The organism is Nostoc sp. PCC 9305 (assembly GCF_963920915.1).
Lineage (GTDB): Bacteria > Cyanobacteriota > Cyanobacteriia > Cyanobacteriales > Nostocaceae > Nostoc.
This window is the reverse complement of record NZ_CAWUDN010000030.1, coordinates 1-57,188: the sequence shown is the minus strand read 5'-3', so window position 1 is coordinate 57,188 and position 57,188 is coordinate 1. Positions and strand designations below refer to the sequence as shown.

General features: G+C 43.0%; 48 protein-coding genes, 30 tRNA genes and 1 pseudogene (1 of these 79 running past the window's edge). 49 read left to right on the top strand and 30 right to left on the bottom strand.

Annotation, left to right across the window (positions count from 1 at the left end):
* Positions 1-1,589: the 5' portion of a cation:proton antiporter gene (locus ACM0OX_RS13695; protein WP_414515437.1), read on the bottom strand. 331 nt of this gene lie to the left of the window's left edge; the window shows 1,589 of its 1,920 coding nt (coding positions 1-1,589); it begins with the start codon at positions 1,587-1,589; the stop codon falls past the left edge of the window.
* 326 nt (positions 1,590-1,915) lie between these two features.
* On the opposite strand from ACM0OX_RS13695, the gene ACM0OX_RS13690 reads away from it, so the two are divergent.
* Positions 1,916-1,988: transfer RNA gene (locus ACM0OX_RS13690), tRNA-Glu, on the top strand.
* A 93-nt stretch (positions 1,989-2,081) separates the two neighbouring features.
* On the opposite strand, the gene ACM0OX_RS13685 is transcribed toward ACM0OX_RS13690, so the two are convergent.
* The 3 genes from ACM0OX_RS13685 to ACM0OX_RS13675 form a co-directional block, all read right to left on the bottom strand.
* The gene (locus ACM0OX_RS13685; protein ID WP_414515436.1) at positions 2,082-2,669 is read right to left on the bottom strand and encodes an SRPBCC family protein; all 588 of its coding nucleotides are present in this window, start codon (positions 2,667-2,669) and stop codon (positions 2,082-2,084) included.
* Positions 2,670-2,677: 8 nt separating this feature from the next.
* Positions 2,678-4,696: a GAF domain-containing protein gene (locus tag ACM0OX_RS13680; RefSeq protein WP_414515434.1), complete on the bottom strand. Its 2,019-nt coding sequence runs from the start codon at positions 4,694-4,696 to the stop codon at positions 2,678-2,680.
* A gap of 674 nt (positions 4,697-5,370) precedes the next feature.
* Positions 5,371-5,706, bottom strand: a complete 336-nt coding sequence (locus ACM0OX_RS13675) for a hypothetical protein (RefSeq protein ID WP_094347436.1) — start codon at positions 5,704-5,706, stop codon at positions 5,371-5,373.
* A gap of 437 nt (positions 5,707-6,143) precedes the next feature.
* On the opposite strand from ACM0OX_RS13675, the gene ACM0OX_RS13670 reads away from it, so the two are divergent.
* Together ACM0OX_RS13670 and ACM0OX_RS13665 are read left to right on the top strand one after the other, a co-directional pair.
* Positions 6,144-6,650 (top strand): HNH endonuclease, encoded by a 507-nt coding sequence (locus ACM0OX_RS13670; RefSeq protein ID WP_414515471.1) that lies wholly within the window; start codon positions 6,144-6,146, stop codon positions 6,648-6,650.
* Between the two features lie 16 nt (positions 6,651-6,666).
* Positions 6,667-7,059 (top strand): alr0857 family protein, encoded by a 393-nt coding sequence (locus ACM0OX_RS13665; RefSeq protein ID WP_414515432.1) that lies wholly within the window; start codon positions 6,667-6,669, stop codon positions 7,057-7,059.
* Positions 7,060-7,092: 33 nt separating this feature from the next.
* Here ACM0OX_RS13665 and ACM0OX_RS13660 read toward each other — a convergent pair whose 3' ends face one another.
* A complete protein-coding gene (locus ACM0OX_RS13660; protein ID WP_414515430.1) occupies positions 7,093-7,938 on the bottom strand; it encodes a polysaccharide deacetylase family protein in 846 nt (281 codons plus the stop codon).
* A gap of 199 nt (positions 7,939-8,137) precedes the next feature.
* Positions 8,138-8,260 carry a hypothetical protein gene (locus ACM0OX_RS13655; RefSeq protein ID WP_414515428.1) on the bottom strand — a complete coding sequence of 41 codons (123 nt, stop codon included), beginning with the start codon at positions 8,258-8,260 and terminating at the stop codon, positions 8,138-8,140.
* 176 nt (positions 8,261-8,436) lie between these two features.
* On the opposite strand from ACM0OX_RS13655, the gene ACM0OX_RS13650 reads away from it, so the two are divergent.
* The 28 genes from ACM0OX_RS13650 (at position 8,437) to ACM0OX_RS13515 (ending at position 11,289) form a co-directional block, all read left to right on the top strand.
* Positions 8,437-8,510 (top strand) — tRNA-Asp (locus ACM0OX_RS13650).
* Positions 8,511-8,514: 4 nt separating this feature from the next.
* A tRNA-Glu gene (locus ACM0OX_RS13645) sits at positions 8,515-8,591 on the top strand.
* Positions 8,592-8,594: 3 nt separating this feature from the next.
* Positions 8,595-8,668 (top strand) — tRNA-Cys (locus ACM0OX_RS13640).
* 4 nt (positions 8,669-8,672) lie between these two features.
* Positions 8,673-8,748 (top strand) — tRNA-Ile (locus ACM0OX_RS13635).
* A gap of 3 nt (positions 8,749-8,751) precedes the next feature.
* A tRNA-Trp gene (locus ACM0OX_RS13630) sits at positions 8,752-8,823 on the top strand.
* A 65-nt stretch (positions 8,824-8,888) separates the two neighbouring features.
* Positions 8,889-8,959, top strand: a tRNA-Glu gene (locus ACM0OX_RS13625).
* A gap of 7 nt (positions 8,960-8,966) precedes the next feature.
* Positions 8,967-9,089: transfer RNA gene (locus ACM0OX_RS13620), tRNA-Tyr, on the top strand.
* A 4-nt stretch (positions 9,090-9,093) separates the two neighbouring features.
* Positions 9,094-9,183: transfer RNA gene (locus ACM0OX_RS13615), tRNA-Ser, on the top strand.
* Between the two features lie 4 nt (positions 9,184-9,187).
* Positions 9,188-9,262, top strand: a tRNA-Arg gene (locus tag ACM0OX_RS13610).
* An 81-nt stretch (positions 9,263-9,343) separates the two neighbouring features.
* A tRNA-Phe gene (locus tag ACM0OX_RS13605) sits at positions 9,344-9,418 on the top strand.
* A gap of 6 nt (positions 9,419-9,424) precedes the next feature.
* Positions 9,425-9,499 (top strand) — tRNA-Asn (locus ACM0OX_RS13600).
* A 143-nt stretch (positions 9,500-9,642) separates the two neighbouring features.
* Positions 9,643-9,715, top strand: a tRNA-Gln gene (locus tag ACM0OX_RS13595).
* Between the two features lie 3 nt (positions 9,716-9,718).
* Positions 9,719-9,794: transfer RNA gene (locus ACM0OX_RS13590), tRNA-Gln, on the top strand.
* A gap of 6 nt (positions 9,795-9,800) precedes the next feature.
* Positions 9,801-9,878, top strand: a tRNA-Leu gene (locus tag ACM0OX_RS13585).
* Between the two features lies 1 nt (position 9,879).
* Positions 9,880-9,952: transfer RNA gene (locus tag ACM0OX_RS13580), tRNA-Pro, on the top strand.
* A 3-nt stretch (positions 9,953-9,955) separates the two neighbouring features.
* Positions 9,956-10,029: transfer RNA gene (locus ACM0OX_RS13575), tRNA-Leu, on the top strand.
* A gap of 4 nt (positions 10,030-10,033) precedes the next feature.
* Positions 10,034-10,110: transfer RNA gene (locus tag ACM0OX_RS13570), tRNA-Leu, on the top strand.
* 46 nt (positions 10,111-10,156) lie between these two features.
* A tRNA-Leu gene (locus tag ACM0OX_RS13565) sits at positions 10,157-10,229 on the top strand.
* A 10-nt stretch (positions 10,230-10,239) separates the two neighbouring features.
* A tRNA-Met gene (locus ACM0OX_RS13560) sits at positions 10,240-10,316 on the top strand.
* Between the two features lie 7 nt (positions 10,317-10,323).
* A tRNA-Thr gene (locus tag ACM0OX_RS13555) sits at positions 10,324-10,396 on the top strand.
* A gap of 102 nt (positions 10,397-10,498) precedes the next feature.
* A tRNA-Gly gene (locus ACM0OX_RS13550) sits at positions 10,499-10,570 on the top strand.
* Positions 10,571-10,575: 5 nt separating this feature from the next.
* Positions 10,576-10,651, top strand: a tRNA-Val gene (locus tag ACM0OX_RS13545).
* A 6-nt stretch (positions 10,652-10,657) separates the two neighbouring features.
* A tRNA-Arg gene (locus ACM0OX_RS13540) sits at positions 10,658-10,731 on the top strand.
* A gap of 6 nt (positions 10,732-10,737) precedes the next feature.
* Positions 10,738-10,814, top strand: a tRNA-Ala gene (locus ACM0OX_RS13535).
* Positions 10,815-10,819: 5 nt separating this feature from the next.
* A tRNA-Ala gene (locus tag ACM0OX_RS13530) sits at positions 10,820-10,893 on the top strand.
* A gap of 6 nt (positions 10,894-10,899) precedes the next feature.
* Positions 10,900-10,973 (top strand) — tRNA-His (locus ACM0OX_RS13525).
* A gap of 7 nt (positions 10,974-10,980) precedes the next feature.
* A tRNA-OTHER gene (locus ACM0OX_RS13520) sits at positions 10,981-11,063 on the top strand.
* A gap of 155 nt (positions 11,064-11,218) precedes the next feature.
* A tRNA-Lys gene (locus ACM0OX_RS13515) sits at positions 11,219-11,289 on the top strand.
* Between the two features lie 101 nt (positions 11,290-11,390).
* Here ACM0OX_RS13515 and ACM0OX_RS13510 read toward each other — a convergent pair.
* Positions 11,391-12,479, bottom strand: a complete 1,089-nt coding sequence (locus ACM0OX_RS13510; RefSeq protein WP_414515426.1) for a glycoside hydrolase family 3 N-terminal domain-containing protein — start codon at positions 12,477-12,479, stop codon at positions 11,391-11,393.
* A 443-nt stretch (positions 12,480-12,922) separates the two neighbouring features.
* Here ACM0OX_RS13510 and pds point away from each other — a divergent pair, with 443 nt between their 5' ends.
* From pds to ACM0OX_RS13490, 4 genes are all read left to right on the top strand, one after another.
* Positions 12,923-14,362 (top strand): 15-cis-phytoene desaturase, encoded by a 1,440-nt coding sequence (gene pds / locus ACM0OX_RS13505; RefSeq protein WP_414515425.1) that lies wholly within the window; start codon positions 12,923-12,925, stop codon positions 14,360-14,362.
* Positions 14,346-15,278, top strand: a complete 933-nt coding sequence (gene crtB, locus ACM0OX_RS13500) for a 15-cis-phytoene synthase CrtB (protein WP_414515423.1) — start codon at positions 14,346-14,348, stop codon at positions 15,276-15,278. Before pds ends, crtB begins: the two co-directional genes overlap by 17 nt.
* A 134-nt stretch (positions 15,279-15,412) precedes the next feature.
* Positions 15,413-15,504: transfer RNA gene (locus tag ACM0OX_RS13495), tRNA-Ser, on the top strand.
* A gap of 192 nt (positions 15,505-15,696) precedes the next feature.
* A complete protein-coding gene (locus ACM0OX_RS13490; protein WP_414515421.1) occupies positions 15,697-17,016 on the top strand; it encodes an ABC transporter substrate-binding protein in 1,320 nt (439 codons plus the stop codon).
* Between the two features lie 74 nt (positions 17,017-17,090).
* On the opposite strand, the gene ACM0OX_RS13485 is transcribed toward ACM0OX_RS13490, so the two are convergent.
* Positions 17,091-17,915, bottom strand: a complete 825-nt coding sequence (locus ACM0OX_RS13485; RefSeq protein ID WP_414515420.1) for a hypothetical protein — start codon at positions 17,913-17,915, stop codon at positions 17,091-17,093.
* Between the two features lie 517 nt (positions 17,916-18,432).
* On the opposite strand from ACM0OX_RS13485, the gene ACM0OX_RS13480 reads away from it, so the two are divergent.
* The 5 genes from ACM0OX_RS13480 to ACM0OX_RS13460 all read left to right on the top strand — a co-directional run bounded on the left by ACM0OX_RS13480 (position 18,433) and on the right by ACM0OX_RS13460 (position 21,817).
* Positions 18,433-18,750 (top strand): hypothetical protein, encoded by a 318-nt coding sequence (locus ACM0OX_RS13480; RefSeq protein ID WP_099102821.1) that lies wholly within the window; start codon positions 18,433-18,435, stop codon positions 18,748-18,750.
* A 227-nt stretch (positions 18,751-18,977) separates the two neighbouring features.
* Complete coding sequence (locus ACM0OX_RS13475) at positions 18,978-20,705, top strand: succinate dehydrogenase/fumarate reductase flavoprotein subunit (protein WP_414515418.1); 1,728 nt, start codon at positions 18,978-18,980, stop codon at positions 20,703-20,705.
* A 150-nt stretch (positions 20,706-20,855) separates the two neighbouring features.
* Entirely contained in the window at positions 20,856-21,104 is a 249-nt protein-coding gene (locus ACM0OX_RS13470) for a hypothetical protein (protein WP_414515417.1), read from the top strand.
* On the top strand, positions 21,091-21,507 hold the full coding sequence (locus tag ACM0OX_RS13465; protein ID WP_414515416.1) for a putative toxin-antitoxin system toxin component, PIN family: 417 nt from the start codon (positions 21,091-21,093) through the stop codon (positions 21,505-21,507). Before ACM0OX_RS13470 ends, ACM0OX_RS13465 begins: the two co-directional genes overlap by 14 nt.
* 124 nt (positions 21,508-21,631) lie before the next feature.
* Positions 21,632-21,817 (top strand): DDE transposase family protein, encoded by a 186-nt coding sequence (locus ACM0OX_RS13460; RefSeq protein WP_099102822.1) that lies wholly within the window; start codon positions 21,632-21,634, stop codon positions 21,815-21,817.
* A gap of 78 nt (positions 21,818-21,895) precedes the next feature.
* On the opposite strand, the gene ctpC is transcribed toward ACM0OX_RS13460, so the two are convergent.
* From ctpC to ACM0OX_RS13435, 5 genes are all read right to left on the bottom strand, one after another.
* Complete coding sequence (gene ctpC / locus ACM0OX_RS13455; protein ID WP_094347421.1) at positions 21,896-23,179, bottom strand: carboxyl-terminal processing protease CtpC; 1,284 nt, start codon at positions 23,177-23,179, stop codon at positions 21,896-21,898.
* 262 nt (positions 23,180-23,441) lie between these two features.
* Positions 23,442-24,668: a (E)-4-hydroxy-3-methylbut-2-enyl-diphosphate synthase gene (gene ispG, locus ACM0OX_RS13450; RefSeq protein ID WP_414515415.1), complete on the bottom strand. Its 1,227-nt coding sequence runs from the start codon at positions 24,666-24,668 to the stop codon at positions 23,442-23,444.
* A 602-nt stretch (positions 24,669-25,270) separates the two neighbouring features.
* Positions 25,271-25,660 carry a PIN domain-containing protein gene (locus tag ACM0OX_RS13445; RefSeq protein ID WP_414515414.1) on the bottom strand — a complete coding sequence of 130 codons (390 nt, stop codon included), beginning with the start codon at positions 25,658-25,660 and terminating at the stop codon, positions 25,271-25,273.
* Complete coding sequence (locus tag ACM0OX_RS13440; RefSeq protein WP_104901597.1) at positions 25,647-25,892, bottom strand: AbrB/MazE/SpoVT family DNA-binding domain-containing protein; 246 nt, start codon at positions 25,890-25,892, stop codon at positions 25,647-25,649. The genes ACM0OX_RS13445 and ACM0OX_RS13440 overlap by 14 nt, the downstream gene beginning before the upstream one ends.
* A gap of 130 nt (positions 25,893-26,022) precedes the next feature.
* Entirely contained in the window at positions 26,023-26,601 is a 579-nt protein-coding gene (locus ACM0OX_RS13435; RefSeq protein ID WP_414515413.1) for an SMI1/KNR4 family protein, read from the bottom strand.
* A gap of 210 nt (positions 26,602-26,811) precedes the next feature.
* On the opposite strand from ACM0OX_RS13435, the gene ACM0OX_RS13430 reads away from it, so the two are divergent.
* Complete coding sequence (locus tag ACM0OX_RS13430; protein ID WP_414515411.1) at positions 26,812-27,846, top strand: isochorismatase; 1,035 nt, start codon at positions 26,812-26,814, stop codon at positions 27,844-27,846.
* Positions 27,847-27,942: 96 nt separating this feature from the next.
* Here ACM0OX_RS13430 and ACM0OX_RS13425 read toward each other — a convergent pair whose 3' ends face one another.
* Entirely contained in the window at positions 27,943-28,833 is an 891-nt protein-coding gene (locus ACM0OX_RS13425) for a LysM peptidoglycan-binding domain-containing M23 family metallopeptidase (protein ID WP_414515409.1), read from the bottom strand.
* Between the two features lie 236 nt (positions 28,834-29,069).
* Here ACM0OX_RS13425 and ACM0OX_RS13420 point away from each other — a divergent pair, with 236 nt between their 5' ends.
* Positions 29,070-30,278 carry an HhoA/HhoB/HtrA family serine endopeptidase gene (locus tag ACM0OX_RS13420; protein ID WP_414515407.1) on the top strand — a complete coding sequence of 403 codons (1,209 nt, stop codon included), beginning with the start codon at positions 29,070-29,072 and terminating at the stop codon, positions 30,276-30,278.
* Positions 30,279-30,379: 101 nt separating this feature from the next.
* On the opposite strand, the gene ACM0OX_RS13415 is transcribed toward ACM0OX_RS13420, so the two are convergent.
* The 3 genes from ACM0OX_RS13415 to ispD all read right to left on the bottom strand — a co-directional run bounded on the left by ACM0OX_RS13415 (position 30,380) and on the right by ispD (position 32,339).
* Positions 30,380-30,727, bottom strand: coding sequence for a DUF760 domain-containing protein (locus ACM0OX_RS13415; RefSeq protein ID WP_094347414.1), 348 nt, complete (start codon positions 30,725-30,727; stop codon positions 30,380-30,382).
* Between the two features lie 185 nt (positions 30,728-30,912).
* On the bottom strand, positions 30,913-31,455 hold the full coding sequence (gene scpB / locus ACM0OX_RS13410) for an SMC-Scp complex subunit ScpB (protein WP_414515405.1): 543 nt from the start codon (positions 31,453-31,455) through the stop codon (positions 30,913-30,915).
* A 200-nt stretch (positions 31,456-31,655) separates the two neighbouring features.
* Positions 31,656-32,339, bottom strand: a complete 684-nt coding sequence (gene ispD, locus ACM0OX_RS13405; protein ID WP_414515403.1) for a 2-C-methyl-D-erythritol 4-phosphate cytidylyltransferase — start codon at positions 32,337-32,339, stop codon at positions 31,656-31,658.
* 69 nt (positions 32,340-32,408) lie between these two features.
* Between ispD and ACM0OX_RS13400 the strand changes: the two genes are divergently transcribed.
* Entirely contained in the window at positions 32,409-33,368 is a 960-nt protein-coding gene (locus ACM0OX_RS13400; protein ID WP_414515401.1) for a glycosyltransferase family 9 protein, read from the top strand.
* Between the two features lie 528 nt (positions 33,369-33,896).
* Here the strand turns inward: ACM0OX_RS13400 and ACM0OX_RS13395 are convergent.
* Together ACM0OX_RS13395 and ACM0OX_RS13390 are read right to left on the bottom strand one after the other, a co-directional pair.
* A complete protein-coding gene (locus ACM0OX_RS13395; protein ID WP_414515399.1) occupies positions 33,897-34,625 on the bottom strand; it encodes a class I SAM-dependent methyltransferase in 729 nt (242 codons plus the stop codon).
* A gap of 441 nt (positions 34,626-35,066) precedes the next feature.
* The gene (locus tag ACM0OX_RS13390; protein WP_414515469.1) at positions 35,067-35,537 is read right to left on the bottom strand and encodes a CRR6 family NdhI maturation factor; all 471 of its coding nucleotides are present in this window, start codon (positions 35,535-35,537) and stop codon (positions 35,067-35,069) included.
* 662 nt (positions 35,538-36,199) lie between these two features.
* Between ACM0OX_RS13390 and ACM0OX_RS13385 the strand changes: the two genes are divergently transcribed.
* On the top strand, positions 36,200-36,646 hold the full coding sequence (locus ACM0OX_RS13385; RefSeq protein WP_322660180.1) for a Fur family transcriptional regulator: 447 nt from the start codon (positions 36,200-36,202) through the stop codon (positions 36,644-36,646).
* A gap of 245 nt (positions 36,647-36,891) precedes the next feature.
* Here ACM0OX_RS13385 and ACM0OX_RS13380 read toward each other — a convergent pair whose 3' ends face one another.
* Positions 36,892-39,861 carry a pentapeptide repeat-containing protein gene (locus tag ACM0OX_RS13380; protein ID WP_414515397.1) on the bottom strand — a complete coding sequence of 990 codons (2,970 nt, stop codon included), beginning with the start codon at positions 39,859-39,861 and terminating at the stop codon, positions 36,892-36,894.
* A gap of 143 nt (positions 39,862-40,004) precedes the next feature.
* Here ACM0OX_RS13380 and ACM0OX_RS13375 point away from each other — a divergent pair, with 143 nt between their 5' ends.
* The 4 genes from ACM0OX_RS13375 (at position 40,005) to ACM0OX_RS13360 (ending at position 44,543) form a co-directional block, all read left to right on the top strand.
* On the top strand, positions 40,005-41,747 hold the full coding sequence (locus ACM0OX_RS13375; protein ID WP_414515395.1) for a DUF3685 domain-containing protein: 1,743 nt from the start codon (positions 40,005-40,007) through the stop codon (positions 41,745-41,747).
* Between the two features lie 56 nt (positions 41,748-41,803).
* Positions 41,804-42,541, top strand: coding sequence for a diacylglycerol/polyprenol kinase family protein (locus ACM0OX_RS13370; RefSeq protein WP_414515394.1), 738 nt, complete (start codon positions 41,804-41,806; stop codon positions 42,539-42,541).
* A gap of 724 nt (positions 42,542-43,265) precedes the next feature.
* On the top strand, positions 43,266-43,865 hold the full coding sequence (locus ACM0OX_RS13365; RefSeq protein ID WP_414515393.1) for a DUF4360 domain-containing protein: 600 nt from the start codon (positions 43,266-43,268) through the stop codon (positions 43,863-43,865).
* A gap of 423 nt (positions 43,866-44,288) precedes the next feature.
* Entirely contained in the window at positions 44,289-44,543 is a 255-nt protein-coding gene (locus ACM0OX_RS13360; protein WP_414515392.1) for a hypothetical protein, read from the top strand.
* 275 nt (positions 44,544-44,818) lie between these two features.
* Here ACM0OX_RS13360 and ACM0OX_RS13355 read toward each other — a convergent pair whose 3' ends face one another.
* From ACM0OX_RS13355 to pilM, 9 genes and pseudogenes are all read right to left on the bottom strand, one after another.
* The gene (locus tag ACM0OX_RS13355) at positions 44,819-46,270 is read right to left on the bottom strand and encodes a dihydrolipoyl dehydrogenase family protein (protein WP_414515390.1); all 1,452 of its coding nucleotides are present in this window, start codon (positions 46,268-46,270) and stop codon (positions 44,819-44,821) included.
* 128 nt (positions 46,271-46,398) lie between these two features.
* The gene (cobD, locus tag ACM0OX_RS13350) at positions 46,399-47,523 is read right to left on the bottom strand and encodes a threonine-phosphate decarboxylase CobD (protein ID WP_414515388.1); all 1,125 of its coding nucleotides are present in this window, start codon (positions 47,521-47,523) and stop codon (positions 46,399-46,401) included.
* A 26-nt stretch (positions 47,524-47,549) separates the two neighbouring features.
* Positions 47,550-47,834, bottom strand: a complete 285-nt coding sequence (locus ACM0OX_RS13345; protein WP_010998076.1) for an HU family DNA-binding protein — start codon at positions 47,832-47,834, stop codon at positions 47,550-47,552.
* A gap of 603 nt (positions 47,835-48,437) precedes the next feature.
* Positions 48,438-48,578 (bottom strand): annotated as a pseudogene (locus ACM0OX_RS13340) (Uma2 family endonuclease); the annotation flags it as partial.
* Positions 48,579-48,887: 309 nt separating this feature from the next.
* Positions 48,888-49,076, bottom strand: coding sequence for a hypothetical protein (locus ACM0OX_RS13335; RefSeq protein ID WP_414515385.1), 189 nt, complete (start codon positions 49,074-49,076; stop codon positions 48,888-48,890).
* Positions 49,077-49,240: 164 nt separating this feature from the next.
* Positions 49,241-51,418, bottom strand: coding sequence for an AMIN domain-containing protein (locus ACM0OX_RS13330; protein ID WP_414515383.1), 2,178 nt, complete (start codon positions 51,416-51,418; stop codon positions 49,241-49,243).
* Between the two features lie 280 nt (positions 51,419-51,698).
* Positions 51,699-52,466 (bottom strand): pilus assembly protein PilO, encoded by a 768-nt coding sequence (locus ACM0OX_RS13325; protein WP_414515382.1) that lies wholly within the window; start codon positions 52,464-52,466, stop codon positions 51,699-51,701.
* A complete protein-coding gene (locus ACM0OX_RS13320; RefSeq protein WP_414515380.1) occupies positions 52,463-53,239 on the bottom strand; it encodes a PilN domain-containing protein in 777 nt (258 codons plus the stop codon). Before ACM0OX_RS13320 ends, ACM0OX_RS13325 begins: the two co-directional genes overlap by 4 nt.
* A gap of 4 nt (positions 53,240-53,243) precedes the next feature.
* Complete coding sequence (gene pilM, locus ACM0OX_RS13315; protein ID WP_414515379.1) at positions 53,244-54,350, bottom strand: type IV pilus assembly protein PilM; 1,107 nt, start codon at positions 54,348-54,350, stop codon at positions 53,244-53,246.
* A 152-nt stretch (positions 54,351-54,502) separates the two neighbouring features.
* Here pilM and ACM0OX_RS13310 point away from each other — a divergent pair, with 152 nt between their 5' ends.
* A complete protein-coding gene (locus tag ACM0OX_RS13310; protein ID WP_414515377.1) occupies positions 54,503-55,801 on the top strand; it encodes an ABC transporter substrate-binding protein in 1,299 nt (432 codons plus the stop codon).
* Between the two features lie 29 nt (positions 55,802-55,830).
* Here the strand turns inward: ACM0OX_RS13310 and ACM0OX_RS13305 are convergent, their stop codons facing one another.
* The gene (locus ACM0OX_RS13305) at positions 55,831-57,129 is read right to left on the bottom strand and encodes a bifunctional folylpolyglutamate synthase/dihydrofolate synthase (RefSeq protein ID WP_414515467.1); all 1,299 of its coding nucleotides are present in this window, start codon (positions 57,127-57,129) and stop codon (positions 55,831-55,833) included.
* Positions 57,130-57,188: the final 59 nt, after the last annotated feature.

Here is a 57,188-nt window from a genome sequence, read left to right as displayed (position 1 = left end):
TTCAAATATTCATTCCAAGTTTTAATCGCTAAGTCTGGAATAAAAGCTTGATTAACTTTATTACTAGTCGAGGTACTCGCTTGCGGATCGCGGGGAAAAACAGCTAGGACGCGCGGGGGCTTAAACTCCTCAGCTGCTCTTTGAGCCAAAACAAAATTCACCTCCCCATTACTTGTCATAGCCAAAAAAGTACCTATAGAAGCAAGTCCGGCCTCTTCTAAAACCGCAGCATCTAGCGCACTGCTGGCAATAACCCGGAGATTTTGCGCCTCGGCTTGCACAAGACATTCGGGGTCAGTATCAATCATCACCACGTTTTCTCCCCGTTCTTGAAAGAAACGAGCAATCACAAGACTCAAGGGATTACAACCCACAATTACTGCCCCAGTTACGTCCTTGGAGGTAATTTGCAGCCATTTAGCAACCCAGCCAGCTGTTAGCCCTTGGCAAACAACAGTCATGATAATTGTGAGGAAAACTAAAGCTTTAATGGAATCACCGCCGTTAATGCCTCGCTGTGTCAACGAAATCGCAAAAAAAGAAGCTACAGAGGCGGCAACAATTCCTCTGGGAGCAACCCAGCTTAAAAACAGTTTCTGTCGCCAGTTGAGGTCACTGTTCCAGGTACACAACAGAATATTGATCGGGCGAACCACAAACATTAGTACCAAAACGGTGAATAAACTACCCCAACCCAAAGCAAACACACTGGCAATGGATAGGTCAGCAGCTAATAAGATAAATAGCACTGACACACTGAGAATTGTCAGCTGACCTTTAAAGCTGCGTAACAGACGTTCTTCCGGGACTGAGGAGTTAGCAAAGACTGCTCCTGCAACTACTGTTGTCATGACTCCCGATTCACTGCGGATCATCTGCGATAAGGTAAACAAGCTCCAAAGTATCGCCAACACCACTAAGTTTTTTAGCTCAAATGACAGAAAACTGGCGCGTTTGAAAATCAAACTCATCAGATAACCGCCAGCACCACCAATTGCTGCACCAACACCCAGACGTATAAGTAAACCAACGATCGCATTGATCGGGTCAGCATCGCCGTTCAAAATCGTATCGAGGACAACGAAGGCGAGGATAGCCCCTACAGGATCAATTAAAACCCCTTCTCCTTCCAAAAGTGTTGCCACTTGTCGATCTACATTGATTTGTTTGAGCAATGGGCCAACGACGGTTGGGCCTGTCACCACGACTATGGAAGCATAGAGAAAAGCTATGTTCCAGGGAAATTCACCCAGCCAGTGAGCAGCCATACTCCCGCCAAGCAGCGTGATTAGTGTTCCTTGAGTGACGAGCAATTGTAGGCTGAGTGAAACTCTACCTAACTCACGCAGATCCAAGTTAAGCCCGCCTTCAAACAAAATAATTGCCGTTGCGAGGGCGACTATAACTTCCAGTCCAGTGCCTAGCGAATGGGGATGCAATAGCCCTATACCATCGGAGCCAAACAAAATGCCCAACAGCAATAACAAGACGATGCTGGGTACACGAAGGTATGCAGCCAGCACTTGGGCGCTAATGCCTGCAAAGACAGCGATCGCCATCTGTATGGTGATTTCAAAAGATGCTTCCATATTGTAGATTTTGAGCGATTTATTTCAAAATCTCTTGTAAAAAACCGTAGATATTAACTCTACAGGGTACAACATCATACCCTTTGTTCCTTGCTGTCTTCAGCGTTTTTTAGATATGTGTATACCCCGAAATTCCCAGCGCCCAACGCTGACGCACCCTGCGGCTGACCGCAGAAGCATCTACGGATTTTTTTATTTGTCTCCATATCTTTGTATCTTCTTCAAGCTTTTGCTTCCACCCAGTTTAGCTGCCACAAACTTTTTTTGGCAAAACCTGTTGACAAAGGCAAGGAAATTGGTTAACTTATAAAAGGTCTGAGTCCGATGCCCCCATCGTCTAGAGGCCTAGGACACCTCCCTTTCACGGAGGTAACGGGGATTCGAATTCCCCTGGGGGTACTTAAATGCAATGAAAAGCAAAAGCTTTTTGTTTGAAATCTAGCAATAAAAACCATCATCCAGGAATACACCTGAATGATGGTTTAATTGTCGTTATGCATACGGTTCTTTGTTGGCTAGTTCTTCTACACGTTGGTGAATAGCCAAAAGATTTAACCGCAAATCTTTGCTCAGACGATTTTCAATAATTCCCACTGGCATAGTGAGTTTAGGCCAAACTTGAATTGTGTAGGACAGATTTGTTCCTAAAGACTCACCGAAAGAATAAGGCTCTAAGCACCAGCTACCAGAAAAGCCTTTAAAATCTCCCTCTACCATGCGGAAATTAATTGCTTTAGGGAAGCATTCTTCCAAATCTAGAACTACCCGCGCACAAAAGTTGAAATTCAGTAAGCGTTGGGAGCCTACTTGCTCCAGTCGAATTCCACCATCGGGATGCTCGATTAAACAACTCTTGGCGAGGTTGGGGAGGAAGTCTGGTAAGGCTTCATAATTTGTCAGAACCTTCCAGATTTGCTCCACTGGGTGGGGAATTTGGACTTTAGCACTGATTTGCCGCTGTCGCTCTGCTATTTTCTCAATTTGAACTTCTACCTGAGCAAGCAAATCCCCTTCTAGGTTGGTGTCATCAGTGGAAGATTGCAAATCAGGGTTCTCTGTTGTGTTGTGTTTTTTAGTCACTTTCAGAATTATGGTTTGCTTTCGTCAGAAAATTGGGGCAGAGTCAAGGTGAAGCAAATTTCGCTCTGTTCTGAATCCGAGATTGGGAGACTTTCAACCGCGATCGCTCCATTGAGATGCTGCACTAAAGACTTGACTAAAGCAAGTCCCAAGCCAGTCCCTGGAGTCCAGCGGCCTTTTCCACGACGGAACTTATCAAAGATGTAGGTCGCTTCTTCTTCAGAGATGGCACGTCCTGTATTCGTCACCTTCATGATAACTTGATCGATTTGTTGATCGACTCGGTGAGCCGCTTCAAGGTGGACTATTGTATCAGGCTCTGAGTATTTACAGGCATTCGTTAATAATTCTTGCAGAATACGGTCAAAACTCTCCAGTTCAGTTTGCAGTTTGAGGGATTCTTCTGGCAAATCTATAGAAATTTTTAATCCTTTCTCCGTAAGTTTTTTCTCAAAAGATGCTGCTATATCTTGAATTCTAGTATTTAAATCTATAGATTCTAATTGCGGGGCTTCGTGAGGCGACTCTAGCTTTTGGAGTGTCAACAAATCATTAATCAAGTTGATTTCTTTTGAACATTCCTGCTCAAGAATATCTAGATATCTACCCTGACGCTCTGGCGCTATTCCTGGCAAACGCAAGTTTTTTATTGACATCAGCATATTTGTCAAAGGGTAGCGTAGGCGATCGCTCATGTTACTCAAAAATTCATCTTTGAGTTCATTAAGTTTCCGCAGCTGCTCGACATACTGCCGGGTTCTTTCATGCAATTTCGCTTGGAGTTCTATACTACTCTGGAGTTTCGCCGTCCGATCGTCTACCAAAGTTTGCACTTGACGCAATGTCTGTGACTGAATTATGGCGTTACTCATTTGAGCGCAAACCATTTCCACAAGATTTAATTCTTCTGCTTGCCAATTGCGAATCACAGATTGCTGTAGCACCAAGAATCCTAAAATTTTACCTTGACTTTCCAATGGCACTAAAAGTACCGCAGGCAATTTCTCTATTGCAAATAATGGAGCAGCTGTCAAAGTATCGTTTTGATCTGTATAGTCATTGAAGATTACTGCTTTTCCAGAATCCATGAAGGCACGCTGGCATAAACCACAGTCTGAAATCAAGAAAGACTCAGCTAAGGTGTCTGGTTTACTAGTGACAGAATTTTGTGTTTCTCTAGCCCATTGGGCGATTACACTAGCTTTCGCTTTAGGTATTTGTTTTTTAGCTTGAGTCTTAAATAGTGGATCTGTATATTTTAGTAAGATGAGCAAACCCCGATCTGCCTGTAGAGATTCGGCTGTCGAGGCGATAACTAACTGGAGCATTTGATTCAGCTCCAAGTTGCTACGACTCAATAGGGTTAATTGCTTGATCAAGCTTTGATGGTGCTTGCTTTTTTGCAAAGACTGCTCTTGATGAGTAATTTGTTGAGCTTGTGCCACTCCAGAAAAAGCGATCGCGCAAGCCGACTCCACTTCTTTGAGCAATTGTTTTTCTGATTCACTCCATTCATAAGGTTGGAATTTAATCAGATTAATCACTCCATTATTATTGCCACCAAACCGAGTGGGAATTGCCAAAACCGCTTTTATCGGTAGTGGTAAATATTGACACCCAATTACCAGACTATTCTGAATGATCGAAATGTCTTCAATAGTCAATGGTTGGGCAGCACATTGCAACACTGGCGAGTGCATAAGCAACTGTTCCATCGAAAACATTTCTTCTGGGTGTGGCAACCCTAGATACTCATCAGCACACCAATTAGTAGTAGTAGCTTCGTCTGATGTTTCATCTGCCACTGAAACCAAGCAGCAGCAATCTACTTGAAAAGCAGCTCCTAGCAATTGGGCAATCTCTTGCAGCATCAAAGCCGTAGCAGAGCTATTAGCAATGATTTGGTTAATTTTTTGTACCAACTCGCGGGCAGGTTCTTCCTGATGCTGCATCAGCTTGACTTGGTAAGGTTTTAGTCGATCTATGTCATCTACGTAATGTGGCGGCGATGATAAAGGCTTTTTCATTTCTGGCACGCCCTCGGATAGTTACCCCATTGTTCTTGCACCCAACCTCTTGGCATATTCTTCACCGTTAGTTGTGTTGCTACACCTTGATAATTGACAAATTTTGTATGAATACTTTCTCTCACCTGTTATAGCCCTTTTCTATATCAGATGGCCAAATTTCCACTACATCAAGCAAATTGCTACATTGGAACATAAGTAATAAAATACTCAAAATATCCTATAAATGCTTAAGTTAGCTTATTTTTAGCTGCACTGTCTTGAAATAATTCACTAACTTTATCCTGTCTGTAAGTATACATAAACCGTAATTTCTCTGGAATCACAGCAAAATTCCCCTTTTGAGCGCGTAAAATTACGTAACTTGCTTTATAAAGCTTTATTACATTTCTTGAAAAAACTAGTAGGTTTAACAAGCTACTCCTCGATCTCCGTAACTCTCAGTAAAATATCAACAAAAGTAAAGGAGGCAGGAGGAGGTTGCAATTTTGGCTAAATTGTGAATGCAGCCCAGTTATTAGTAAAAATAACTAGGCTGCATTCGTCTGAATATAAAACTAAACCACATCTATTTTCAGAACTATATTTTTTAAAATAGTAAGAGCATTTTGTACTCCCTGCTGGTAGGGCGGGCTAGATGCCCTCCCTACACCAGGTTTCAAAATAGACGAAGTTTATCCAGCCAAGCTCTCGACACTCAGAGGAACCATATCGCCATTCCTCGTTAGTCCTAACAACATCGGTTCTTGGGGTTGAATTAGTTGACCTGTAAGTACACAGCGTTCTTCTTGCTGAGCTGTGGCAGCTATGCTAGCTCGAATGTCAGATCGCGAAAATCGAGGTTTCCACTCACCTGATTTTTGCTGGACATAATTCCAAAGGATATCTCGGATCAGAGCTTGATATCCCTGATTCCCAGCTATTTCTTTGAGCTTATCTTTGAGTTCCCGTTCTAGGCGAATGCTGGTAACTTCCATATCGGTGGTTGGGGTGCGAGCGATCGTATGCATCAGTTTTTCTCCTTAAAGGTATAGACAGGATAGTAATACAAGTGTAGTATGTTTAAAGGAATGTTCAATAGGTGAAATTTTCTGTGAAATCCATTTACCCCATCTCTACTTCAATTTTGTGCGTTACCAATTGCCGAACCAATTGGGAATCAGCTGCTATGGAAGTGGAGTATTTATTTATGGGCGATGGTAGCCGAAATCATGGGCAAATCACAGAGGGCAATGATGATTATAAGTATGTAGGCTTTAGTGCACTAATTGCAAAACCACAACTAAATCAAAAAAGCGGGGGGTACAGGCGAAGGAATCCTGTACCGATATGAGACCAGAAAATTTTCCGGTCAATTCTAACCCCCGCTTCACCGAAAACTTGAAGCGGGGGTTTTTTTATAAGGAGTTAAGCTGTGACGATATCTTCCATGCGCGGCGCGAACGCAATGCAAGTGTTAGAGCAATCTGTGGTGGTGTTTTCTCAAAATTACTTGCCACTATGTCGGGTCAATATCAAGCGGGCGATTGTGCTGTTAGTGACCAACAAGGCGCAACCACTGGGTTTTACCACAGAAAGCGGCTGGCAAGTTCACTCACCCAGTTTGGTAATTGATGTGCCAAAACATATTCGCTTGACAATCACTTCTAATGAGCGGATGTGGAAAGTTCCGCCTGTGAATCGGCGAGAAGTATTGCGACGAGACCATCACAGTTGCCAATATTGCGGCAGCAGCAAACATCTAACGCTAGATCATGTGATGCCGCGTTCTAAAGGCGGTTCTCACACTTGGGATAACGTAGTCGCAGCTTGTGAAAGATGTAACTCCCGTAAAAGCGATCGCACACTGTTTGAAGTTGGTATGCAACTGCGTACCAAACCAAAACCGCCAATCCACCCCGCGATTTCTTTTGCTGAACAGTTTTGGATAGATATGCAAGCAAACCTGGAATAACAGGAGAGCATAAGGAATGCTGAAATTAACTTACACTGAAAGCAGTTTTGATTTGGAATGTGTCACTCTGTCGCTAGAAGAATGGGTAGCGCAGCGAGTGATTTTAGCCCTGCGAGTTGGGCAAAGTTTATGCATTGAACCCAGTACCGCTTCCTTTTTGCTTCCTGTTGATTTGCCAGGAGTAGAAGTACTGAGGTCTGAGGTAAAAAGAGATGACAGAGAAATTATTGCCCTCTGTGCATGCGATGCCGAATATATGGAAGTCACCCTGCGGGGTTCTTGGCTATCAGCTAGTTCTAAGGATTCTGTCGGTGTGTTTGTCACCACTATGAGCGATCGCGCTGAGTTCTTTTTGCACAAACTTTGGCAGGAAGCTCAAGAAAGTAGTGCTTCTGTCATGAGTGAATAAACGAAATAGTAGGGTGAGGAGAATTTCTCACCTTTATTGCTCCATTTGTAGCAGTTCAGGAATTGTCACAAATCGGTAGCCTTGCTGTTTGAGTCCACTGATGATTTGTGGCAAAGCTTCTACAGTTCTGTGGCGATCGCCACCACCGTCATGCATTAAAACAATAGAACCAGGTTTCGCGCCTTTCAAGACATTATTTACAAATGCCTGCGGTTTGGCGTGAGGATCGGTATCAGCTGAAGTTAGCGACCACATAATGACAGTATCTTTCTGGCTTTTGGCGTAAGCGGCTAGTCCGTTATTTAAAAAGCCTCCAGGAGGACGAAATAGAGAAGTTTTGACTCCTGTAGTTTTGTATATCAAATCGGCTGTGCGATCGATTTCACTCTTAGCTGTGGCTTCATCCATTCGCCGATACCAATGATGCCAAGTATGGTTGCCAATGGCGTGTCCCTCGGCTACTTCACGCTTGGCTAAGTCTGGATTTGCTTCTAAAGCTTGTCCTACCCAAAAGAATGTTGCTTTAACATCATTTTGCTTCAAGATATCCAGCATTTCTAGGGTTGTCTTTGGCCAAGGCCCATCATCAATGGTGAGAGCAATAACCTTTTCGTTGCTGCTGGGTTGCACCTTATAAACTGTTTTTCCCTGAAATTTATCTGGGACTGTAAAGGTAGGGTTTTCTACTTTGACTGATGGTGGTAATTGGGCATTAATTTTGCCCTTTGCTGCATCTGGAAGTGCAGGATGGATTTTGTTTAGTGGCTGGTTCAACCCCAATTGTGGGGAAATACCTGGAGCAATACTACAAGCTGTAATCGTAGAGGCGATCGCGACAAAACTAATTATCTGTTGTCGCTTGAGGTAGTTGTCTTTCACGTCAGGCTTTTAAAGATCAACCAATCATAAGCTGTAGTTTGATTTTTGAGAGGCTTTAGCAAGCTCAAATATAAGCACAGAAGCTTTTATAGACAATTTCCAAAAAACTTTCTAAAACCCCTTGACACCTCTTGTAGTATTTTGTAGTATATTTGTAGTGAGGCGAAAGACAAAGCTTCTCAAGAGTCAAATTTATGTTCTACATCCAACTAAAGGACAGGCGTTGGAATAAACCAGAGTCCATAACCAACAAAGCTGCTTTTACTTGCAAACCATCGGCGGTAGAGGCAATAAACGAAAAAAGTTCTAAGTTTGCACTCATCAAAACCACTGAATACATCCGTAATACACAACAGGCTTGCTACCTAGAGTTTCGGTTGTTTTCTTAACAGTAAAAAGTCAATTATCTGAACCTTGAAAACTAAATAAGAAATGGGCAAGTTCACCAACAAAATCTGTGCCTAAAAACCTCAAAGTTTAAGCACAGATTCAAAAAATCGGGGTGTAGCTCAATTGGCTAGAGCGTTCCGTTGTCTGCGGAAATGTTGCGGGTTCAAGTCCCGTCACCCTGGTTGTAGTCCTGTAGGCGAATAGTTTAAGCCGTCAGCCTCTCAAGCTGAAGATTGCGAGTGCAAATCTCGTCGGGACTCCCAAATGGTCAGGTAGCCAAGTGGTTGAAGGCGTTGGTCTGCAAAACCGATTAGCGCGGGTTCAAATCCCGCTCTGACCTCTGTCGCAGCGTAGCTTAATCCGCAAAGCCCCAGGTTCATACCCTGGTATATGCGGGTGCAAATCCCGCCGCTGCCACCAAATGCAGGGATGGTGTAACGGTAACACCTCGTGACTCCAAATCCGATGTTCTAGGTTCAAATCCTAGTCCCTGTGTCAGACAATTTTAGATTTTTTAGATTAAACAATTTAATCCAAAATCTAAAATTCGGTAAATTATGCCCTCGTGGACTAATGGTTAAGTCAGTGTTCTTTCAAAGCACAGATGCGAGTTCAATTCTCGTCGAGGGAATGATTATGAGTCGGTGGCCGAGTCTGGCTGAAGGCGACAGTCTGTAAAACTGTTCTTTTTTGCACGCAGCTACCCTTCCCTTCGGGACGCTCCGCGAACGGGAAGCAAGCTACAAATCCTGCTCGACCCACTATGGAGAGGTGGCTGAGTGGCTGAAAGCGTCCTCCTGCTAAGAGGAAGCGGGTAGTTAATATCCGTCGCAGGTTCAAATCCTGTTCTCTCCGTTTTGAGAGTGTGGTGTAACTGGATAACATCTCAGTCTACGAAACTGAAGACGTGAGGGTTCAAATCCCTCCACTCTCGTTACATGGGAGAGATGATGGAGTGGCTAATTCGAGTTGAATTAAACCAGTCCACTGGGTAAAACCTATCTCTCCTCCTTATCCCCCGGTAGCTCAGTTGGTAGTTAGCGCCTGTTTGAAGAACAGGAGGTCGTCGGTTCGATTCCGACCTGGGGGGCTTCGTTGCCTCATAGCTCAATGGTAGAGCAAGCGGCTGTTAACCGCGCGGTTGTAGGTTCGAGTCCTACTGAGGCAGCCATTCATAATTCGTAATTACTAATTCGTAATTCGTAATTAAATAGAGATTGATACCCAGGCTTCTATAAACGGCTTGTGTGTTAGTCGGGGTTTAAATCCCCGTCACAGAACATAATTACGAATTACGAACTACGAATTGTTTAATGCCGGGTGGACGAATTGGTAAGTCGCATCGCTCTGAACGATGAGGTTGCAGGTTCAAACCCTGCCCTGGCAATAAAGCCCTGTGGTGTAATTGGCAACATAGCGCCCTTTGAAGGCGAAGATTCCAGGTTCGAGTCCTGGTGGGGCTGCCAAAATTTGCTCCTGTAGCCCAATTGGAAGAGGTGACAGACTTAAAATCTGTTTGGTTGTGGGTTCGACTCCCACCAGGAGTACCAACGGGATGTAATTCAGCGGCCAGAAGCCATGCTTTGGGAGCATGGAGTCGCAGGTTCAAATCCTGCCATCCCGATATGCCCCTGTGACGGAACTGGCATACGTGCTGGAATCAGAGTCCAGATTTTGCAGGTTCAAATCCTGTCAGGGGCACTAAGCTCTCGTGGCGGAACGGAAGACGCACTAGACCGAGGATCTAGTTTTTTGCAGGTTCAAATCCTGTCGGGAGTACCAAAATATCTGGGTGTGGCGCAGGTAAAATCCCTGCCACTCAGACTTTACCCTTGTAGCCCAATGGAAGAGGCGCTTCGCTTAGAACGAAGAGGTTGCTGGTTCAAATCCAGTCAGGGGTATTGGTGAATATGCGGGGATAGAGCAACGGTGGCTCGTCAGGCTCATAACCTGAATATCGGCAGGTTCGACTCCTGCCTCCGTCACCAAAACAGTGCTGGTGTAGCTCAATTGGCAGAGCAACTGACTTGTAATCAGTAGGTTGCAGGTTCAATTCCTGTTACCAGCTTGATGCGGGTGTGATGTAACGTCAGCATGAGATGTTTCCACCGTCTTCGTGCGAGTACCCTGCGGGAAGCAAGCTACAAATCTCGCCGTCCGCTCTGAACTTGCGGGTGTGATGTAATCGGTAGCATCTGAGTACGCCATACTCAGTGCGTGGGTTCAACTCCCTCCACTCGCTTGCGTAGTCCTGTAGCTCAATTGGTAGAGTGTCTTCCTTACAAGAAGAATGTTGCGGGTTCAATTCCTGCCAGGACTACCAAATATTGGGAGTGTAGCTCAATGGAATAGAGCTTCGAGCTTCTACCTCGAAAGTTGTGGGTTCAAGTCCTACCACTCCCGCCTTATGGGTCTGTAGCTTAATTGGTAAAGCGTCTAACTGGCTGTTAGAAAGTTGTCGGTTCAATTCCGACCAGTATCCACCAAATATGGGGTCATAGCTCAAATGGCTAGAGCGCCTGCCTTGCAAGCAGGAGGTTATGGGTTCAATTCCCATTGATTCCACTGATGGTGTCTGAAGCCAAAGTGGTCGAGGCGCTGGTTTGTGGAACCAGTCATAGCGGGTTCAAGCCCCGTCAGATACCCCTCAATGGAAGATGCCGCTGAATGGACGGCAACTGGTCTTGAAAACCAGGGTATGGGCAACTGTAGGGGTTCGATTCCTCCATCTTCCTCTTTTTCCACCTGAAGCCGAAAAGTGAGGCGCTGTGCTGATAACACAGAAATAGGAGGGGCAGTACCTCCCTGGTGGATTGATATCGAGTGTTGGTATTACAAAGCTTGCGATGTAATACGATCGCACTTGCTCATTTCTTATTTAAATTAACCAGGGTGGTTGGCATACCGGCTGTGCAGCGGGCTTTTAACCCGCAGAAATAGGTTCGACCCCTATACCACCCACTAAACAATTAAAAATTTAAAATTTAAAATTCAAAATTAAGAAATACAATCTTAGCTAGACTTTTGGCAATTGCTAATATGGTACTCGAATGCATTTTGGGTTATGAATAGCAACTAGCGATCGCTAGTTCAGCATGTTGCAATAATACATCTTTATCCAAAGCATGTATGGGATATTGCGGTGTTACTGCTAGTAGTTTCTCAATTCTTTCTCTAGCTGCTTCTACCACTGCTTCATCTAAGCTACCGTTACTGAGCGAATCAGCAAAATCTTCAGCAATCCGATAAGTTCTTTCAATAGATGATGAATTAATATTACGCGATACAATAAATAGATCGCAGCCTGCATTAAATGACCGCGCTACAGTACCAGTTTTCATAAAAATATCTGAGATCGCTTTCATATCCAAATCATCAGATACAACTACCCCCTCAAAGCCAAGTTCCTCTCTAAGTAAGGTTTTGAGGATAGCCTGAGAAAGCGTTCCTGGCACATCAGGATCTATCTTGGGAAATAAGATATGGACAGTCATCATCAAAGGAATCTGTACTTCGATTAAAGCTCTGAAGGGTATAAGTTCTCGAAGTCGCAGGTCTTCTAGAGTTAAATTCAGTATTGGTAACTCAATGTGAGAGTCTTTGCTGGTGTCTCCATGTCCGGGGAAGTGTTTAGCGCATCCCAAAATTCCTGAATCTCGAAGTCCAAGGTAGTAATCACGCGCACCTTGAGTAGCAGTTTCGGGAGTGTTACCAAAGGCGCGAGGCCCAATCACTGGGTTGTCGGGATGGGAAAAAATATCGGCGATAGGTGCCCAAGATAAATTGATTCCCAGTGATTTTAGTTCTACCGCTGTGGCTTTTGCTACTTCATAAGCGTGCGATCGCAGCAAAAAGGCATGAGGAAAGCGGGTAATTGGCGGTGGTGTACGAATTACACGACCTCCTTCATGATCGAGAGTCATGAACATAGAATCACGTTCAGTATATTCTCGTATCTGCCTGTTTAAATCCTTGAAGCTTTCCAGCCAAACCTGATATGGAGTGCCATCCAAAAAGTTCTTAGCAAAAAATATCGCCCCAATCGGTTTCAATTCATTGAGTGCGCGTTTATCATCATCACTTAATGTCGTGCCAGAAATACCTAGAATCAGGTGATGTCCAAAGCGCTTTAGCTCTTGCGATGCACCCATAACTTTTACCTATAAGTTGTGCGGTAAACAACTCAGTTGTTCAACCTAGAGGACATAGATTTTTATCCTACACCTTATGGGAAGCAGAAAGTTTCCCAAGTAGTCTTTAACCAATACCCCCGATATTTACTCAAAGCAAATACACGAATTAGCAAATAAATCAACTACTTTCAGACCACATTTGAGATTAACTTATTTTCAGTCAAAGGAAATACTTTTGTTTGCCTAATTTTCCTCCATGTAAAGATAGATGAAATGCTCGCTCAAACCTATTGCCAACAATGGTATTAACAATTTGTTCGGGTAGGTGCGCGTAGGTAAAATTCCCTTTGGCAAAAGTTTTTTGGGGAAGCGATCGCACAATAACTGCCAAATGTAACGGATTGCAACGTATAATGAGAACGATAAAACGGTTAAGAAATATTGAAGAGCAGTAGGGTTACATGCGAGTAGCGATCGCGGGAGCGGGACTAGCAGGACTTTCCTGCGCGAAATATCTTACGGACGCAGGTCACACACCCATTGTCTTGGAACGTCGAGACGTTCTAGGCGGTAAAGTGGCTGCATGGAAAGATGCTGATGGAGACTGGTACGAAACAGGTCTGCACATCTTTTTTGGCGCATATCCAAATATGTTGCGGTTATTCAAAGAACTGGACATTGAAGATCGATTGCAGTGGAAAGAACACACAATGATCTTCAACCAACCAGATGCACCAGGTACTTACAGCCGCTTTGATTTCCCAGATTTGCCGGCACCAATTAATGGTATAGTGGCAATTCTGCGAAACAACGACATGCTGACATGGCCAGAAAAAATCCGCTTTGGTATCGGATTATTGCCGGTCATGATTCAGGGGCAAAAGTACGTTGAAGAAATGGACAAATATTCCTGGACAGATTGGCTGCGTAAACACAAAATTCCAGAACGGGTCAATAAAGAAGTTTTTATTGCCATGGCCAAGTCGCTGAACTTCATCGACCCAGATGAAATTTCGGCAACCATTCTTTTAACTGCTCTCAATCGTTTCCTCCAGGAAAAAAATGGCTCGAAAATGGCCTTTCTGGATGGTTCGCCCACAGAACGATTGTGTCAGCCCATAGTAGATTACATCACCGAACGCGGTGGAGAAGTCCGCTTGAATGCCCCTTTGAAAGAGATTTTGCTGAACGCCGATGGTAGCGTGAAAGGATATTTAATTCGGGGATTGAATGGCGAAGAGGATGAAGTTTTCACAGCGGATTTGTATGTGTCTGCCATGCCGGTTGACCCTCTGAAGGTGATTTTGCCAGCACCTTGGAAAGAAATGGAGTTTTTCCAAAAGCTAGAAGGCTTGGAGGGCGTGCCTGTAATTAACGTGCATTTGTGGTTCGATCGTAAACTTACGCAAATTGATCACTTGCTATTCTCGCGATCGCCCCTCCTAAGCGTTTATGCTGATATGAGCAATACCTGCCGTGAATACGCCAACCCCGAACGCTCGATGCTGGAATTAGTTCTAGCCCCGGCAAAAGATTGGATTGCCAAATCCGATGAGGAGATTGTGGCTGCCACTATTGCCGAGTTAGAAAAACTCTTCCCCGACCACTTTGGGGGAGACAATCCAGCAACATTGCTGAAATCTCATGTGGTGAAAACGCCCCGTTCAGTTTACAAAGCGACCCCTGGTCGTCAACAGTACCGTCCCTCGCAAACAACCCCCATTAGTAACTTCTATCTCTCAGGGGATTACACCATGCAACGCTACTTAGCCAGTATGGAAGGTGCCGTACTTTCTGGTAAGCTGACAGCGCAGGCGATTTCTGAGGCCCTCCCGGTAGCAAATTCCTCAAACCTGCAAACGCTCACCCGACCGCCCGCAACGAATGCTGCAACTGCCTGATTCCCCGCCGCGCATGAAAACGCTGGTCTCTGTAGACGAGTCATACAAACTTTGTCGGCATCTCACAGCAAAGTATGCCAAGACTTTTTACCTGGGTACTTTGCTTATGAGTCCGGTAAAACGTCAATCTATTTGGTCAATTTACGCTTGGTGTCGCCGTACAGATGAATTGGTGGATGGCCCTGCATCTGCTATTACCACGCCAGAAACCCTAGACCTATGGGAACAGCAGCTGGAATCGATTTTTGCGGGGCGCCCATTAGAAAATTACGATGTAGCTTTAGTTGATACCCTCCAACGCTTTCCGATGGACATTCAGCCATTTCGGGATATGATTGCCGGTCAGCGCATGGACTTATATCGCAGTCGTTATGAAACCTTTGAGGAGTTATACCTCTACTGTTACCGCGTTGCTGGCACTGTTGGTTTGATGTCAACATCAGTTATGGGTGTGGATAACACCATATATGCAGCACCGTGGCGGCAAAACAAACAACCTTATGTTCCCATAGAAGAAGCGATCGCTCTCGGAATTGCCAATCAACTCACTAACATCCTACGGGATGTAGGAGAAGATGCCAAACGGGGACGGATCTACATTCCCCTTGAAGACTTGGCAAAATTCAACTATACCGAGCAAGACTTCTTCAAAGGTGTGGTAGACGATCGTTGGCGGGCATTGATGCGCTTTCAAATTGACCGCGCCCGTCAATTTTACACCACATCCGACCAGGGAATTACTTATTTAGCATCCGATGCCCGTTGGCCTGTGTGGGCAGCATCAATGCTGTACGGACAGATTTTGGAGGCGATTGAACGCAACGATTATGATGTATTCAGTCAGCGGGCTTACGTTCCCCAGTGGAAAAAGTTACGTACCTTGCCCATAGCTTGGATGCGATCGCAAGTCCTTTAAAAAAATTAGTCATTTGTCCCTAGTCCTTAGTCCTCAGTGTTTTATAAATAACCGAAGACTAATCACAAATGACCAATGACAAATGACTATTGACTCTTACTGGCAAGTCTGGTAACATTGATATTCGTGAGTCAGGAGAGGTGGCTGAGTGGTCGAAAGCGGCAGATTGCTAATCTGTTGTACGGCAGGCAACTCCGTACCGAGGGTTCGAATCCCTCCCTCTCCGTTTTTCAGCTTTTGATACACGGAGAATATTCTGTGTACAAAAAGAATTACTAATATCGGCGTAAATATTTCTACTCCCAAAGATGGATGATATGATTTATCCTTTGGAGTCTTGATAAGATCCAGCTAAGTTACAAACCTAGTTTGGATCTTATTTTTAGGCTCCTAAATATCTGAGGAGTGAAATTAATTTATGAGAAAAATTAGCGCCGCCTTAAGTTTAAGTATAGCTACCCTTGCGGCAGGGTTTCTACTTGGGGCTTGTGGTGATAGCAGTACACCCAACGGCACAGCTACCAATGGCAGCACCGCTACCCCAGCGGCATCAACTACTACAAGCAGTGCTAAAGGGCTAAAAATTGGTTCCTTGCTACCGACAACAGGCGACTTGGCTTCTGTGGGACAGCAGATGTTAGGCTCTGTACCTTTACTGGTCGATACGGTCAACGCTTGCGGTGGAGTGAATGGCGAACCTGTTACTTTGGTGCAAGTAGACGATCAAACCGACCCCAAAGCTGGAGCTGCTGGTATGACTAAACTAGCAACTTTAGATAAAGTAGCAGGTGTAGTTGGTTCCTTTGCCAGTAGCGTTTCAAGTGCAGCAGTCTCTATTGCCACACCGAATAAAGTCATGCTGATTTCCCCTGGTAGTACCAGTCCTGTATTTACCGAAAAAGCCCAAAAAGGTGACTATAAAGGCTTTTGGGCGCGTACTGCTCCCCCCGATACATACCAAGCACTAGCTTTAGCCCAACTTGCCAGAAAAAAAGGTTTCAAGCGAGTTTCTACAGTCGTAATTAATAACGACTATGGCGTAGGGTTTGAAAAAGCATTCGTGCAAACTTTTGAAAAATTGGGTGGAACTATAGTTAATAAAGATAAACCTGTCCGCTACGATCCAAAAGCTCAAACATTTGATACAGAGGCGGCTGCTGCTTTTGCTGGTAAGCCAGATGCAGTCCTGGCTGTACTCTATGCCGAAACTGGTAGTCTGTTCCTGAAAGCCGCCTATCAGCAAGGTGTCGCAAAGGGAGTGCAAATTCTGCTGACAGATGGGGTAAAATCACCTACTTTTCCCGAACAAGTTGGCAAAGGCGATGATGGTAAATATATTTTAACAGGAGCGATCGGTACAGTACCGGGTTCCGATGGTAAAGCATTAGAAGCTTTCAACAAGCTGTGGAAGGATAAAAAGGGTAGTGCGCCAGGGGAATACGCTCCTCAAGCTTGGGATGCAGCTGCTTTATTAACATTAGCGGCGCAAGCGGCTAAGGAAAATACAGGCGTTGGCATAGCCAGCAAAATCCGGGAAGTTGCTGATGGGCCTGGCACAGAAGTTAGTGATGTCTGCGAGGGGCTGAAGCTACTTAAAGATGGTAAAAAGATTAACTACCAAGGAGCCAGCGGCAACGTTGATGTTGATGCTAACGGCGATGTCGTCGGTGTCTATGATGTTTGGACAGTAGGAGACGATGGCACAATCAAGGTGATTGACAAAGTTACCCCTAAGTAGAAACTTAGGAGTTAGGAGTGATGAGTTTAATCTTAATAACTCTTAACTCCTAACTCCTAACTCCTAACTCTTAACTATTTAATCCCACTGAAGTTGTAACCAACTCCTAACAACAAGCCCACGTCAGTTTGATCGAAAAATCCGGCATTGATAGCAGCTGTTGCTGTAAATTGAGAAGTTAGAGGCACATCAATGCCACCAGACACCAAAAAGGCAAATTGCGAATCATCACCAGTTTTGTAAGCTGCACCTACTCCGACGTAAGGTGCGATCGCTAATGGTTCGCTAAAAGCATCTGCTGATTTAAAGGTAAAATCGTAGGTGATCGGAAGTAGAACTGTGGTGTTATCCCCAAAGATGGCTGAGGGTCGCACTGATATAGAATTTGTCAGTCCGATTTTGCTGACTACTGCAAAGTTACCGTCACCCAAAGATGTATCACCACCACTCAAACCAATGTTAGCAGCGACGCCAAGATAGCTACTACCACTACTAGTAGTTCTACCTAAATCAATATCAGATTGCGCCACTCTTGTAGCAGATGGTTGAGCAGTCGTTTCAGAATTCGGTTGTACAGGTTCAGAGGTGAGCGTTGCAGATGAGGTCGCCACTGTGCCTGGAACAGGTATGGGTGTTACATTGGCGTTTTCCTGTATCGCAGCGTTAGGCGATTGCTCTACCTTAGTTAAATTTGTGACTGTAAAAGTTTCAGTTGTTTCTGTAGAGAGGTTTTGGCTAAACTCTTTGGGAGACGCTGCGGTTGCGGAAGGTTCGGTTAATGACTGATTGCTCGACTTGTTTACTGTCTGGGCGCTTGCAGATAAACCGCTACTCAGGAATGCAAGAGCAGCTATACTTGGCAACCAAAAAACACCTTTACGAAGAAAAATAGTATTCACGTTCACTCCTAAAACAATGTTGCCACGAAAAATAAAGATTTTTGTTGATTTAAGTCAACAAATTTGGGCAATATTCAAAATTTAACATCAAAAAATCGGTTTTTGCATTCTGACTTTATTTGATTCTCTAGTTAATATTTACTAGCAAAAAATTAAATTTTATAGCAATCCTCAATCACTCGTGAGCAACAAGATACTCAACAACTTTTACAAAATCGGGGATTTATAGGTTGCAATTTTCACAAATTAAATAGAATTGATATATTTATTTTAAATATCCTTAATTTGATAGATGACAAATAGTCCATTTTCCTAAAATCAAGATAGTGTTTGTTAAGGAGGCGATCGCAACCTCTCCTAATGCAGAGAAGAAGTTTTTTAGCATAGCTGTCTTACCGCCAAAGGCAGCTAAATTGTGAAGTGATATTACGAAGCTTGCAAAAATATTTAGAAATTGCCTAGAAGGCAAACATAGTTCTAACGTAGAACCTATTAGGAGAGACTGGAGGCAAATGTGATGAGCGAAAATAATATTCAAAAGTATCGGTTTGTCTGTACCCTGACTTTCGGTGATATCTACGGTCAAATAATTGTTTGGTTGATTACGATTACCCTAAGTTTGGCATCAGCTTTGGCGCTGATGGGTGCCAAGCGGCCCGTGTACGCTTTAGCAACAGCGGGTCTTGTCGTTCTGCTATCGCTACCTTTCTTGTTGTTTGCGTTTGTCACTACCTTGTTAAATCATATTGAAGTTAGTCCTGTAGGGCCGGGAACCAAAATGGAACCTATACCAGGTAATGTGTCTCAACAACAACCTGTACAAGCAACTAGCTAAAGAGTTAGGAGTTATGAGTTATGAGTTATGAGTTATGAGTTATAAGTTACTCTATTTGTGCCATAACTCTTTGTTTTTAACTTTTCACTCCTAATTTCAAAATTTGTTATAACGTCCCTGTCTGTAGGCAGGGAATTTTTTTTAGAGATGCTACTGTTACAACGCACTAGCTGATTAATCACCTCTCTACAATAGAACAGCAGTGGTTTGCAATCAGGGGGCTAATTATGCTGGAACACGATGTGATTATTGTCGGGGGTGGATTAGCGGGATGTCGCGCTGCTGTAGAAATTGCCCGCACTGACCCTAGTTTAAATATTGCTGTGGTTGCCAAAACTCACCCAATTCGTTCTCACTCGGTTGCGGCTCAAGGTGGTATGGCTGCATCGCTGAAAAATGTTGATTCAGAGGATAGTTGGGAAGCACATGCTTTTGATACTGTCAAGGGTTCTGATTACTTGGCAGACCAAGATGCTGTAGCAATTCTCACCCAAGAAGCGCCAGGTGTGGTGATTGACTTGGAACACATGGGCGTTTTGTTCTCTCGCTTATCCGATGGGCGCATTGCCCAACGGGCTTTTGGCGGACATTCCCACAACCGCACTTGCTATGCCGCTGACAAAACCGGTCACGCGATTTTGCACGAATTGGTTAACAATTTGCGGCGTTATGGGGTGCAAGTTTATGAAGAGTGGTACGTGATGCGTCTCATTTTGGAAGAAAATGAGGCCAAGGGTGTGGTCATGTTCCATCTTTTGGATGGACATATAGAAGTGGTGCGGGCTAAGGCGGTGATGTTTGCCACAGGGGGCTATGGTCGCGTTTATAACACTACCTCTAATGATTACGCTTCTTCGGGTGATGGTTTGGCAATGACTGCGATCGCAGGTTTACCCCTCGAAGATATGGAATTTGTCCAGTTTCATCCCACTGGTTTATATCCAGTAGGGGTGCTGATTTCGGAAGCGGTACGGGGTGAAGGGGCATATCTGATTAATAGTGAAGGCGATCGCTTTATGGCCAACTATGCACCTAGTCGGATGGAACTAGCTCCTCGTGATATTACCTCACGAGCGATCGCTTACGAAATTCGCGCCGGACGTGGTATTCATCTCGATGGCAGTGCTGGCGGCCCCTTTGTCTATCTGGATCTGCGCCATCTCGGCAAAGAAAAAATTATGAGTCGCGTTCCCTTCTGCTGGGAAGAAGCCCATCGTCTAGTAGGGGTTGACGCAGTAACTCAACCGATGCCAGTCCGTCCGACAATTCACTATTGTATGGGTGGTATCCCAGTTAACACCGATGGTCAAGTTCGCAGTAGTGGCGATGGTTTAGTTGATGCTTTCTTTGCGGCTGGTGAAACATCTTGTGTTTCTGTACATGGTGCTAATCGCTTGGGGAGTAATTCTCTGCTGGAGTGTGTCGTCTATGGTAAGAGAACTGGGGCTGCGATCGCCAAATTTGTGCAAAAACGTAAGTTCCCCTCTGTAGATGAGCAACGGTATGTAACAGAAGCCCAGCAACAAATTCAAGCTTTGCTAGAACAACCAGGACAGTACCGCATTAACCAAGTCCGTGAAGCTTTTCAGGATTGTATGACTGAGTTCTGTGGTGTTTTCCGCACTAAGGCATTAATGACTGAAGGTTTGCAGAAATTAGAAGAAATACAACAGCGATATCCTCAAATTTATTTAGATGACAAAGGTAGTTGCTGGAATACAGAACTCGTAGAAGCCTTAGAATTGCGAAGTTTGATGGTAGTAGGACAGACCATTTTGGCATCAGCCCTAAATCGCCAAGAAAGTCGTGGCGCTCATTTCCGCGAAGATTATTCCGAGCGAGATGATGCTAACTTTCTCAAACATACAATGGCTTACTATTCACCAGCGGGAATTGATATTCAATATCGACCGGTAGCGATTACTATGTTTGAGCCAAAAGAGCGGAAGTATTAGCCAAAGGTAAATTTAGTGAGAAATCGAGGGGACTACAAAAGTTTTGTCCACCTCGATTAAAAATATGAAATGATTGAGTTATTAATCAGAGCCTAATTGTTTTTGAATTACAGCTGTTATTTTTTCTTCCCAAGCCGGATCGTTATAGACATGATTACTAAAGAAGAAATTACCATCAAAGTTCCCTCTGAGGTAGCAGAGGCGTACCGTAATGCCACTGAAGAAGAACGAGAAGAATTGCAACTTAAGATTGCGGCAATCATGCAGTCTCAATTTACAACTAAAAGACAAGAGGCGATCGCGCGTCTGAGAAACACGATGGATAAAGCAAGCTTTGAAGCACAAGAGCGAGGATTAACACCTGAAATCTTAAAATCGCTTTTGAATGATGAAGAATAATCGATGGTTTGTGTTTGATACCAATGTGCTGATTAGTGCATTTTTGTTTAGTCAAAGCAAGCCACGTCAGGCATTAGATCAAGCTCTGGATATTGGCGTTATAGTATTATCAGATTCTGTATTATCGGAGTTACAAGAAGTTTTATATCGTCCCAAATTTGATAGATATCTTACTCAAGAAAGGCGGCAAGATTTTCTCAAATATTTAACAGAAAACTCTCAGTTTATTGATGTGATTGAACAGATTTATGAATGCCGAGATCCAAAAGATAACAAATATCTGGAATTAGCAGTCAGTGCTAAAGCAGAGTGTATTGTTACAGGAGATGATGATTTGCTAGCGCTAAACCCCTGGAGGGGTATTGAGATTCTAACTGTTCAAGAATTTTTGGGTTCAAAGTAGCAAGCAAGAATTAACCTACGCGCAACTGTCCTACCTTGCTATATACAGTAGTGTAGAAACAGCTAAATAATTTATTATAATCCCCAACTTGGGTTACTATAAAAAACAAGATTTTTATTCAATCATGAACGAACCACCAAGTTGGTATATTGTCAAGCGTTCTGCTGGAAACTGTGAAATTATCCCCAGCGACCAAGTTGGCGACGATAATCTAGAAATTATAGAACAGTGGGGGCCTTTTAGTTCACAAGAAGAAGCGATCGCTCGACGTGTCGGACTTATTAGGGCTGGAAAGTGCAAACCAGTTTAAGTTAGTAGTTAGAAGTTAACAGTGATGGACTTTATTCCTAACTCCTCACTATTCACTCCTAACTTTATTCCTAACTCTTCATTTTTCTGCTGTAGGTGTCCCCTGAGCAGCAATTTTTTTACCTATCACTTCCACTGCTTTAGCGAATTGAGGGTCTGCAAGAGTAGCGAGTTTGTCACGTTCATGGAGCCACAAATCTTCCATCTGCTTTTTGCTCAAATCTACCTTCACATCTGGCGAAATGCCTTTGTGATTGATATCTGTACCATTGGGGGTATAGTAATGAGCAATTGTTACCGCTAATCCTGAACCATCTTCTAGGGGACGCACCGATTGCACTAATCCCTTACCAAAAGTTTGAGTACCGACCAAAGTAGCACGTTTATTATCCTGCAAAGCCCCTGAGAGGATTTCACTGGCACTAGCTGAACCTTTATCTACCAGCACCACCAATGGTTTAGTTGTCAAGGCTCGTCCGTTTGCCTCTTCCTTTTCTGCCTCTCCTTGGCGTTCAACAGTGGAGACAATCTTACCTTTATCTATCCACATCCGGGCAATATCCACGCTGGAGAAGAGTAAGCCGCCTGGATTACCACGCAAATCAAGGATATATCCAGCGACCTTTTTGCTTTCTAAATCTTTAATGGCAATTTGCATTTCTTTACCAGCATTGGCGCTGAACTGGTTCAAGCGGATGTAACCAAGATTTCCGGCTGGGGTTTTCTTTTGAGAAAACTTAACTGGATGGATTTCAATTCGCGCCCGTTTGATGTCAAACTGTTTTGTCTTACCGTCGCGCACAATTGTCAAGCTGACTTGCGATCCTGCTTCACCTCTAATCAAGGACACTGCCTGATTAGTATCCATCCCCTTAGTATCTTTGCCGTCAATTTTGAGAATGATATCTTTTGCCAAAACACCAGCTTTAAAGGCTGGTGTATCTTCGATTGGCGCAATTACAACCAATTGCTTGGTTTTTTCATCCTGACTAATGGTGATCCCAATCCCTGTCAATTCTCCAGAGGTATCCACCTGCATATTCTTGAATTCTTCTGGGTCCATAAATCGGGTATATGGGTCTTCTAGCTTTTTCAGCATTTCCCGAATGGACTTATACGCATCCTGTGGATTACTGTAGGACTTGCTCAAGTATTCCTTACGAACAGCCTGCCAATCTACCTGATTAAAAGTACCATCAACATATTGGCGCTGAACAATTTGCCAAACTTCATCTACTAATTCTTTAGGACTTGCTTTAAATAAAGCCTGACCTCGCGAATGAATGCCAAGGCTAGTAACAGCGATCGTGGAGAGTGTCACTGCCGTAGCACCCAAAACAAGCCTACTTTTTGTAATCACCATAATGACAGCTGCGTCAGAGGGAAAATATATAGTCAGTATGCTCAATCTAACACAGGCTACCACTGTACAGACCGAGTATCTATCCTTAATTTAAACAAAATACTTGACAATCCGGCGAACTTGATGGCTAAAAGATACAAAGTTTTTGGGTATGGGGCATAAGAGGCAGAGGAGCAGAGGTGCAAAGGGGCAGAGGAGAAAAACTTACTGCAACTTCTCCTATGCTCCCCTGCTCCCCTGCTCCCCTGCTCCCCTGCTCCCTTTAAGGTTCTACCCAGCGTTCATCTGCCTTAATGAGGTTAATTAATTCCTCTACACCTTTATCTTCTGGGACTTTTTTAATTTCTTCTCTACCACGGTACAAAGAAATATAACCAGGTGTTTTGCCAACATAGCCATAGTCGGCATCTGCCATTTCTCCTGGGCCATTGACAATACAACCCATAACTGCAATGTCTAGCCCAGTTAAGTGTTTAGTGGCTTCCCTGACTTTGTGCAGCACTTCCTCTAGATTAAACAAAGTGCGTCCACAGGAAGGACAAGCGACGTATTCCACCATCGTTTTTCGCAATCCCAAAGCTTGGAGAATGCTGTAACAGACAGGGATTTCTTTTTCTGGTGCTTCTGTTAGTGAGACGCGAATTGTATCGCCAATACCATCAGCAAGTAAGGTTGCAATACCAGCTGTGGATTTAATTCGCCCGTATTCGCCATCACCGGCTTCTGTAACACCTAAATGTAATGGATAATCCATACCCAGTTCATCCATGCGCTTGGCGATGAGGCGATAGGCGGCCACCATCACCGGGACTCGTGAGGCTTTCATGGAAATTACCAAGTTGCGGAAATCTAAAGATTCACAGATGCGGATAAATTCTATGGCAGATTCCACCATTCCTTCGGGCGTGTCACCGTAAGTAAATAGCATTCTCTCAGCAAGAGAACCGTGATTTACCCCAATTCGCATCGATTTACCTTGATCGCGCAAAGAAACTACCAGAGGTTCTAAAGTTTCGCGGATTTTATCGCCAATTTCGTCAAATTCGCTTTTAGTATATTCAGTTCGATTGATATTTGGCTTTTCAAACACATACAAGCCCGGATTAATCCGTACTTTCTCTATGTGCTTGGCAACTTCCACGGCGATTTTCAGCCCATTGTGATGGACATCAGCCACAATTGGCACGTCTTGGTAAGTTTTAATTAATTTTTGTTTAATTTCTCCTAAAGCTTTAGCATGAGCCATACTTGGCACTGTGACGCGGACAATTTCGCAGCCAATTTCGTGCAGACGACGAATACCAGCGACTGAACCATCAATATCAAGAGTGTCTTCGTTAATCATTGACTGCACCACAACGGGGTAGCCGCCGCCAATGGTGACATTTCCTACCTTTACGGGACGGGTTTTACGCCGCTTGATGGTTGTATCAAAGGTGGCTTGAGGTGATGTGACGCTTGAAGTGTTTACTGTGGGCAGAGTTTGCATAACCTGATTCGGTAAATTTGCTGTTGCTCAAATATCAGATTTAATAAATCTCTGTTTCCCAGATTGCCACAGGTGGTGGCTCTTTGGGTGATTAGATAGAAAAAAATCAGATAATAAACAGCACAACAGATCAAGAGCGATCGCTGAGTTATAGATATTATCAGCAATGCCAATAATTTTATGAACCAACCGTCAATACCTGTTATTCATTCAACAGTCAGATATGATATGCAGCGTCAAGATGAGGTGATGGCTTCCTTTAGGACTTACATTGGTATCCCAAGAGTTCGTAGAATATATCGAGCAATTTGGATTTACTTTTTGATATTCTCGAAGCGGTTTTTTATATATTTTCATCTATTTTCAGCTTTATCATCATTTTGTACTTTTTCAACATCCTGGAACTCACATTAAATTCATAAAAATTTAGGTATCATGCTATAGCTGCGATCAAATCTAAGTTGTCATGATGTATTTAATCAGTATTTAAGAAAATTGAATTGTATATTAAGCTCTGCTGAATCATGCTCAAACCAGATTAATGCGCTCAATATGAAGTATGGGATTGCCCATTCATGGACTTGTTAGCGATCGCTTTGTTATCACTCCAACAAATTAAATCCTTTGTCGTCTCTCAACTTTCTGTCAAATGTTGCTGTTGTCGTACAACCAGATTGTTGAGCGATCGCCCCAATCAAATAGTCAGAAAAATCTGCGCTTCCCTGCTTAAAACGCTGCAATGCTTGATAAACTACAGAGGTATTTTCTAACTCAAAAACTGCACATTGCAACATCATCTCTATAGTCTTACTGATTTCTTGCCTACTAAATTCATAAGGCTTACCGCGCAAAACCCAAACTAATTCACACAGAACTATATTCGCAACAAAACACGGCTCTCCCCCTTCGATAATCTCAACAGCTTGCTCCCATTGTTGCTCATCATCTTTTGTCAGGTAGCGCACTAAAATATTCGTATCAACTCCAATCACTTGAACCTTCTCTAATTGCTGTTTCCATTTCCTCTAAAGTTGCGCTTTTCATCCCTGGACGATATAAGCTCCCTGATAAGCTTTGAACAGGGATATTCAAGGGAATAAGTGTAACTATCCCATTTTCATCAATCACAAAATCAACCTTGCTACCTGTGTCTAAATTGAGGTAATCTCTAATTTCTTTAGGGATAGTTACTTGTCCTTTTGTTGTGATGGTTGCACTAGCCATTACTCAAAATCCTTACTTTTACTCCTTACTTAATTATACAGTCGATTGTCAATCAAGCGTCTATGCTTTTTTGAGGTTGTGGATGAAAGAGCGATCGCTTTAACCAGACTAAGTTGCGTTGCTCCTAGATTTACAGACACCAGATACTATCCGCTTTGACTATACCTCCGTATTTATGCGAGAAAACATATTGACCAGATTCTAAACCAGTGGCATATTCCTCTAGCCAGTTCTGGAAACTTGAAGCGACGAGTTTTCTCTTGCCGTCATCATGCCACATCTGAATAATTTGTCCAACCTTGCCACCTTTAGCAGGAGCTAAGTCTAGACAATCGTGATTGCCAGCACCGTCATAGGTTAGTGGTATCCATAACGGACTCCACCAATCTGTACAAATTCCTATTCCTGGTTCTGGCTGACTTTCACAACCATCGAAATTACCTCCATCTAGAAGTTCCTTCCAAACTTGCCATTCCTTTTGAATACGTTCAAGAGATAGAAATTCTCGTCCATTAATCAGCCCATAATCGTAGGCTAATTGTCCATTATGGATACGGTAAGAACTCTTGACATCATCAGGAAACTGTATCAGCAGAGCGTCTTCTACCGCCTTTATCTGACTCTCTGATGCTCCAGGGTTCAATGTATCAAGAACTTGTGGAGTATTAGCTTCGAGCCAGAATTCTATTCTTGTCCAAATTTCCTGCATACTTGTAGCTGCCTTGAATATAAATATTTTGTCTTATGGTTGGTTTACAGATGAGTGGTTAAATCGACGGTTGGTGATGTTGAGAAGTTTAGATGACAGCGATCGCTAAATTTATGTTTTTATAATACAAATATACTATTGAATTTAGACTTGAGAAAATTTGGGGATTGAAATTGTAGATGTTATTACAGAATAAAAGCGGCTGTAATTATGAACACCCAAATAACACCCCAACTACCAATTCCTCCACACTTTAATCCTGAAGAAGTGGGCAAAGTCTGGCGCGTACCTTACCAAGAACGTGCCGCCGAAGCTGAAATGTGGGCAAAACAACACGATATAAAACCTACATCTTTAGATAAAACTCGTATTTGTCTACTATTAATTGATGTCCAAAACACCTTCTGCATCCCTGGATTTGAATTATTTGTAGGTGGAAAATCCGGTTATGCGGCGGTGGATGATAATGTCAGATTATGTGAGTTTATTTATCGCAACTTGGGAATAATCACGAAAATTGTACCAACTCTAGATACTCACACAGCAACGCAAATCTTCCATCCAATCTTTTGGGTAAACGCTGCCGGAGAACATCCCACTCCAGCAGCGACTAGCATCACATCAGCAGACATCGAACAAGGTATCTGGAAAGTTAACCCAGCAGTTGCTAACACTGTTACTAATGGGGATTATGAATTATTAGAAAAACACGCTTACCATTACCTTAAAAAACTCAGTCAAGACGGTAAATATCCCCTCACTGTTTGGCCTTATCATTCTATGTTGGGCGGTATCGGTCATGCTCTAGTTTCATCGGTAGAAGAAGCGATATTTTTCCACGGCATTGCGCGTCAGAGTCAAACGCAATTTGAAATCAAAGGTGAAAATCCTTTAACAGAAAACTATTCCATCCTACGTCCAGAAGTGTTGGAAGATTTTGAGCAACGTCCACTCGCTCAAAAGAACACGCGCCTGATTAAACAACTTTTAGAATATGATGCAGTAATTATTGGTGGTCAAGCTAAAAGTCACTGTGTCGCTTGGACAATTGACGATTTATTAACAGAAATTAAACAAATAGATGCTACCCTGACGAAAAAAATCTATCTGCTAGAAGATAGCACTTCTCCTGTTGTTGTCCCCGGTGTTGTGGACTACACAGAACAGGCAGATGCAGCATTTACAAGGTTTGCAGAGGCAGGAATGCACATCGTAAAATCTAACGAATCCATAGCATTTTTTTAACGCAAACGATCGCAAAGGTTTCGCAGAGGAATACAGAGATTTCCTTTGCGTTCCTCTGCGCTTCCCTTTGCGTCCCTCTGCGTTTAAAAACAAGCCTCATTTCTTCAAATAACCCTTGGGATCTTGCGCTACCCAACCCAGAGATGAGCTAGAACGCACTTCAAAATGGAGATGCGGTTGAGTGGATGTTGGTTTTCCACTAGTGCCTACTGTTCCTAGTAAGTCTCCTTTTTTCACTTGTTGACCGACAGTAACTTTGATACTGTCAAGCTGGGCGTAGCGGCTTTGAAGTCCGCCACTGTGGTTAATAATGACCAATTTGCCATAAGAACCTTGATCGCTGGCAAAGGCTACAGTTCCAGGGGCGATCGCTAGCACATTAGTGCCAACTGGTGCTAATAAGTCAACACCACTATGGAAGAAAACTTCACTTGTCCCAGGATTAATTTGCCAGCCGTAAGCTAATCCTACAGTTGCCACTTCCCCCAAAGGATATCCAGACAAAGATGCACGGTTTTGTGTACCTGTATCAGTAGGTAAAGGCGACTTAGTTACAACACCATTAGGCGACCAATTTACCCCCGGAACAAACACGATTCTGGGGTTTTGTTGGCAGCCATTCACCTCAAACAGGCTATCAGCACGAACTTTGTATTGTGCCGCCACTTGTCGCCAAGTTTGACCGCGAGGCACTTCGACTACAATCCCATTGTAGGGAGGAATCTGAAGCACACTACCAACAGCAGCAGGTGCACCGTTCTGCAAAGCTGGATTCATGCCAATAATAGTTGTCGGAATGAGATTGTAGCGCTGCGCTATGCTCTCCAAAGTTTCGCCACGAACGACTTTATGGCGTTGGAAGCGAGATAAGGCTGGAGTTGAGCAACCACTTACAGCAGCGTTAGCACTGTTTGAGTATGGCAGTATGCTTACTAGGCCCAAGGCGCTTAAGCTACAGAGAAATAGTTGACGAAAGGGTAAAGTCATGTATAAAGGTCAATAGCGCATTAACTTTAGATTTTAGATGGGAAGAATGGGGATTGGGGGAGATGAGGAAGATGAGGGGGACAAGAAGATAAACAAAACTACCTAACTCCTAACTCCTAACTCAGCACTCCTAACGCCCAATCCCTAATTTCTCGTAAATTGATCTGTCCACTTGCCGTTCGCTTGACTACACTTAGAAATTAGCAACTGCATTGCTGTTCTTGAGCAAAACAATTATGAAGTTATCCTTAAAGCAACTGGCGGTTTATGTGTTTTTACTGGTAATTGGCGGTAGTGCAGGTTTGTTTGGCAGTCGCTATCTCCTGCCACAAAATCGCTCGTTCCAACAATTAAAAAATGTAACAATGGCTTCGCCTCCAGAATCCGTAGTTCCGAATTCTCCTAACGGAGCTATTGGAGCTACTGGTGGCGATAACGTGAATTTTATTGCGACGGCAGTGCAAAAAGTTGGCCCGGCTGTAGTGCGAATTAATGCGACTCGCAAAGTAGCCAATCCCATCTCTGATGCTTTGAAAAATCCCCTCTTGCGGCGATTCTTTGGAGAGGATGACCAACCAATTCCTCAAGAACGCATTGAGCGCGGTACAGGATCGGGGTTTATCTTGAGCGAAGATGGCGAATTACTCACCAACGCTCATGTAGTGGCAGATACAGATACAGTACAAGTTACCCTCAAAGATGGTCGGAGTCTAGAGGGTAAGGTGGTAGGAGTTGATTCTGTAACAGATGTGGCGGTGGTAAAAATAAAAGCGAATGATTTGCCGACAGTAAAACTGGGCAATTCGCAAAACCTGATTCCAGGACAATGGGCGATCGCTATTGGCAATCCCCTGGGTTTAGATAATACTGTTACTATCGGCATCATCAGTGCTACCGATCGCACTAGCACTCAAGTTGGTGTCCCAGATAAACGAGTCAGCTTTATCCAAACTGATGCCGCAATTAATCCTGGTAATTCTGGTGGCCCCTTATTAAACGCCCAAGGCGAAGTGATTGGTATTAACACTGCTATCCGCGCTGATGCTCAAGGACTTGGTTTCGCCATCCCCATTGAAACCGCCGCCCGCATCGCTAATGAACTTTTTACTAAAGGGCGCGTGGAACATCCCTTCTTGGGTGTTGAAATGGCAGACCTTTCTCCCATCAGGAAACAGCAGATTAATCAAGAAAATCAACTAAACATTCAGCAGGATGCTGGAATTGTGATTAAAGGAATCACAGATGATTCCCCAGCCAAGCGTGGAGGACTGCTTCCTGGAGACGTGATTCAAAAATTTAACGGGAAACCAGTCAAAACTTCAGCCCAAGTTCAGAGGCTGGTAGAGTCTAGCAAAGTTGGAGACATAATAGCGCTCGAAGTCAACCGCAGCGGTAAGGTTCAAACCTTCAAAGTACAATCAGGAGCTTATCCTGAAAAGAAGTAGTCAAAATAATTCGTAATTCCTAGAGAGCGTCATTCCGAATTACGAATTACTAATTCATTATTTGGTCAATAGTTCCAGAATGTTTGACTACTGACTATTAATTATTGGCCATTAGACAAATGCTCTAACTGCATTCTTTGTTCCATCTGGCGCAGAAAATACCCTGTCATCATGGCTGATGCTAGAAGCCCAGCTAAGTTTTCCCTATCTGTTGTGATTTGCACGTTGAAATTTTCTGCCGGGAGCATTCCCACTAGCCCTTGGACATTTTGCGAGATGATTTGTTTTATTTCGGGGCTGGCGGACTGAGCAACCCTAGCTAAAACATCAGGAGACTGATGCTGTAGATATTTGAGTAACTGATTAGGGTATTCCTCAGAGTGGTCGGAAAGAAGTTGATTAGGGTGTTCCTCGGAGTTGTCATTCAAAAAGTCAGGATTAAACACCATTGGCAGTTTTATTTAGCTTAATTGCTAACTCCACTCTAAACCATAGTACAAGGTTAGCGCATTCACCACGGGTATAAGTCTAGAGGAAGGGAGTGTGATTAGGGGAGAGATGACAGGTGACAGGTTATAGGGAATAATCTGTACGCTGTAACCTGTACCCTATAACCTGTACCCTATTCCCTTCTTTACTCCCCACTCGCCACTGCCTTTAGTTCTAGTTCTAGTTCTAGTTGTTCTTCCTTCTGGCTAGTGGAAAGTATTTGCGGGAGTTGTTCAATTTGGAAATACTGATGGAATTTTGAGGTTACTTGGAGTGAGTAGGAGCGAGAATCGCTGTCTCGGCGCTTGCGGATGAAACCAAGTTCGACGAGTTCTGGAACGTGTTGATATACTCCCGAACCGCGCAGGTTAATCAGGTCGCTCTGAAGTATGGGACTATTAAGAGCGATCGCAGCTAAAGTTCGTAATGCACCTACACCCAATTCCACTGGTATCATCGTTTGCACTAGATCGTGAAAGTCAGACCGGAGTTGCAAACTATAACCATCTGGGGTTTCTATTACCTCTAAAGCGCTATCTCGGTGGGCATAATTGTCCATGAGTTCAATTATGCCTTCTTTGACAGTGGCGCGATCGCACGCGGCATACTCGGCGATTTCGCCGAGCGACAAGGGTTTACCCTTTAAATAGAGAATTGCTTCTATCTTCGTCGCTGTGGCTGTAATCATTTAGTCATTAGTCGTTAGTCATTGGTTATTAGTCATTGGTCATTAGTACATGACAACTAACAATCAACAAGTGTGTGGCATTATATCGTAAATTGTCAAAGTATTTTTTTAAACTTTCAAATTTGGCATTGGGATTAGGGGAGAGGTGACAGGTTACAGGAAGTATATCTGTACCCTGTAACCTTTACTCTATTCCCTTCTCAAAAGCCTCTACTTGTGAGAATAAATTCTGCGATCGCTAAATCTTGTGGAGTGGTCACTTTTAAATTTGTCTCCTCTCCCTCGACAATTCGGACTTCGATGCCGCACTTTTCAAATAAAGCAGCATCGTCAGTTACTTCCCAACCTTGACGGACTCCTTCAGCATGGCACTGTTTCAACAACTTGACATCAAATCCTTGGGGAGTTTGTGCCGCCCATAGTTGTCGTCTGTCGGGTGTATCTTGAATTATGCCTTGTTCATCAACAATTTTGATGGTGTCTTTGACGGGTACACCAGCAATTAAACCGGGACAGTGGCGAATGGCCTCGGCACAAGAGTTAAATAAATCTGGTGTGGCCAGGCATCTAGCACCATCGTGAATCAACACTTGTTCTGCGGCTATTGGCAGAGATTGCAAGCCATTGTAAACAGATTCTTGGCGGGTGGAGCCACCTTGAATTAATTCCACTGGTTTAGTCAGCTTCAACTCGGCGAGAATTGCATTTAACTCTGGCCAATCGCTAGACTGAGAAATAATCCCGATCCAACTGATTGTAGTGGCGGCTTCTGCGGCTAATAAAGTCCAAGCAATAATTGGTTGCGATCGCACGAGTAGCAGGAGTTTATTGCGGTTACTCCCCATTCTTTTTCCGATTCCCGCAGCTGGAATTAGTAAATACACAGAATTCCTCAATCTTTAAGCTATATATTTTCCCCTAAAATAGGGAGCGAGTAAGCGTCAATAAATATTATGCGAGTAGTAGCCCTTGTACCTGGCGGAATTGGCGACCAAGTTCTCTTCTTTCCGACTCTAGATGACCTGAAGCGCCATTACCCTAACGCTCAGATAGATGTCTTTGTTGAACCCCGGTCAAAGGCTGCCTACCGAGTGAGCAAGTCAGTTCACGAGGTGCTGAACTTTGATTTTAATGACCGTAACAGTCTGGCAGATTGGGGTAATTTAGTGGGGACGATTCGCGATCGCGAATACGATGTTGCCATTGCTGTTAAGCAAAATTGGTTGGTGGGTCTTTTACTCTGGTTGACGGGAATTCCTATACGTATTGGCTACAAAGGCAAAGGATCGGGTTTTCTTACCCATGCTGTGCCGTTTAAATCATCCCAGTATGCGGCAGCAGTTTACCACGACTTGCTGCAACCGTTGGAAATAAATAGCCCTGTCCCAGAGTTAGCAGTAAATGTGCCAAAACCAGATATTGAATGGGCACAAAAGGAACAAAAACGTTTAGGGGTTCATGAAACAGGCTATATCTTGATTCATGGCGGTTCTGGCCAGTTATCCCAGGCTAAAGAACTGGATAAAATCTACCCTGTCGAAAATTGGCAGCAAATTATTCAAGCCTTCCAACAAAAGCAGCCGGATTTACCTGTGGTTGTTATTAAGGGAGTTGATGATGAGCAGTTTGTGCGATCGCTTCTGGAGTCTTCTCCAGATATCAAGGTGACTGCCCCAGATGATATTGGTAAGTTAACTGCCATAATTGCTGGGGCAAATTTGATGTTATCGACTGATAGTCCGGCACTACAACTAAGTGTTGCAGTTCAAACCTATACCATTGCCATATTTGGCCCCAGCGATCCAGCTAAGTTGTTGCCGAAAAACGATAAATTCCTGGCTATTGAATCCCTCACGGGAAAAACGGCGGATATTTCACCAAACACAGTTTTAGAGAAAATTTGGGGTGGCTAAACTAGTAGTTTTCCCAAACTTAGATACCTAGAACAGACAGTAAGCCTCAAAACCTCTCTCTTTACAGGCTATGCGTTACCCACATCTTTCTTTACAATCTTGAAACCCATGTTCTATAACCTTCTTAGACATTGAGAATTTAGGTATACTTGACAAATTCGCTTTTAATCTTCTCGCTAAAACTGCGTTTTTATTGAGAATGAACAACGAACGAATCAGGGTTATAAAAACCTGAGTCAATACTCTCGCAAATGTTAAGAAAGATCCGGGTAATGGATAGCTTTACAGGAGAGAGGCGAATGTATATTGCATACAAATGAAAAGCTCTATAATTTATCACTCAGCCGTTGTCGCAAGTTGGGAACGGCTTTCAGTTTTTATTTAGACAAATCCAGCTCTAGTGCGCTATACCACAATACCGTTGAGTTAAACCCAAAATCCTTAGAGATGCGTTGGCCCAGCAAGATGAAGTACAATTTCGCATCTCTACAAGTCAAATTCCTCATCTAAAATCCAAAATGGTATTAATTAGAGGCAAGCAATAAATGTCCAGCTTGCCATATATGTTCCAACAAATATACTGGGATAATCAGCACTACTATCGGAAACAAACCAGTCAGGAGTCGCTTTCTGCTGTCGAACCCTCTTTTCCAAACCAATTTGTAGAGATATATTCTCGTGCACAATTTTTGCATTAGCAATTTCTAGCATTTTTTCTATTGACTTTTGTAGCCACTCTGCTCGAACAAACAAACTGTGAGATGGATGATCGCCGTAGCAAAAAGGTACAATGAGAACAAGATATCCTTTGTCGTTTAGTATTTTATTCAGGCAAAATTGAATAATTTCTTGATCGTCTTTTTTTTCTTGGGTCTCTTTGTTAATGCTGTGAAATAACAAACCCGCTAGCACGATTGCATCAAATTTTTTATTCTCTTCAACAAGTTCAGACAGGAAAAGCGATAAATCTTTGGTAACAAACTTTCTATTTGGGTAGAGTTTTAAACATTGTTCAATAGCTAGTTCACTGTGATCGACTCCTAGATAGTCACATCGAGCCGGAAGATATTTGCTTAAAGCCGCATTACCGCATCCTAAATCTAATAATGAGAATGAGTTTTCTGGAAAAGCGTTACTTAAAAAACCACCTGTAGGTGTATATCGGGTGAGATTTTCCGGGGCTTCAAAGTAAGAATAATAGTCATCTTGAAAACGTTCTTCTTCAGATGTTGCACGCTCAGGTACTAAATTTTTCATTCCAAAACCCTCATTTTTTCAAGCTTGTTTGATTACAAAATTGCTCTTTCAGGATCTTGCGAACTACTGAAAGCGCTTGAAGTAACCAGTATAAAATAAAACCTATTTTCTTTCGTATATAAGAAACAGGTTTCTATTCTCAGCATATTTGCTATGGTTAATTTAAAAAATATCTTTTTAGATAGATAAAAATTTCATCCTTAGAGGATGTTTTAAATATCGAAAAGTATACTATGGGCCAATACAATTCAGTGAAGTTTTTGGTATTGATTTCGGCAAATAGAGGCGCGAAATTATACGTTCGTGTCGGTCAATGCGCTAACGCTTCACTACAGAAGATTTAGGGCTTAACTGAACGATATTGCAATATCAGAATAACCTCACACAGTACACTAAAACGAAGAAAATTTTCTCACAATGCTTCCATCACCTATTAGCTATTTAAAATATTTCAAAAAAAGCATCATCCAATTCATAACCGAGAATTTGCGCCATAGACTTTAGGCGCGAGAGGCTGGGTATGTCCTGTTGTTTCAGCCAATCACCTAAAGTAAAGATTTTATGCATCAAAAATATTTCTAAGGCTTCAGGATTATACTGAATACCTTCTTGGGAACTAAACTGGTGTGGTACAAGCATGGCGGCATAACGGGCAAATTCTCCAGCTTTCCAATCTAGTAAAAATGGCAACCAGGGATATTTGGCATCTAGACGCACAAACCACAGGCGCACCTCTGGAATTTCTGAGAGTTCCCGTGGGTCGTCAGGCTGGAGATCGTAATTGACATCAAAGTGTAACTGCTGTTCGTGGGATGCAACCCCATCTTGCAGCATTTTTTCAATCACCGTTGATGCAGGGGACAGATCCAGATTGTTAATGAAGTCATTATTGAGTGCGATCGCAATTGTCATTGATTTAGCAGCCACCTTCTTGATGCTCAACTGTAGGATCGAGAATATACAGTAGCAGCTTTCAGGCATTGACGCTACATTGACTTTTGATCGCACAAAGTCTTTTTCATAAATCAATTACTATTTACTGATACTTTTTGCCGATAATTTCATCAACCCATACAAGGTTTAAACACAAGTCTGACCTTGCTCAAATTTATTTGATACTTTCGCTTAATTTCCGCTGGTTATAACAAATATACATCCAGTTACTAGCCTTGATATGAGCCACTGGCTATCGCTATTCACTTCACTGATTTTTACTAAAATTAAATGTTACTTTTGTCATTGCTATAATTACTCGCATCTAATTAAAGAATTACTACACGATTAATATGGTATGCCATTAGAATTAGCCTACTTGGGTAAGGCAATACCTGCCCCAAGGTGGACATTTACAGCGATTTTAAGTTAAAGTTGTAATGAGTTTGTTTTAGATTAAGGTCTGACAAAGTAGCCGTCAACAAGCAAAAAAAATCATTATCGCCACCTGTCACTTCCACAGCATCAAAAGCCAAAACATAAGTGCAGGTAAAACAGTAGCGTGCAATATCATTGCATATATTAAATAACCAATAAACATTTAGATGGGAAAATTCCCTCAACAGTTAACAAGCTGTAATATGCAAAAACAAACAATTACTACAAGACCAATTCGTTCCTTAGAAGATGCACTTGAGCGCTGTCAAATCCTGGGTATGCGCGTCAGTCGTCAGCGTCGCTTTATTCTGGAATTACTTTGGCAAGCAAATGAACATCTTGCTGCAAGAGAGATTTACGATCGCTTGAACCAACAAGGCAAAGAGATCGGCCATACCTCTGTTTATCAAAATTTAGAAGCATTATCCAGTCAAGGCATCATTGAGTGTATTGAACGCTGTGATGGGCGTTTGTACGGCAATATCAGTGACTCTCACAGTCATATAAACTGTGTGGATACAAATCAAATTCTTGATGTTCATGTGGAACTACCAGAAGATTTGATCCGCAAAATTGAAGAAGAAACAGGAGTGCGGATTACTGACTACAGTATTAACTTTTTTGGCTACCGCAATCCGCAAGAGGGATAGGGAGCAGGGGGGCAGGGGAGCAGGGGGGTAGGGGAGCAGGGGAGGCAGAGGAGCAGGAGAGGCAGGGGAGGCAGGGGAAGATGAGGGAGTGAGGGAAAAGAATTAATAACCAATAACCAATGACTAATGACCAATACTTCTCTACGAGAGGCTGCGCCCGAAGCGTAGCTATGCCGCAGGCTTTACGACTACGCTCAGTACAAGTGACTAATGACCAATGCCCCATGCCCTATTCTCCAATCGAATTAATTGCCAAAAACTGTCTCATCATCGACATCATCATCATCTAAATCTGCTGACAAAATTGCGCCTTCACAGCTTTCAATTAGTCCGATGGCAGGGGTTTTGTTCCAATTAACGTTTGTGTTTGGTGTGATTTTCACGGTGTTTAAGAAGGGCTGCTGCGATCGCAAATGTTTTAGTTTTTGAAACATTTCTTTAGAGAACAAGGCTCCATTATCAGCGGCCAATTTTTTGTCAGTCGCAGCAAGGATGGCGTCAAACAAGCAGGCGTTGGTGAGATCGGCAGAATTAAGATTTGTCCCCATCAGGTTTGCCTGTTGCAGGTTTGCGCCTGTAAGGTTTGCCTGTTGTAGGTTTGCGCCTGCGAGGTTGGCGTTTTGTAAGTTCGCGCCTGCGAGGTTAGCCTGTTGCAAATTGGCTCCAGCCAAATTCGCCCCCATTAACTCCGCATTAGATAAGTTTGTTTGCTCAAGGCTCACCCCAGTTAACATCACCTGCGATAAAGAGGCTCCCGATAAATTGAGTCCAGACAGAGACTTGATTCGGGTTGCAAAAGCGCTTTTATGTAAAACCGTTGTTCTAGCAATTAGCAGACTCAGCACCTCTGGGTTGAATTCTGTTAAATTGACTGGATTCCCACAAGGCCAAAATGGAACTTTTGTTTCTCGGTAGCAAGCACAAAGCAATAAAAACACATTCAGTCCTACCGCAGCATTCACCTGTTCAACATTCACAGGGTTTTGCAGTGCATGAAAATTAGTCAAAGCGTTGTGGGCTATCCCCTCATCTAACCAACGTCCTTGACAGTAAGCACGCCAGAAAGATAATAGACGTTGAAATAAAACTTCAAATGAAAATTTGTGCTTTTGCTGACGGCGTAATCCAGCGATCGCTAGTTCTTCAATTTCTTGGCTAAGTATCCCGTAACCTAGTAAATTATAAATATTCTGGGCTGCGCTAGTGGGCGTACCATAAGCCTCATCTTGGTATTGAGTCAGAAGTTTAAGTTGGGCAGCTATAGCATCTGCACAAAGAGATTCTCCTAACTTGAGATGCGAAAACTCAATTAAACTACTTTTCGCTGCGCTTTCCACATCCCAAACTTTAAAATAAAATGCTGGTAAACTATTAAATTCACCAGCTAGATTAATTTGATGACGTTGCGAGTGTAAAATTTTGAGAGCGATCGCTTGCATCTGCTCAAGTAAATTTTGGGGATGACGATTAGCGAGTAAATTAGCGATCGCTTCTGGAGTCCGATGGATATGAGCCGTTCCTGAACGCAGTAGCATCGTCTTGATCCCACCAATTAGCGGATAACCCAACAACCATCGACTCAGACGATGATGAATTTCCCATAACAGAAAAGACTTTTGGGTATTAGCTGCTAACTGCAATAGTTCATCATCTAGCAATCCCTCGCGGTGCAAGATGCCCAACAAATGCAGCATTAGGGGTTGACGGACAAGGGGAGATAATTCGCTTAACTTTGATTGGCTGTTAAATAACCCTGCCTGTTTTAATAATGTAAAGAAATTTTGAGCAATGGGTAATGATTGCACTTTTGCCCACTGTTGAAACCATTGCTTGAATTCGTCCACATCCAAAGGCTGAATAATAATTCGCCTCAACAATAGCGGTAGTTCCGAGACGATTTCTGGTAAAGTCGTTGAACGACTTGTCAATACAATTTTGTGGCGGTGCTGAGATTGAAAGTTCAGTAATTGCTGAATAAAAATTGCTTGTGCCCTGATACCCTGAGCAGAATGGGGCAATTCATCCAAACCATCCAGCAGCAACAGACAAGGGAGATTTTCTTGCTCTAACCAAGTTGAAAGATTAACATCAAAGGCAGAATTTAGAGTTTCGATTAAAGTTTTACCGTATTGTACATCTCGCAACCTAATTACTATCGGCATCCAAGTAGGGTACAATTCCTGTGCTACCTGTGCTGCCCAAAGTTGGCAAAAACTAGTTTTTCCATAACCCGGTTCTGACTCAATGACAGCGATCGTTTCTAAATCAGTAAGCTGTTGCTGTGCCCATGTTTTTAAGTCAACTGGTTTAACAGCTTTTTTATCTTGCTCAGAAATATTTTCCTCTATTGGTAAGCCTTTTTGTGGCACATAGATATCCTTAAGAGCAAAGGATTCCATCAGCAAAGGGATACTGAGGTTTTTAATCAAACTTGCACGGTAATGTTCTCGGTGCAAATCAATTTTTTCACTGACTGTAGAACCAACTTCTGGGGTGATGAAACTGGGAGATAATGAAATCCCCAAACGGAAAAATTTTTGCAGCTGGGCTAAAGGTGCAGCATTCTCGGTGACGACTACCAATATGTCACCAGGAAGTGAGTTGACTAAACGCTGTGTTAGAAGTTTCGCTTCCGCTTCCTCTGCACCATTGGCAACTAACCAAGCGATAGCAGCGTTATTTATTTGTTGCACCAGTAATGAATCTGCAACCGAAGACAGCGCTTGTTCAGCTTGAGTATCAGTCAATTTCCCTGGGCTGAGAGTTTTCAGCAATCCTTGTAGTTGCGGATCTTGGAGGATGAGTTTACCCACGTCCTCTTTAAGTATGTGTGGTTGCATGGGTATAATTGCCCGGTCTAACCACGGTTTTTGTAGGCTTGCTTCCTGCTCTAGAATTGCTTGCAAAGCTTGGAGATAGGCAATTTGAAACGCTAGCCATGTGCCTTCATTACGTTTTAACGGTTTTTTTTGGCTGAGGCTACGCAACAGTTTTTCTGTCAACAGGGAAATGACACTGATTTCTTCCCAAACAATACTTAAGGGCAGTTCTAAAACCTCTACCAAGGTACAAATATCAAAAGGCATGAGGCTTTTGAGTTCCATATCCTGAACAATACGGTAGGCAATACCTGCCAATTGCCCCCCAGAAAACCCTCTGATTTGATTGATTGCGATATGGCGTTCTGCCAACCAGTGCCGAATACTCAGGTTCATTTAATCACACAGTGAAGGCTGCATAAGGCAATTATGATCGATTTATCAGTTTGCGAAAACAGGTGACAATGGGGAAGACAAAGTTTTGTATCAAAGTTTTTTTCTGATTGGTAAAAAACAGTGCTGATCTAATTGAGTGGACTATGAGCGATCGCCCTTTAAAATTATTGTTAATCGACCAAGACCCGATTTTTCGTCTAGGATTACGGGTAGCTTTAGAAGCGATTCCTAACCTAGAAGCGATCGCAGTTGTAGAAACTGATACCATTGCCTTGCAGATTTTAGCAGAAATTGCCGAAAAAGACCCTAACCAGGTAAATTTGGTAGTTTTAGAATTCGGTAATGGTCGTACCACCAGTCAACAGCTAGGTTTACAATTTTGTCGGCAACTCAGAGCCTTATATCCCAACCTACCAATCCTGCTCCTCAGTTCTATTCAAGAACAAGGACTGCTATTAGCTGCGAAATCTGTTGGTGTAAATGGCTACTGCCCCAAAGGTACACCACTTCCTGAGCTAGTCGCCGCCATGCAAGAAGTTGCAGATGGTGGTGACTATTGGTTCCAGGACAGAGAAGCAATAATAACTCCTAACTCCTCACTCCTAACTCCTAACTCCTCACTCCCCTTCTCTAAACTGCGAAATAATTTACGTTTGTCAGGAATTGCTAACATTGATGCTACTCTAGCCGCAGTAACAGCACAATTACAAGTTCCCGGACTACGAGTACTAGATCGAGCAATTCTAGCTGGACAGCGGCGAGAACTGCTAGCGGCTCGTTGGTTGCTAAATCAATTGTTGGTTTCACCACAAGAAAGGCAAGAGGAACAGATTCCGCTTGCTGATGAGCCGCCTGTGACTCCTTCATTAAGCATTCAGCAAAGACAAACCCTATCACCTTTACTTAGTCCGGGAACCCTACAATCTGCCTTGTTTACATCTTGCGTTACTAAGCTTCAATTTCCTTTAATAAATGTCACAGATATACCTTTAGAAATCGATATCTTTCGTGAAGATAAAAAACGTGAATTACTTTATTTGATCCTACAAAAATTGGCCGATCAGTTAGATGAATTGCGTGCTTCTCAAATAGAGATAAATCAATTGTATGAGCTAAAAAATACCTTGATACGTGATTTATGGCAAGTAGCGATTATAGAATTTTTTGGGAAATTTTCTCGGATACAAGTAGCTAATCAAAACATAGAAGTTGTTAAATTATTGCTACAAAATACAGAAGTTGTGCAAAGAGAGATTCTTCAAAAAATCCCACTATTTTATGAGTTGTATTCTTATCTCTTATTTCAAACAGAATTGAACATTGATAATCGCTCATATCCAGTAGTTAGCGCTGAAGCCAAGTCCCAAGCATTGATGCTTTTAGAGAACTTATTAATTCAGGTAGCGAATGGAGTAGTTCAACCACTGTTAAATTATTTAGCAGATGTAGAAGAGATTAAGCAAAACTTTTATGGACGCCAATTGATTTCTACAAGAGAGATTGAACGATTTAGAAATGATTTGTCGTGGAAATATAGATTAAAAAATTATATAAACGAGCCAAAAGCCGTTTTTGAAAGTCGTTATGAGCTATTTGTAATTGCGCCTCGTGGCATTGCCACTACTTCAGTTTATGCCCCTCGAAATCAGGAGTTAGTAAAACTTTCCAATATTCCCTTAATAGTGACATTGCTCCTAGAATTTAGTGATGCGATCGCACCGCGTTTAAAATCACTATTAGCTGTTTTCGGTAGCGGTATAGTTTTTATCCTTACCCAAATTGTTGGTCGGGGTTTAGGTTTAATTGGTCGTGGTATTCTTCAAGGTATTGGTAGCGTTTCGTCAGTAGAAAAGAACTTTAGACGAAATAGCGATCGATCTAAGTGAACCAGCAACCCAGAGGGGCAGCTTTCTGTAATTCTTTTCCCAATGACAAATGACAAATGACAAATAATTTTATCGGGCTAGCAATTTCTTATGTTTACGCTATCAGTCTGCTTGTGATTGGCGAGGGACTACGTAGGCTATTTGGTATAAAGCCGGATTTGACCCGAAAGGTAATCCATATTGGTGCAGGGATGTGGACTTTCGGAGTCCTGCTACTGTTTAAGAATTGGGAAATCGGAATTATACCTTTTGCTACCTTTATCGGACTGAACTACTTGTTTTACCGCTATCGAATCATCGGCGCAATGGATACCCAAGATAGCTCACCCGGTACGGTTTATTTCGCTATCTCAGTGACATTGCTGTTCGGGCTATTGTGGCGACCAGATGGGCCAGTAGATAGCGTTGCGATCGCCGTAGCTGGGATAATGGCAATGACCTGGGGTGACGCACTAGCAGCATTAATCGGTAAACGTTTTGGGCAACATAAATACCAAGTGGGAAGTTCTATTCGTTCCTGGGAAGGTTCAGCAGCAATGTTTATAGCGAGTACAGTAGTAATTTTCTTGGTGCTATTACTGCTACCTGGTTCGTCGCTGAGTCCCCTAGCAACGCCTTTAAGTTTAGGATGGGCCTTTCTGACGGCGGTGGTAACTGCTACTTTTGCAACTTTAGCAGAGGCAGTCTCGCCCCACGGCACAGATAACCTCAGCGTACCTCTAACAGCGGCGGGAGTCGTTTGGATTTTTATGCAGGTTTTTAAGGCACTCCCAATTACCTCGTTCCCAGTCTAAAACTAGAATTTCAGCCACTCATAATATAGATTCTCAATAAAAACAGCTATTTTACTGCGATGTCTGCGGCGGTCTGTTACGCTCAACGGCTCACTCTAAGCGTTGGCGGAGCCTCTCGTAGAGAAGCCATGCCGTGGCGGAGCCTCTCGTAGAGAAGGCTTTACGCTGCGCTATCGGTATCGCATTATTAATTCGGCGATTTATACCCCTAATTTTTAGCACCTAACTTTGGAGTATTGCTACTTCATACTAAAATACTACTATTTTGAAATTGGCAGTGTTCAGAAACACAATATATCTGTGATCGAGAACACATCTTTTCTGATTAAGACAACTATATGATCTTTCCCACATGGACTTACAGCAAGAATACATCTTGTAACTTGATGTCCATCTTCTTTCTGTTAACTCCGGCGATACACAGTTATGCTTCATTTTCTGATTGAGCAGAAATTGTCAAAGCATACTTGAAAGGATTTCCCACAATTGAAGAAGGCAGAAGCCTGTAAGTATCAATCAAAACTCTAGTTGCGGGTGATTGCCCACTACTAGAACAAAATTGTGTCGAGATATGTAACACCAGACACAAAGCATCCTTGCTTCAATCTCATGCTTTTAAGCGTGGGATTAAAGCAAAGATGCCTTCATATCTTATCTTGTACCTTCTGCCTTCTGAATGCATTTTTCATCAAAAAACAACTCTAGCAACATAGGTACAATCAATATGAACTTTAAACAATTTGGTGTATTACTTTCTATATCTACAATTCTTGGACTCAACGTGATGGCGACCAAGGTTTTGGCTCAAGAGTCGCCTAGTATTACTTTTGGAGAGGCAATTGGGTCTGGTGGATGTAGTGTTGCCGATCAGCTTCCTGGAGAGGATGGTAGAAGCTTATCGATCATCTTGGATAACTTTAGTGCATTCAATGGTCAGCGTCAAAGGTGTATTTTACGCGTTCAAACTTTTATTCCAAGTGGTTTCATCGTCCAAGATGTACAAGTACTGTACCAAGGAACTACTGATATTGATAGCAAGAGTAAAGGTACCAGCTTAGGCAGAACTTATAGCTTTAGTGGTGGTGCTCTTGGTCAAGCCGTAGCTCCCCCTAAAACTACCAAGTTTACATCTAGTAAGGCATTTGCGGAGCAAGATAACATTACTGTTGCAGCTGCTACAGGTTTATGTAGTGGTGGTGGACAAGGATTATTAGGTATTAATCTGACTGCACAATCCTCATCAGGAAGTTCTATTTTCGTTGATACAGCCGATCTCAATGCTGGGGATGTGAAACTTTCTTTTGACCTAAAGCGTTGCGACTAATTGCTTTTAGCGATTCTGCGGATAGATGGTGATACACCGCACCAAATTCCAACTTTAGTGGTCTTCAATGAGTGGGGGATTTAGACACACCACTCATTGAATCTACTGAAGGTATTCTTCTTTAAGATTACAAATATTCTGTTGATGGAGAATAAGATGATGTTGAGATTAAGTGATGCACGTAATTTTTTCATGTTAATGTGCTTGTTTTTTTTCTATTGTTATGATGCTAATTCATCTAGCGCTGCTGCTCCAATAAACAACCAGCTACGATTTTCGGTTAATAGGGGATGTAATATAAGTTTCGATCCGAAAATAAGTCAATTTACACTTCGCTCTCCTATAACTGTAAAGGCACAATCGCCAAGGGCTAGATGTATCATTAGAATTGATACCTCTAATACTCAAAAGCAATTTAGACTAGTGCCTTTAGCTGTAAAAGGTGTGGTAAAGAAAGCATCAGCACGAGTAGCTATCACATCATTTTTACTTGGCGATAAAGCAACACCATATGAAATAACATATGGAAATGCTAGAAATTTTGATTTGACCAAGCAAATACTTCCAACTAACTATACAAGTACAGGAAAAAGTGTTTTAGGTATTAATTTAGTATTAACAACAACTGGAGGAGAATTAGAGTTGACAGACTTCAAGTTTGCAGTTCAACAAAAATAATAAGCTCAATTTTGAGGGATGCTCTCCAATTCTGATGACGTTGCGTTTTCAAACAAGGTGCTGTCAATATTGGCAAAGGCAGCGAGAACTGCAAAGTCAGTATCCTTGTGGAAGTCAGTAATGATATAGGACTCATATCTGATTTTTGAACGACATTTTAGATAAAACCCTTATAAAACAGGCTTTTCAGTCTCAAGATGTTTTCAAAAATCAAATCGGAGTCCTATATCAGTACCTTGTTGAAGTTATTATAGTGACAACTCCGTGCGTAAGTGCTAATTCCAATTGCGGCGGAAATGGAAGAAGCCTTCTAAAAACTCTTGCAAAGGAATGTTGGTATTTAACTTTTGCTTACTCCACTCTCTTGCAGTTCGTTCCAGAATTTCTGAGAAACTGGGATAGGCAGGAGATAAATTTGCTAGATGTTTGACTTTAATTTTTTGTGATATTGCCAAGGCAATCAAATTAATTAATTCTCCAGCTTCTGCCCCCAATATCGAAGCTCCCAAAATTTCCCCATTGCGTAGCACAATTAATTTACACATACCAGTGGTTTCATCCCGAAGTTGGGCTGTTGCCACTGTTTTAAAATATTGTCGCAAAACTAAAATTTTATCTCGGCTAAATAGGCGTTTTGCCTGTGCCTCTGTCAAACCCACTTGCGCCAGCATCGGCACAGAAAATACCGCCCAAGGAATTGAGGAATAATTTACTCGTAATCTAGGGAAAAATAGTGCATTGTTCAGAGCAATTTTTGCTTCATAATTAGCGACATTGGCAAAGTCGTAACCACCGATTACATCACCACAAGCATAAATGCGGTGGTTAGTGGTTTGCAGTTTATCATTCACCACTAAGCTACGTCGATGCCATTTCACGCCTACTGTTGCCAAATTTAGAGGTTCAAGATTCGGCTGTTGTCCAGTCGCCACTAGAATTTCATCAGTTTCAATGGCCTTATCTCCTGCTTGAATCCACTTTTTATTTTCAATTAGCCTCACCTGAGTTACTGGTTTTTCAGTGAGGACGCGTACACCTTCTACTTCCAACTGCGCCTGAAGCAATATGGCTATCTCAGGGTCTAGATATGGCAGAACATAAGGATGCTTGACTACCAGCGTCACACTGCAACCAAACCTTGCTAAAGTTTGAGCAATTTCAATGCTTTGGGGAATTCCACCGATAATTACCCAATTTTTGGGTAATGTCATACCCTGGAAAGATTGCCAAATATTAGAAAGGGTTAGATAGCCAGTGGCTTGTAATCCTTCAATCTCAGGAATTTCTGGACGCGAACCACTAGCCAGCAAATAAGTACGGGCGCGTAGTAGGCGATTGTTAACGGCGAAAGCCAGTTGGGGCGAAGATTGAAATTGACCACTCCCAACGATGACATCGACTCCCTGCGCCGCTAGGATGCCTGGGGAATGCTGTTCTTGGAGATTTGAGGCGACGCATTGAGCATACAGCATCGCTTCTTGCCATGCCATAGATATATGGCATTCTTCCGAGGTATCAGTGTGTGTGGCATGAATACCAAAACCAGCCGCATCCTTCAACTTCTGCGCTAGTTTACCAATTTCGGTAAGAGCATGGTGATGAGTAAACCCGTAGTCTACTTTGGGTTGTACCAGGGCAACTGTAGCATGTAGTTGGGTTGCAGCAAGTGCAGCATAGTATCCAGCAAGACTGCCGCCAATAATTACAACATCGTAGTCAACGGTCACGTGAATTTAGATTAGAGTTAGGAGTTAGGAGTTAAGAGTTAGGAGTTAGGAATTAATAGTTAGGAATTAGCAGTTAAGAATTAAAACCCTTTTTTAACTTATAACTCCTAACTTATAACTTATAACTCCTAACTCTCTTTTAGCGCTGTTAGTAAGCGTTGGTTATCGGACTCTTCACGTACAGCAACCCGGAAAAAGCGATCGCCTAGTTCTTTGAAACTAAGGCAATCGCGGATTAAAATCTGGTGATACTTGAGTAATTGTTGCTGTAACCGGGAAGTAGATTCTTGGGACTCAACCAGTAAAAAGTTAGCAGCACTTGGTTGGGGTTGCAATCCTGGGATTTCAGCTAAACCCTGAAACAGTTGGTTTCGTGCAGTTGTTAGCCATGCCCAAGTTTGCTGCTGAAACTCCGTATCTTGGAGTGCTGCAATTGCCGCTGCTGCCGCTAGTGTATTTACAGGCCAAGGATCTCGCCATAGCTGCCATTTAGCTAGGCAGTCAGGATGTGCGATCGCATATCCTAATCGCAGTCCTGGGAGACTGTAAAATTTGGTCAGCGATCGCAATACTACTAAATTCGCATATTCCTGCACCACCGGAATCAGGCTTTGTTCCTCATTGGGCGGCACAAAATCCATAAATGCTTCATCCACCACAACCAAAGCAAATTGCTCCAGGTAGGGCAAAATAGACTCCCGTGAAAATAGTTTTCCGGTTGGGTTGTGCGGATTATTCAGCAATAATCCTTTGTCCTTTGTCTTCTGTCCTTTGTCAAGGAATAATGACCAATGACCAGTGACCAATACTTCTCTACGTTCGCACAGTGTGTCGCAGACAGAGGCTGCGCCAACGGCTTCGCTCAGTACAAGTGACAAAGGACACTCCAGCACATTAGCGTTGTACGCTGCCAAGGTTCGGTAGTAGTCGCCAAAGGCTGGAGTGATTAAAATTGTCGCGGCTAATTGAGCTAATTCCCTACCGATTAAAGTGAGTAATTCTGCGGAGCCGTTACCCGGCAGAATCCACTCAGACGGCAATTGATGGAAGTGACTGAGAGCTAGTCTCAGTTCACTATAGTTTGGGTCTGGATAGTGCTTAAGATTACCAATTTGGGACTTAATAGCAGCGATCGCGCTGTTTGGAGGCCCCAACGGGCTGATGCTAGCAGAAAAATCCAGAATAGCATCAGGGGGACAGCCAGCCAGTGCTGCTGCCCAGGCTAAATTTCCCCCGTGTGCAGGTTGCCGCATTAAAAAAGGGTTCCCGAAGACAGAACCTATGCTTTTGGGGGTGCTACCTTTTCTCTAAACAGTTTTCCTGCGGAGAAGGCAGGAACCCTCGTCGCTGGAATCTCCATTTTTTCATTTGTTTTCGGGTTGCGACCTTCACGGGCTTTACGTTCCCGTGATTCAAATGAGCCAAATCCCACCAATGTCACCTTATCACCAGAGGAAACCGCTTCAATAATCGTTTCCAAAGCGGCAGTTAAGACTGCATCCGCTTGTTTCTTGGTAACACTAGCCTTTTCAGCTACGGCATCAACTAATTCACCTTTGTTCATGTCAAACTCCTGAAGGTTTACTTGAGATTTTTTACGGATGTAAATTAATACATCTGTACTGAAATCTTTGTTCGCAGAAATACAAAAATCATCCTTTGGGAGTATTTTTACTCAAAACGGCTGTACATCCCATCGGCTCGACTTTTCAATGAATCATTCTAAGGTGTTGTAGCCTGATGTGGATAGATGAAACCATTAATTTATATAGATTTCAGGATTTTTTGTAATTTTAGAGTACTTGTTCCACTAAAAACCACCCCAAAAGTAGGAAAAAATACCTAGTAAATCCCGTAATTGCAAAGAAAACAGGGGAGTGGGGAGGTGGGAGATGGTCAATGTTTGTTGGCATTCATTACCGATGTTGAAGAGTTATTGCTGAGATTAAGCAATTTTTATGGAAATTGAAGGCTCAGATTCCCGATTTCTCTAAAAAGTCGGGGATTTTGCTCACTTTTTATCTGATGTGGAAAATCCAATGCGAAATTTAACCCTATAGCAAAGTTCTTTAGTAGGGAAGGGGTAAAAATTAAAGCTTCTCCGCTACAAAGCGATCCATTAGTCACATCTTTCTTAACATTTATGGTGGCGATGCCTACGGCGGTAAACTATTTCTATCGTTCCATTGTCATAAGCAAATCGGGAGTTTCGCTCTGAACCCATTTCAGCCAGCATGGTTTTAAATGTCTGCCAGCTGATGTTTTGCAGTAAAACCCTATTTTCTGCGGATGTTTTTATTGCCACCATAATTCAATTCTTTGCAACAAATCTTTTCCAGTACTGTATCCCTTAATATTACTGTTAAGAGGATGTTTGAAAAGTATGGGGCGAATAGAATTCGCTACTACACAAAACTTAGTCCACGGAGGTGGACTAATAGGACTTACGCACGGGTAACGGAAAACGAACCACATAGGGCGCAGAGTTCACGGAGAAATGAGAGTTTGAGAGGGTTTTTGCGTAAGTCCTAACTAATACAAAATCAAGGGTTTTTAACCTGCGGAGGCAGGTTTGGTCTGTATAGCCGCGACTTCTAGTCGCCCGGTGAGTAATAAATTAGACTTTATATAATAAATGTTTACCAGAAGTAACAATTATAGTGCGAATTTGCTGCAAATGTTCTCCCAATGGGACTTGATTTGCAGAGTTTTTCAAACCAAGAAATTCAACAAAATCTAAAACTTCCTCTTGTTTTTCTTGTGAAAGAGAACGCCACTTTGTTAATAACTCTTGTTCTGAACTCATTAGTATTTACCCACTACTGTTACTTCTATTGTGATTGGGTATTTTTATTGTAGAATGACGTTTAAATTTAATCCTACTTGTGAACAAGAAGATCCCCAACTTCTTAATAGAAGTTGGGGATCTGAGTCTTTAGCAGAGGTGACTCACCTACTAATTATCTTTAATTACCTGCCAGGACTCTTCAACCCACGACGCTCAAGGATTTGCCGCACTTCAGGGCTGGGGGCGTAGTTATAGCCGTAGGAGGAGTTCTCTGAGTCATCCATAATCTGAGGTGTAAGTAACACAATCACCTCTTGACGCTGGTTCTGTCGGTTTGTACTTCTAAATAACGAACCAATTAGTGGAAGATCGCCTAAGATAGGTATTTTGGAGACAGCTGTTCGATCTTGGTCTTGAATTATACCACTTAGGATTAGTGTCTGACCATCTCGTAAACGAATTAAGCCAGAAGTAAGAGAGCGCTCAGACACTAAAATAATTTGTCCATTTCCTGTATTTTCTGAGCCTGAAGGAGCGCTGACAGTAGGGGCAACCGATAAAGAAACGAACCCATTATCGTCAATCCGCTCAATTTTTACACTCAAGGTTAAGCCAACTTTTTGTTTCTCAATTGTTCGTTCTGTCCTAGAACCACCAGAAGTATCCGTTGTTTCGAGCGTTATATTTCCCACTACTTCTTGAGTCAAATTCACCAGAGCCTGCTGACCTTCTTGAACAATTAAGGTTGGGTCGGTCAAAATCTTGGCATTGCCATTTGTAACCTGAGCCTTCAAACTAGCGAGAAGACTTTTGGTAAACCGATATGGTGATGTAATAGTGCTAGTGACATTATTGATGATCGGTGTATTAGTCAAGCTATTTCTTGCTTCATCACTAGTAGCTGGTCTGGCACCGCCAAAATTCAGAGAGGCGACACCACCATCATTGCTAAAGTAGTTGTTACCAACCCCAAAAGAAAAGCTAGTGTTGTAGTCCTGAATATTCGAGAGGTTGACATCAATAATCTTGACGTTGACTACCACTTGACGACGGCGGATATCAAGCTGAGTTAGTTGAGCCATCGCAATCTCAATGAGTCTAGGAGGGCCAATTAAGGTCAGGGAGTTAGTGCGCTCGTCTCCTAATGCCTGTAAACCTCTTAGTAATGGACTAGAGTCTTTAAAATCAGCGCGTTGGGTTTCCAGTTTGGTTTCTGTGGTCGTCTGAGTTTGGGTGATGGGAGCAGCGGCAGTACCCACGGCTACGGCACTAACACTGGTAACTAGTCGTTCGCGGCTGACGGCACTTTCTGCTCCTAAGCCAACCAAAAAATTTAGTGCGGTTCCCACCGTTACCTGATTTAGTCGCATACTACGCATAACCATATCACGCGTAGCATTAGGTAATTTAGCCCCGACAAAAACTGTACGACCACTACGGTTAGCTTCTAAACCACTCAAGCGCAAAACGTAGTTAAACACATCTTGCACTGGCTCATTTTCTATATCTAGCGAGATTGTTTGAGAAACTGCTGGTGCATTAGCACCGCCACCTGGCTGACCTCCACCAGCTTGCTCACCTCCTACGTAAGCCAAGTTCAAACCGGCAGCACGAGCAAGCAATGACAAAACCTCACGTACTGGGGCATCTCGCAGTACTAGACGAGGTACACGTTCCTGAGTTGCTAAGTCAACGGTGCTAGGAGAAGCATCGGTAGCGGAAATAGCAATATCTCCCACTGGTGGGGCGACGGCTCGAGGTAAGAACGGTGGAGCCTGACTCAGAGGTTGACCTGGCCCAGCAGCTTGTGCAGGTTGTCCGTCAATGGTGACTTGGGGGTTAGGAACGAGAACACCTGGATTTTGACCAGGTTGGGCTGGAGTAGTAACGGGTGGTGCTGTGGATATTGGGGCTGTTGGGGCTGTTGGTGTTGGGGCTGATGCTGTAGTGCCTGTTGAAGGGCTAAAGCTGAGTGTAATTCCATTTGGCGATCGCATCACAGGTTGACTGCCAGGTGCATCGTTGCTGCCAGTTACCATCACCCGAATGCTATTAGCATCAAGCTGACTAACTTCAACAGAGGCAATTCCTGGTGCTGGGTTATCTTGACGAAAGCTATTACCTTGTGGTAATCGTAATTGAGTGTTGATAACATCAGCGACTAAAGCCTTGCCTCTTTTTGTAGTGAAAACTTGGGGGCGCGACCCAGAAGAAGTTTTCAAAGCAACGCTAATTCCACCATTAACTGGATTTAACTTGACATCAGTAACTTGACTAATTTGTGCCCAAACTGGTTGAGCTGCCAAAAATACAAAAGCAGCAGTACCTAAAATAAAACTATTACCGTGAAGCTGTTTCACAGTTCATTCCTCACCTTATAAAACCTTGTTTACATACAATTTTGAGTAGGCGGTTAGAAACCGCACGCCAATTGCTTATGGGGAAACCCCATTGACGCTAGCCTCTTCCTGTGGGAGAAGACCGCGCTTTGACTACACGAGACTTTACCCACCTACCCTGCGGGAACGCCAAGGGCAAACGTGAGTTTCAAAACCCTCAAAATTTTTCCTTAGTCTGCGGGAAGGCTTTGTCTAGGCTTGTATAGCCGCGAATTCTATATTCGTCCTAACTCTAATTTGACTACTTTTTCGGGGCAGCTTTCGCTGCTGCTGCGGCTATTTCTTCTGGACTAAGTGGCATCAATACCTGTAACTGGAATGATGTATTAATCGCTGCTGGGCCTACCTGCATCGGCGTTTTATCTAATGGGGATCTTGTCTCTGCTGGAGCCAAAGTTGCTTGATAATCTTTAACTATTAACAAAGGCTGTAACCGCTCAATGTTACGAATTATCGATTGTGTTTGTTCATAAGTTGCTGTAATCTCAGCGCTGATAGTACTGCGTTGCAGCTTGCCGTCAACCCCTACTCCTAAACTTCCATCGACAATCGGTTCTGGTTTTTGGGAAATCGGCACATATTTCTTCAGTTTGGCTCTTACTGCATTAATAGAAGTTGCAGTATTGCCAGACTCAATTAAGCGGTTCAAATCCAACAGCAATGTATCTAAGGTTTTTTCGTTAGCAAATAAACTTAAAACCTGAACTTTTTGCTGCTTTGCCTGTGCTAGTTCGTCTTTAACTTTGTCAATCTGTTTGATGTTGGCTTTTTTTTGCTCAATTTGCCCTTGCAGTTCAGAGCTTTTGGCTTGCTGCTGCTGATAGCTTTCCCAAGCTGGCATCAGCAGGTTTAACAATATATAACCTGCTCCTGCTAAACCAATCACCCCCACCAAGATCCCAATAATTTTTGGTGTGAAGGCAATACCAAATACCACAGGTGAGGCTGGCCCTGCCTGATCGAATTCCCCACCTTGTTCGGCAAAATTTAAATCATCACTCAGCGTCATTTTGAAATGACTCCTGTTTGTTGCATATTACGAATTCGAGTTACTAACCCCACTGTGCCTTTTTTTTCTAACTCTCGAATTAATTCCGACGCTGGAACGTCGTTCATGCTCGATTGAATAGTGTATTTAACTACTTGAGGTGGCTTAATAATTACATCATTAGAAGATTGACTCGCACTTGCTGTTAAGGGAGCCTCTACTAACGTTGCTGTCAAAATTCTGGTTTCTGTGGGCTTCAAAAACTGAGATTGTTGTAAACTCAATAAGAAATCATTGACATCATTAAAGGAACGAGCCAATCCGTTAATTTCTAATCCCCCTGCGGGATTATTTGGTGGCTGACCTGCTGCTACTGCAATGGGTGCAATTTGCTTGATGTTCTCGATTTGCACTGCCGTTGGGATGCGATCGCGCAAATCTTGCAGCATTGCTGACCAAGGACGAATCTGGTCAAATACAGTTACTAAAGCTTGGGTTTCCCCTTTAATTGCGTTTGTCTCGGCTTTGATTTTGTTCAGATTTCCTATTTCTGTATCTAACCTCTTGCTTTCTTGGTCTAGTTGTGCTATTTGACCATCTAATTCAACAATCTTCCCTTGCAGCAACCACCAACCAACTCCTAATAAAGCCGGAAGACCTATACCTACTGCAACTCCCACATACAGTAGTGTCAAATCCCCCGTAGGAAATTTTAAAGCTATTCCTCCTTGTTTCTCTGGCTTTTTCTGGAATGCTGGGCGGTCTTTAAGAAAGTTAACATCTAGGCTGTACATTTTGTTACACCTCCCGCATTCCTAGACCTAGTACAATCGCCAAGCCAGAGCGTTGTACCTGTGGATATTTATCAGTGTCAACTTCCAAAGCTAAAGACCCGATTGGATCTATTTGGGTAGTTGGCAAACTCAATCGTTGAGTAAAAAATTCATCTAGCTGTTGAAGTCCACCTCCTGGCCCAGCTAATAAAATCTGCGCTACCTCCAAATTTTCACTTTGATTCAGGTAAAAATCGATGGAACGGCGCAGTTCATCCGTTAGTTCTCCCAAGACTCTCAATATGGCAGCCATGCCAGGATCGAGTTCGGTAACGCCAGTTTTACCGCCGTCTATGGGAGTTGCAGGAATAACCATTCCGTGTAACAGTTCCATATCTCGTGATGTAGGTAAGCTCATTGCCCTTGCTAAGGCAGTTTGCATTTGATAAGTCCCGATGGGGACTGTGCGCGAAAATTGTGGCACTCCGTTAACGATGATGGCGATTTCTGTACTGTCAAACTCGATATCAACTAGTACTGCTGCTTCTTGCGGGCCAAATTGTCGCAGTTGTTCGCGAATAGTCCGAATCAGAGCAAAACTGTTAATTTCTAAAACATCAATTTGTAATCCTGCCTGCTCGAAGGTACTTATATAGGTATCCGTGATCTCCTTGCGGGTGGCCACTAAGAGTACGTGTACTTTTTCAATGCCATCTTCATCTACAAAATACCCAAGTTTCTGATAATCTACATCAGCCTCTTCACGAGGATAAGGTAAATACAAACCTGCTTCATGGTTCAGCACCATTTCTCGCAGTTCTTTATCGTCTAACTCTGCTGGCACTGGTATAATCCGAACGATAGAATCTCGTCCTGGTACACCAGTAGCAACGTGAGAAGTTTTGATTTTGCTCTCAGCTAGCGCTTGTTGGATTAATTGCGCCATTGCAGGAGGGTCGCTGATTTGACCATCGACAACTATCCCTTCTGGAACTGCTACCGATGTATAGATTTCTAGTTTCAAGCCTTGACCCTGCTTGCGTAGCTGAACAACATTCACCCGTTCGGGAGCAAGTTCAATGCCTACCCCTTTTTTCGATTTGCCAAACAGACTATTGAAGCTTTTTACCACAGTTGTGCCCGCTGGACTGCTAAATTGAAAATTTAAATTTGTTGCAGTAAAGGCGTTATATATTACGTCTTTACGGGTAATTTATTTAGCCTATAATCTCAACAATTCTGTCTAAGCTTTTCACACCGATCAAGCGTAAAAATACTGGGAAAATGATTCAATTGCGAAAATTTAAACAACTTGTTGCTTTTGTACTGCTTGGCTTATTAACCAGTTGGATTGTAAGTTGCAGTACAGGTAATGTTAATACAAGTACAAAACAAGCTACTTCAGGAGTGGGAACTGTTGAATTTTGGACAATGCAACTCCAACCTCAATTTACCGACTACTTCAAAAGCCTAATTGCGAATTTTGAATCGCAAAATCCAGGTATAAAGATTAACTGGGTTGATGTACCTTGGGCAGCAATGGAGAACAAAATATTAACAGCTGTCTCCGCAAAAACGCCACCTGATGTAGTTAACTTGAATCCGGGTTTTGCTTCTCAACTTGCCGGACGAAATGCTTGGTTAGATTTAGATGCGAAAGTCCCGAATAATGTACGTTCCTCCTATCTGCCGAATATCTGGAAAGCAAGTACGCTTAATGGCAAGAGTTTTGGGATTCCCTGGTATCTCACCACACGGTTAACCATTTATAACACTGATTTATTAAAACAGGCAGGTATCAATAAAGTCCCGGCAACCTACGCAGAATTGGCACAAGCCGCGCAACAAATTAAAGACAAGACGGGTAAGTATGCCTTTTTTGTGACTTTCGTACCGCAAGATTCCGGTGAAGTGCTGGAATCTTTCGTGCAAATGGGAGTCACCTTAATAGATGCTGAGGGTAAAGCGGCGTTTAATTCAGCACAAGGGAAAGCCGCGTTTCAGTATTGGGTAGATTTGTATAAAAAAGGTTTGCTTCCTAAAGAGGCTTTAACCCAAGGACATCGCCACGCGATCGATTTATACCAATCTGGAGAGACGGCGTTTCTAGCTTCTGGGCCAGAGTTCCTAAAAACGATCGCTAATAATGCCCCAAAAATTGCTCAAGCTTCGGAAATAGCACCTCAACTTACTGGTGACACAGGTAAGAAGAATGTCGCGGTAATGAACATAGTTATTCCTCGCGATAGCAAACAACCAGATGGCGCTGTGAAGTTTGCTTTATTTGTCACCAATGACGAAAATCAGTTAGCCTTTGCTAAAGCTGCAAATGTCCTACCTTCTACAATCAAAGCATTGTCTGATACTTACTTTAAAGATGTTCCAGCTAATGCTTCAACAATAGAAAAAGCGCGAGTTATGAGTGCTCAAGAACTGCCAAAGGCAGAAATATTAACTCCTACCTTGAAGGATTTTAATAAACTGCAAAAGGCAGTTTACGAGAACTTGCAAGCAGCAATGTTAGGCGAGAAAACTGTAGATAAAGCTGTAGAGGATGCGGCGCAAGAGTGGAATCAGAGGTAAATTCGTAATTCGTAATTCGTAATTCGTAATTATGATTTATGAAATATATTGGTGGTTGCTAAAAAGTCACCGATTAAATAAAGGGAACCACACAAAACGATTAAATCTTCTGTGGTAGCGGTTGTAGTGGCGGCTGCTAGTGCTGTGAATAAATCTGGATGGATTTGGCGATCGCTTAATTCGGGACAGAGGCTGTAAGCTAGATTTGATAAGTAGTCTAGATCCGCAGAAGTTCTACCGGCCCAGGGTTCTACTGGTATTGGCACTAAATAAAGGCGATCGCCTGGTCGCAGTAATGCGGTAAAAATATCAGTATGATCCTTATCGGCAAACATTCCCATAACCCAATTTATGGGTTTGGGGTTAACTGCGTCTAAGCTATCAACATATTGGCGGAGAACTTGGGCAGCGGCGGTATTATGAGCGCCATCAAGTAATAATTTATGGTTTTTCCAAGTAGTCCATTGCATCCGCCCCGGCCATTTAGTTTTTCCCATGCCGTTAATTATGGCTTCTTCTGAAATCTTCCAACCCTGTTGTTGGAGAATTTCTAAAGCGGCTAAAGCCAAAGCTGAATTAGTTAACTGAATTTGTCCTGCTAACGGCAATGGATATTTAATTAATTTAGAATTTTGAATTGTTTCATACTCTGCCCATCGTGTAGCGATTTCACGGGCGGGTTGAGGTGTAAAAAGTGGACATTTTAATTCTAAAGCACGCGATCGCACCACTTTGTCTGCCTCTGGTGGTAATGGCCCAACCACAACGGGACATCCAGGTTTAAGAATACCTGCTTTTTCTCTAGCAATATCAGCGACGGTAGGGCCAAGTTGCTGCCAGTGTTCGCGGCTAATGGAAGTGATGAGCGTAACCAAAGGTTCCAAGCAAACATTAGTAGCATCTAAGCGCCCTCCTAGTCCGACTTCTACCACAGCCACATCAACTTGTTGCTGGGCAAAATATAACCAAGCAGCTGCCGTAATTACTTCAAACTGAGTTGCCGATTCGTCATCAGGGAGAATAACCGCTTGGACTTTTTCTAATAATTGGCTCAAATCCTCAGAGGAAATTGGCTGTTCATTCAGACAAATACGTTCCGTCCAATCAACTAAATGGGGGGAAGTGTAGCGTCCTGTACGATAACCAGCCTCAGTGAGTACCGAGGAAAGATAGGCACACACTGAACCTTTGCCATTAGTGCCAGCAACATGAATTACCGGAACTTGGTGATGGGGATTGCCGAGATTTGCCAATAGATTGACAATGCGATCGAGTCCCAAATGGACACCAAAGCGTTGCAGGGGTTGTATTACAGAATCGATATTCAAGGAATGGGAGCAGGGGAGATGTGGGAGCAGGGGAGATGTGGGAGCAGGGGAGATGTGGG

Bases quoted from the DNA above. Each gene is read 5' to 3' on its own strand.
- ACM0OX_RS13510 (WP_414515426.1), bottom strand. From the start codon at position 12,479: ATGGGTGCATCGCAAGAGCTAAAGCGCTTTGGACATCACCTGATTCTA.
- ACM0OX_RS13310 (WP_414515377.1), top strand. From the start codon at position 54,503: ATGATTCAATTGCGAAAATTTAAACAACTTGTTGCTTTTGTACTGCTT.
- cobD (WP_414515388.1), bottom strand. From the start codon at position 47,523: ATGCGGCAACCTGCACACGGGGGAAATTTAGCCTGGGCAGCAGCACTG.
- ispG (WP_414515415.1), bottom strand. From the start codon at position 24,668: ATGCAAACTCTGCCCACAGTAAACACTTCAAGCGTCACATCACCTCAA.
- ACM0OX_RS13345 (WP_010998076.1), bottom strand. From the start codon at position 47,834: ATGAACAAAGGTGAATTAGTTGATGCCGTAGCTGAAAAGGCTAGTGTT.
- ACM0OX_RS13430 (WP_414515411.1), top strand. From the start codon at position 26,812: ATGAACACCCAAATAACACCCCAACTACCAATTCCTCCACACTTTAAT.
- ACM0OX_RS13480 (WP_099102821.1), top strand. From the start codon at position 18,433: ATGAGCGAAAATAATATTCAAAAGTATCGGTTTGTCTGTACCCTGACT.
- ACM0OX_RS13475 (WP_414515418.1), top strand. From the start codon at position 18,978: ATGCTGGAACACGATGTGATTATTGTCGGGGGTGGATTAGCGGGATGT.
- ACM0OX_RS13655 (WP_414515428.1), bottom strand. From the start codon at position 8,260: ATGAGTGCAAACTTAGAACTTTTTTCGTTTATTGCCTCTACCGCCGAT.
- ACM0OX_RS13380 (WP_414515397.1), bottom strand. From the start codon at position 39,861: ATGAACCTGAGTATTCGGCACTGGTTGGCAGAACGCCATATCGCAATC.
- ACM0OX_RS13460 (WP_099102822.1), top strand. From the start codon at position 21,632: ATGAACGAACCACCAAGTTGGTATATTGTCAAGCGTTCTGCTGGAAAC.
- ACM0OX_RS13390 (WP_414515469.1), bottom strand. From the start codon at position 35,537: ATGACAATTGCGATCGCACTCAATAATGACTTCATTAACAATCTGGAT.
- ACM0OX_RS13440 (WP_104901597.1), bottom strand. From the start codon at position 25,892: ATGGCTAGTGCAACCATCACAACAAAAGGACAAGTAACTATCCCTAAA.
- ACM0OX_RS13320 (WP_414515380.1), bottom strand. From the start codon at position 53,239: ATGTACAGCCTAGATGTTAACTTTCTTAAAGACCGCCCAGCATTCCAG.
- ACM0OX_RS13370 (WP_414515394.1), top strand. From the start codon at position 41,804: ATGACAAATAATTTTATCGGGCTAGCAATTTCTTATGTTTACGCTATC.
- ACM0OX_RS13680 (WP_414515434.1), bottom strand. From the start codon at position 4,696: ATGAAAAAGCCTTTATCATCGCCGCCACATTACGTAGATGACATAGAT.
- ACM0OX_RS13470 (WP_414515417.1), top strand. From the start codon at position 20,856: ATGATTACTAAAGAAGAAATTACCATCAAAGTTCCCTCTGAGGTAGCA.
- scpB (WP_414515405.1), bottom strand. From the start codon at position 31,455: ATGATTACAGCCACAGCGACGAAGATAGAAGCAATTCTCTATTTAAAG.
- crtB (WP_414515423.1), top strand. From the start codon at position 14,346: ATGCTGCAACTGCCTGATTCCCCGCCGCGCATGAAAACGCTGGTCTCT.
- ACM0OX_RS13420 (WP_414515407.1), top strand. From the start codon at position 29,070: ATGAAGTTATCCTTAAAGCAACTGGCGGTTTATGTGTTTTTACTGGTA.
- ACM0OX_RS13490 (WP_414515421.1), top strand. From the start codon at position 15,697: ATGAGAAAAATTAGCGCCGCCTTAAGTTTAAGTATAGCTACCCTTGCG.
- ACM0OX_RS13425 (WP_414515409.1), bottom strand. From the start codon at position 28,833: ATGACTTTACCCTTTCGTCAACTATTTCTCTGTAGCTTAAGCGCCTTG.
- ctpC (WP_094347421.1), bottom strand. From the start codon at position 23,179: ATGGTGATTACAAAAAGTAGGCTTGTTTTGGGTGCTACGGCAGTGACA.
- ACM0OX_RS13665 (WP_414515432.1), top strand. From the start codon at position 6,667: ATGCTGAAATTAACTTACACTGAAAGCAGTTTTGATTTGGAATGTGTC.
- ACM0OX_RS13670 (WP_414515471.1), top strand. From the start codon at position 6,144: ATGCAAGTGTTAGAGCAATCTGTGGTGGTGTTTTCTCAAAATTACTTG.
- ACM0OX_RS13400 (WP_414515401.1), top strand. From the start codon at position 32,409: ATGCGAGTAGTAGCCCTTGTACCTGGCGGAATTGGCGACCAAGTTCTC.
- ACM0OX_RS13435 (WP_414515413.1), bottom strand. From the start codon at position 26,601: ATGCAGGAAATTTGGACAAGAATAGAATTCTGGCTCGAAGCTAATACT.
- ACM0OX_RS13365 (WP_414515393.1), top strand. From the start codon at position 43,266: ATGAACTTTAAACAATTTGGTGTATTACTTTCTATATCTACAATTCTT.
- ACM0OX_RS13375 (WP_414515395.1), top strand. From the start codon at position 40,005: ATGAGCGATCGCCCTTTAAAATTATTGTTAATCGACCAAGACCCGATT.
- ACM0OX_RS13395 (WP_414515399.1), bottom strand. From the start codon at position 34,625: ATGAAAAATTTAGTACCTGAGCGTGCAACATCTGAAGAAGAACGTTTT.
- ACM0OX_RS13335 (WP_414515385.1), bottom strand. From the start codon at position 49,076: ATGAGTTCAGAACAAGAGTTATTAACAAAGTGGCGTTCTCTTTCACAA.
- ACM0OX_RS13325 (WP_414515382.1), bottom strand. From the start codon at position 52,466: ATGACGCTGAGTGATGATTTAAATTTTGCCGAACAAGGTGGGGAATTC.
- ACM0OX_RS13415 (WP_094347414.1), bottom strand. From the start codon at position 30,727: ATGGTGTTTAATCCTGACTTTTTGAATGACAACTCCGAGGAACACCCT.
- ACM0OX_RS13385 (WP_322660180.1), top strand. From the start codon at position 36,200: ATGCAAAAACAAACAATTACTACAAGACCAATTCGTTCCTTAGAAGAT.
- ACM0OX_RS13675 (WP_094347436.1), bottom strand. From the start codon at position 5,706: ATGCATACGATCGCTCGCACCCCAACCACCGATATGGAAGTTACCAGC.
- pds (WP_414515425.1), top strand. From the start codon at position 12,923: ATGCGAGTAGCGATCGCGGGAGCGGGACTAGCAGGACTTTCCTGCGCG.
- ACM0OX_RS13465 (WP_414515416.1), top strand. From the start codon at position 21,091: ATGATGAAGAATAATCGATGGTTTGTGTTTGATACCAATGTGCTGATT.